Raw genomic sequence first — 57452 nt, forward strand, 5'->3', positions numbered from 1 at the left:
CCGCACTGGCGTCGTGCTGGGTACGCCGACGTTCATGTCCCCCGAGCAGTTGTCTGGCCAGACCATCGACGGGCGCAGCGATCTGTATTCCCTGGGTGTCAGCCTGTTCCAGGTGTTGACCGGGCAGTTGCCATATCGCAACGATTCCATGGCGGCCCTGATGCGCGCCATTGGTCGTGAAACCGCCCCCAATGTGTGCACCATCCGGCCGGATCTGCCCCCTGCCTTGGGCGACATCGTGGCCCTGGCCCTGGAAAAACACCCCGGCACGCGTTATGCCTCTGGCCAGCAGATGGCCGAAGATTTGCGTGCGGTAGCGCATTCACTCCAGAAAGTGGACGTGGATCTCGCCTGAAATCCCTGATCTGACTCCCATGAAAACGCAGCGACAATCCCGCCATGGACTTTGAGTTCTTTAGTCATACCGACACTGGGCGGGTGCGAACCAATAATGAAGACTCCATCGCCCTGGATGAGAGTTGCGGCGTGGCTGTGCTCGCCGATGGCATGGGCGGCTACGCTGCGGGCGAAGTCGCGTCTGGCATGGCCTGCGATTTCATCCGTAGCGAATTGGGGCGCTGGTTGCACGAGGCGTCTTCGAACGCCAGCGACGGCGACGTCAAGCGCGCCATGGATATCTGCGTGGACAACGCCAACCGTGCGATTTTCGGGGCGGCCAATTCCAATCCGACCTATGCCGGCATGGGTACCACCCTGGTTCTGGCGGTTTTTCGGTCAGGTCGCCTGTTAATGGGACATATTGGGGATTCGCGCGGATACCGTTTGCGCGACGGCATGCTGCAGCAGATCACGAAAGACCATTCGTTACTGCAAGAACAGATCGATGCTGGCATCCTCACGCCTGAGCAGGCTCAGTACGCCGCCAACAAGAACCTGGTGACCCGGGCCTTGGGGGTGGAGGATCTGGTCCTGATGGAAACGCATCTGCACGACATCCAATCTGGTGATATCTACCTGATGTGCTCCGATGGCCTCTCAGATATGCTGCGAGATCAGCAGATCGCCGATGTCATGTCGGCCCACACCAGCTTGCCCGACATGGGCGAGGCCCTGGTGGCGGCGGCCAACGAGGCTGGCGGTCGGGATAATATTGCCGTGGTGCTGGTGCGTGCACAGGGAGTGGCCGATCCGGCGCCGAGGTCCTGGTGGCCCTTCAAGCGCTGAGCGGTTTCAATTAAACGCCAATTAGAGATCAATACCCGAGAGGTTCCGAATGGGAAAACTGGTCGTCTCGCTAGACGGGGTCGTCATCAAGGAAGTCCAAATCACCAAGGACAAAACCTCGCTTGGGCGCCGTCCATATAACGATATCGTGATCGACAACCTGGCGGTCAGCGGCGAACACGCCGTGATGCAATTGGTTGGCAACGATGTTTTCATTGAAGACCTCAACAGCACCAACGGCACCTATATCAACGGCAAGGCCGTCAAGAAGCAGCTGCTGCAGCACAACGACACGGTCGAGATCGGCAAGTACAAGATCAAGTTCCTGGTCGAAGAAGGCTCCGACTACGAAAAGACCATGATCATGCGCCCGGGCACGCCCTTGGCCACCGCCATGTCGTCGGCACAAGGTGCCGGTGGCAGTGGCTTGTCCACGCCGGCCCAGGCCTTTGGCAGCACCATGGGTGCGGCCACGCTGGGCTCCGGCTTTGGCGGGCTGAGCCCACAGTCGCCTGCCTCCATCAAGGTGCTCAACGGTGCGGCAGCGGGCCGTGAAGTGGCGCTGACCAAGGTGGTCACCACCGTAGGCAAGCCCGGCGTGCAGGTGGCCTCCATCACCAAGCGTCCTGGCGGCTATGTGTTTGCCCACGTGGAAGGCGGCGCTCGCCCGACCGTCAACGGTGACGTGGTCGCCGGCGACCCTGTGCATCTCAAGAACGGCGACGTCATCGAGTTGGCCGGTACACAGATGCAATTTGTGCAGGCCTGATCCAGTGGGCGGCCAGCAAGGAGCCCATTCATGATCCGCGTATTGGGTTGTTCCGGATCGATTGCCGCGCGTTGCCACACCACGGCCTTTTTGCTCGATGACGACATCCTGCTGGATGCGGGCAGTGGTGTGGGCGAGTTGCGCCTGGATGAACTGGCGCGCATCGACCACATCCTGCTGAGCCACAGCCACCTCGACCACATCCTCAGCATTCCCCTGCTGGCGGACAGCGTGATGAAGCTGCGCGCGGGCCCCAACGGCAGCATGGCTGACTTGAAGCCCATCCATGTGCACGCCTTGCCGGCCACGATCGACGCCATGCGCAAGCACATCTTCAACGGTGTGATCTGGCCAGACTTCACCCGCCTGCCCAGTGCGCACAATCCGATCCTCGTGCTGCATGAAATCGACATCGGGCAGGTGCTGACCTTCCCGGCGCGTGGTGGCCTGGCCGATCGGCGCGTTCACGTGCTGCCCGCCGCGCACACCGTGCCAGGCGTGGGCTTTGGCGTGGAAACACCGCAGGGCTGGTGGGTTTTCTCGGGCGACACGGGCCCCAATCCGGACTTGTGGAAAGCCTTGAATGGTCAGCGCATTGCGCAACTGATCATCGAGACCGCTTTCGGCAACGAAGAGGCGCACCTGGCACACATCAGTGGGCATTTGTCGCCGCAAAGTCTGGCCAAGGAATTGGCTCAGCTCGATGGTGAGGTCAGTGTGTTCATCACCCATCCCAAGCCGGGTGAGGTGCCCTCGGTGCTGGCGCAGATCCGCGCGTTGGATACGCAGCACCGCATTGAGCCGCTGCGTGAAGGGCAGCGGTTCAATGTGCCGGTTGAGGACTGATCTTCGGTTCGCCTTCTAGCGTTTGCCGTAGCCCATCCCATCGGCCCAGACTGGGCTTAGTTTGGCGAGCAAGGATGCCGGGATGCGTGCATCGTGAGTAGCCTTGGCAAGCGTTTCGCTCATGGCTTGAGCGATGTGTCCAAGAATGACTTCCGGGCGGCCGACGCCGCATACCTGACGCCCAAAGTGGATCAGTTCCTCTTTTGTTGGGTAGGTTTTCGTGTGATGCTTGCCGCTGAATAGTTTGAGCGCCATGGTGCGGTCTTCCAACTCTGGCCCACCGTTGTAGCGCGTGTATTTGTAGATTGCGGTGGTGACCACATCAAACATGGGGGCCAGGCGCATGTCGTCTGCGCTGGTGTAGAGCACGCCGAAGTTCTTGAGGTGCCCGTCACCATTGCGAACCATCACGCTGAAAGCCACCTGCGCGAAGAAGCGGTGCAGGCTCTCCGCTGGCAGCCTCAGGTATTGCAGTAGTTGAGCGACACGTTCGTAGCTGCCTTGGTATTTGCGATCTGACAGCACGTCACGCACACGCAAACCCAGCAGGGAAGCAACGTCCTCAAAGCCGAGGCGATCGACGCCGTCGCCATCCGGGTGGGCGATCAGATCGAAGCGATCCACGATCAGCATCTGGCCATCGTGAGACAGGTCGAATGTGGGGGTGTCGATGCCGGCTCGCTGGGCGGCGCTCAGGCAAAGAAACTCGTTGGCTGCCAAGTCCGGATAGGCGTCGCTGGCGGCCTTGACGATCAGCGAGGGGATGGGCACGGTGGGCCGATCCGGCACCATGATTTTGGGCTGCATCCCGGCAATGCCGGCGCCCGTGCTCAGGTAGGCGCGTACCAGTTCATCGAACACGGCGGGCGAATAGCGTGTGGACAGCAGTGTTTGTCGATCAATGGTCGCGGCTCTTGGGGCTGGATCCGTATCGGGCATGGCGAAGCCCAGGCGGCCAATGGCATTGGCGCCGACCAGGGCGAGCAAGTGCATGGGCGTCAAGGGCTGCTTGGGAAACATGGCCCGCAGGCGCATGAAGAGATCGCCTTCCGGTAGGTTCTGGTCCATGACGGCAAACAGATCGCCATCCTGCCAGGTGGGGCTGCTGGATGCGGGCATCAGCAAGGCGACCGAGGCCTGATCCGGTGCGGGCGAGTTGTAGCGATACTCATAAACAGAGTGCTTCAGCAACTGGCCCGCTGCCACGCCATTGATGGCCACATTCAGTTGCCGGATCTTGTCAGGCAGCATCGTCGTCCTCATCGGCGGCGAAGCGGGCTTGAACCTCTTGCAGCGTAGGCAGGCCGGCCGATTCCAGCCTCAGAACGAGCCCCATAGCGTTCAACACGGCCATCAGCGAGGACACCGAGGCTTCGTCGCCGCGCTCCAGCCGGTAAACCACATCGCGCGCTTTGCCGGCGCGCTGCGCCACGGCCGTGACGGACAGCTTTGCGGCCTTCCGGCGTTGCTGCAGGGCGGTGCCGAGGTCTTTCGGTAGGCGAATTTTGTCGTCCATGGTTGGCAATTTATGCATAAGTCATTAATTTGTCAATCATGCGCGACAATTGATCGTCGTGAAGTGATCTCAACCGCTCTGTCCGCTGCGCTCTGAACGGGCCCCTTCAGCATCTTGATGGGCACGGCGGCCAAGTATTGCGTGGTCATCAGAATGGCCGGTGTGAAGCCAGGGGCAGGCCGTTGTGCTCCACATAGGCATTCGAGCTTTCCAGCGCCTCGCGATTGGCTTCGAGCCACAGTTCGGCGCGCTTTTCGGCCACCGCGCGCGCCAGGCCCGCTTCTGCGGCTTGGGGGACGTTGATGTTCAGTGCTTTGGCCTCTGAGAGCAGTGCTGCCCCCAACGAGACGTTGGGGGCTTTGCGTGGCTGACTGGCGGGTGCGGTTTGCGTGGGCATGGTGGGGGCGGGGCTTGGAAGCCGGTGCTGACAAAATTTGTCATCACCCTTAAGGGGGTGACAAATTTGGGCGCTACAGCGGACACAAGGTCGACCAAAGTGGTCCTGCCTACCCCCTCCCCTAGGGGAAATCGCCAACTAAATCACGTTTTTTCGGGCAATGAAAGCTGGCATGTTGCCTGCCTAATAGAAGACGTGGCTCCCGAAAGCGTGGGGCCGGTCAAAGGCAAGTTTTCTTAGCGGGTCGCGGCCCAAGGAGTTGATCATGCGAGTGATGAAGCAAGTGCAAAAGGGTTTCACCCTGATCGAACTGATGATCGTTGTGGCGATCATTGGTATTTTGGCTGCGGTGGCGCTGCCTGCGTATCAAGATTACACGCTGCGTGCCAAAATGAGCGAGGTGATTGGCTTCGCTGCAGCGGCCAAGACATCTGTTGGAGAATGCCTGCTCTCCGCTGAGAATGAGACGAATTGTAACTCAAATGCGGAAACGGGATTGGATACAGCGACGGCCATCACCAGTACTTACGTTGAAAGCGTGACTGTAGGTGGCGGTGGTGCCGCAGGCACGCCAGTGACAATTGGTGTGGCAGTGCGTGGAACAGGCAATTCAACCTTGGATGCTGGTACCATTACTTTTACCGGTAGCAAGGGAACTAACGGGATCACGTGGGCTTGCACAGTTAGCAACGCGAATATCTCTAAGTATGTGCCCGCAAACTGCCGTGGTACTGGTGCAACCTGATAAGCTTGAGCGAGTTTGGGGTGTCTTGTTGAGATGCCCCGCAAAATGCCCATCATGCACTTGCTGATGGGCATTTTGCTTTGTGTGCTAGCTTGGGCGAGCTGTACTGGGTGCAAGGCCTGCCGTGAGTTGACATAGCGATCGAAGTGATGCTCAACTGCATGAGGGTTGCAGTGGGAGGGTGGGTCCGTCCTTCCACGGTAACCCTCAATATTCACGGGAATTCTGCCGCCGGAGTTTGATCTCAAGCGAGCGGGCGCAGTGCGCAATGAGCTCGAGTGTGATTTCTTCAGCGACTGTGTCTGAGGTCGCTCTTGAGCGTTCGGGCGTTGGGTTTGAAGAATAGATGGCAGCGATGCGTTCGATCTGGTTGTGCCTTATGTCGACACGGCCTTGTGAGGGCGTTTTGAACTCTGGCACGCCAAGTAGAAGGATGTCGTGAATATGGCAAGGAGCGCATAAGTGTACAGGGGGCCATGCCATAGCCAGGCTGTGGCGTTGTTCATGTCTGAGGCTCTCTCTAGCTCTCTGGGGATTGCGGTTATGGCAATTGCACTTATTGCCGTGATGGTTGCAATGTCTTTTTTATTGCTGTTATGAGCATGGTGCCATGCCGGAAATAAGCTCAGGGTGAGTAGTGGGAAGTAATATATCCATCCAAGAGGTGATATTAAGATGAGTGCAGGAATGGTGAGTGCGTATACATGGGCTGCGCGCTCTGCGTGCCCTAGTGGTTTGGTTTGCTTGATGGCCCCAAAAAGCATAAAAATGATGAGCAGGGAGAAAAATGTGGTTGCCGCATCTCCTAACAAGGGGGGGTGCAACCAGGGGGGGTTTTCAGCGCCACCAAATATTCTTGCAAAAAATCCAGTGAGCGACGCGTTCCAATTTGACGTCGTCCATGTTATATCGCGCAGAGCAAGTGCGTAGTCGGCATGTACGGGGCCGCCAAGCCACAGAAGGCCTGCGAATGAGATGACGCATGTGGTCGAGATAAGGGATGCGGCGGCTCGTGGCTTTCTTGATGCCAGTAGGCTAACTATAAAAAGAGCAAAGATCGGCTTGAAGGCAGTTGCAATGCCTAACCAGGCGCCAGCTCTGAGCGGCTGATTTCTTTCCAGTGCAAGCCAGCTTAGGGTTAGGGGTAGTAGTAAAAAGAGCGTTACCTGGCCGTAGGCAAAGTTGCAGTAAGTTGGGTAATACAGAAATAAAGCAATGCAGAGCCAGGCGGTTTTCTTTAGATGCGACGCCTTAGAGGTGGTGTGTCTCTTCCCGAGCAGCCACATAGCGAAGATGCCACTTATCGTCGAGAGGGATGCCCATATCCACCACGCCAACTTGAACGGCACGCTGGAGAGCGGCAGTATCACCAGTCCAAAAATGGGTGGATTAAGATTGGGGTGCAAGCACGAGGATGATGGGTTAAATGATTTGATGTCATTTTCGTTCACTGGTTTTTGGTTTTGTAGCTGAGTCCAGCGGTTTTTTTCTTCGCAGGGATCCCCCTTGTTTAATCTGGGCGGTAATTTCCAGTAGGGGCTTTCTCCCGTTTTTAGTCGTTCGGCTGATAAATAGAATTTATAAAAATCCGTTGCGGTAGGATCTTCCGTGTAGATTTTTCCGGTGGCAATGTAAGCGGCCATTATCGTGATTGATGTGATTGCGATCGCCATCCACGAGAGCAGTTCTTGCCATTTGTTTGCGAGCGATTTTGGTGCCTTTGTACTCATGTGCGGCTTGTCTTGTGTTTATTTTAATTCGGCCCGATGTGTCGTTGTTTTTTTATGATTGCCAGTGCGATTCCGAAGCAACAGCTCGCATTTGCCCATGTGCAGTTCCAGTGTGTGAACGAATCGGTCATGAATGCCGTCATGTAAATTGTGGCGAGTACGAGCATCCAAGTGACTGTGTCATGGTGGGCTGAGTTTTTTTCTTCGATTTTTACTTGGCTTGCAATAATAGCCAGTGCTATCCATGACGCGATGAAGGCCATGGATGCTGGAATGCCTCTTGAAATCGCTATTTGTAAGTAGTCATTATGAAGATGGCGCATAGATGTGATCGAGGATTTTGGGCGGCCCCAATCTCTCCATCTGTCATTAAATTGCAAATCAAGTTGATGGGAGCCTTTCCCAAGAAGTGGATTATCCAGGATGTGTTCGGTCGACCACCTGATGGCATCTGTGCGTTCGCCAAGTGATGTTCTGTATTGGCTGTTACTATATTTTATGACGTCAGTTTGAACTGTTTGCAACTTGGTTGATAGTGTGATTGTCCAAATAATAATTAAAGGTAGGCTAAGGGCGATGGTTCTTGATGCATCTCTTGGTTTCCTTATGACGTAGGTTGTGAGGCCTGTTAGGAATGTTAGTAGGGCTGTTTTTGCCAGGGTGCATATTGCCGCAGCGATTCCTATGGCTATTAGGGCCGGGTGGCTCCTGGTTAGTGCGCTGGGGCTGGATTTTTTCTTGGTTGCGCATAAAATGCAAAGCATCGCTAGCAGCATTGGACCATTCATAACGTTGAATGAAAATCCGCCTGGCCGCTCATGCTTTTCTATTGCTAGTTGCCATATGATGAGAATTGATGCGCTAATGGTTGCGGTTGCAATTGTGATATAGATAGCGATTGTGTTTTTCTTTGTTGTGGATTCAAATAGTGAGGCGATCGGTAGCCAGAGGATTGGTATGAATATGGATTCATACTCTGATTTGGTGCATGCGTGCGATAGGCAGCCGGAAAAAAGTAGCGTAGATAGGCCTATTGAGGTGGCTGTTATAAAGCGGTTCAATAGTGCGATACGCACTGTGGTGGCTCTTCCTTCCTGGGAGGTCAGGATGAGTATCCAAGGGAGCAACACGGTCGCGTTAGTCCATAAGGCATTGCGGTCTGCGAGCAGCAATAAAAACAGGTTGAGGTGGAACGCAAATCGAACGATCAATCCTTTTGTGTTGAGTGCTGTTTGCATTGAGATGTCCCGTTCCGTTGTGGCGATGAGTGCACATGGTCATTGCTTAGCACGAGATAGCTCAGTGGCAAATCATGTTCGACTGTGCTCGGTACTGTTGCTCAGTGCACCACAAGTGCTTTGCATTGTGCCGATCATTCAGGCGGTGCGGTGTTTGGATCTTGCCTCTGCGCGTTTTAGAATCCCAGTTTCCCGCGACCCACCAACCCACAACATGTCCAACTCCACCAAGAACATCACAGCCATGGCCAATGCCATCCGTGCCCTTGCCATGGATGCTGTCCAGCAAGCCAATTCCGGTCACCCTGGCGCCCCGATGGGCATGGCCGATATGGCAGTGGCGTTGTGGAGTCGCCATCTGCGTCACCATCCTGCGCAGCCTCAGTGGGCTGACCGCGACCGCTTCGTGCTGTCCAACGGTCACGCGTCGATGCTGATCTATTCGCTGCTGCATCTCTCGGGCTACGACCTGTCGATCGATGATCTGAAGGCCTTCCGCCAGATGCACAGCAAGACGCCCGGTCACCCCGAAGTGGGCATCACCGCTGGCGTTGAAACCACCACCGGCCCGCTGGGGCAGGGCATCACCAATGCCGTGGGCTTTGCCCTGGCCGAGAAGATGCTGGCTGCCGAGTTCAACCGCGAAGGCCACAACATCGTCAACCACCACACCTATGTGTTCATGGGTGACGGTTGCCTGATGGAGGGCATCAGCCACGAAGCCGCCGCGCTGGCTGGCGCCTGGAAGCTGGGCAAGCTGGTTGCCTTGTACGACGACAACGGCATCTCGATCGACGGTCAGGTGGCCCCCTGGTTCGTGGATGACACGCCCAAGCGTTTCGAGGCCTATGGCTGGAACGTGATCGGCCCCGTGGACGGCCACGATGTGGACGCCGTGGATGGCGCCATCGAGAAGGCCAAGATGAGCACCGACAAGCCCACGCTGATCGTGTGCAAGACGGCCATCGGCCATGGCTCGCCCAACCGCGCCAACACGGCCAAGGCCCACGGCGAGCCTCTGGGTGGCGATGAAATCAAGCTGACCCGTGAAAACCTGGGGTGGGCGCACGACGCTTTCGTGATCCCCGAAGAGGTCTATGGCGACTGGAATGCCAAGGCTGACGGCGAGCTGCTGGTCAATGACTGGAACACGCGCTTCGACGCCTACAAGGCCGCCTTCCCCGAGCTGGCATCCGAGTTCACACGCCGCATGGCTGGCGACCTGCCTGCCAACTTCGCCGAGATCTGCGTGCAGGCCGTGGCTTCTGCGCACGACAAGGCCGAGACCGTGGCCAGCCGCAAGGCCAGCCAGATCGCTCTGGAGTTCTTCACGGCTGCCGTGCCTGAAATGCTGGGTGGCTCTGCCGACCTGACCGGCTCCAACCTGACCAATACCAAGAGCACGCCCGCTTTCCGCGTGGATGACGAAGGCGCTGTGGTCAAGACCGAAGGCAAGCCTGGCCGCCACATCAACTACGGTGTGCGCGAGTTCGGCATGGCCGCGATCATGAACGGTGTGGCCCTGCATGGCGGCTACATCCCCTACGCCGGCACCTTCCTGACCTTCTCGGACTACAGCCGCAACGCCATCCGCATGGCCGCGTTGATGAAGCAGCGCGTGATCCATGTGTTCACGCACGATTCCATCGGTCTGGGCGAAGACGGCCCGACTCACCAGTCGGTCGAGCACGCTGCCAGCTTGCGCCTGATCCCTGGTCTGGACGTGTGGCGTCCTGCCGATACGACGGAAACAGCCGTGGCCTGGTCCATCGCGCTGGCCAACAAGAACCGCCCCTCGGCGCTGTTGCTGTCGCGTCAGAACCTGCCATACGCACCCAAGCAGGATGCGGATGTCATCACGCAAGGCGCGTATGTTCTGGCTGAACCCTCAGAGGTGGGGTTGAAGAAAAAGGCGGTTGCCGTGATCATCGCGACCGGTTCTGAAGTGCAACTGGCGCTGCATGCCCAGGCCGAGTTGGCCAAGCTGGCCATCCCGGTGCGCGTGGTGTCCATGCCCTCGAACACCGTGTTCGATCGTCAATCGGTCGAGTACAAGAAGTCGGTGCTGCCTGCCAACCTGCCGCGCATCGCGGTCGAGGCCGGCGTGACGGACGGCTGGTGGAAGTACGGCTGCGCCGCCGTGGTGGGCATCGACACCTATGGCGAATCTGCGCCTGCTGGCGTGCTGTTCAAGCACTTCGGCTTCACCACCGAGAACGTGGTGGCGACGGTTCGCAAGGTGCTGCAGCTCAAGAAGTAAGTCAAGGCTTTGCCGGGCGCCTTCCGGCAAAGTTTCAGTTTCAGTTTTAGTTCAACATCCTTCAAGGTAAAGCAATCATGGCTATCAAGATTGGTATCAACGGCTTCGGTCGTATCGGCCGCATGGTCTTCCGCGCTGCCATCCAGAACTTCAACGACATCGAAGTCGTCGGCATCAACGACCTGCTGGAGCCTGACTACCTGGCCTACATGCTGAAGTACGACTCGGTGCACGGCCGCTTCAAGGGCGAAGTTTCTGTGGACGGCAACACCCTGATCGTCAATGGCAAGCGCATCCGCCTGACCGCCGTGAAGAACCCCGCTGAACTGAAGTGGGACGAAGTTGGCGCTGACGTGGTGGTCGAATCCACGGGTCTGTTCCTGACCAAGGAAACCGGCCAGGCTCACATCACCGCAGGTGCCAAGAAGGTCATCATGTCGGCCCCCTCGAAGGACGACACCCCGATGTTCGTCTACGGCGTGAACGACAAGACCTACGCTGGCCAGACCATCATCTCCAACGCTTCGTGCACCACCAACTGCCTGGCACCTGTGGCCAAGGTGCTGAACGACACCTTCGGCATCAAGCGCGGCCTGATGACCACCGTGCACGCAGCGACCGCCACCCAGAAGACCGTGGACGGTCCTTCGAACAAGGACTGGCGCGGCGGCCGCGGCATCCTGGAAAACATCATTCCTTCGAGCACGGGCGCTGCCAAGGCCGTGGGCGTGGTGATCCCCGAGCTGAACAAGAAGCTGACCGGCATGGCTTTCCGCGTGCCTACCTCTGACGTGTCGGTCGTTGACCTGACCGTCGAGCTGAACAAGGAAGCGTCGTACGACGACATCTGCAAGGCCATGAAGGCTGCTTCGGAAGGTGCCATGAAGGGCGTGCTGGGTTACACCGAAGACAAGGTGGTGGCCACCGATTTCCGTGGCGAAAGCTGCACCTCGGTGTTCGATGCCGAAGCCGGCCTGGCACTGGACAGCACTTTCGTGAAGGTCGTGTCCTGGTACGACAACGAGTGGGGCTACTCGAACAAGGTCCTCGAAATGGTGCGTGTGATCGCCAAGTAAGCGCTGGCGGCACTTTCATCAAGTGACAAAAGACCTCTTCGGAGGTCTTTTTGTTTGATCTGCGTACAAGTTTTTTGTGCGCAATTGTCACCAGCTTCGAATTGGTGCATCTGTCGTGACGCCTGCAAGACATAATCGCCGCTCCTTTTGGATCATGGCTCTTGCAGGACAACACCCTTGATGAGGATGCTTCGCGCGTTGTTGTGGCCCATCTTGTTGATGGGGGCCGGATGGGCTGTGGCTGACACAGCCCCGCCGCGGATGGCCATGGGCTTGATCGTCAAGCTCAAAGGGGCAGACCCAGCCGTGGCGAGCCAGTCCGTGGTGCGTTTGCAGGCCATGAGCAGGCCCGCTGCCACCCCGCAAGAGGCCCGTACGCGTCTGTACGGGGCTTCGCAGCGCCAGCGCGTGGGGTATCTGTTGCAAAAGCCGACCGCTTTCGCGGCCCATGTGATCCATGGGGGGCGCCCGGTGCCGCTGGCGCAAGCCGAGGCCGACGCGGCGCGCCTGAGGCAGGACCCGGACGTGGAGTGGGTGATCGTCAATGAGATGGTGCCACCCGCCTCGGTCGATCTGAACGATCCAGGATACGGTGGCCAGACCTGGTTGCAAGCCCGAGATAGCGGACATGCCGGCGTGGCGAACTATCCCGCAGCCTGGGCCGCGTTGTCCGGGCGGACTTTGTCCCCGGTGGTGGTGGCGGTGCTCGATACCGGCATCCTGCCTGCGCCAGATCTGGATGGGCGGGTGTTGGGTGGCTACGATTTCGTGTCCGATCCGGCGTATTCAGGTGATGGGGATGGCGTGGATCCCGATCCGCGGGATGAGGGCGATCACTTGCCAACATGGCCTGCCGGGTGTGTGGCGTCGCCATCGCGCTGGCATGGCTTGAGCGTGGCGGCCGTGCTGGCGGCCAATACGGGCAATGCCTCGGGGGGGGCGGGCGCACTGGCGCCCTTGCCTGGCCCGGTGGTGCTCCCTGTACGTGTGGCTGGTGCATGCGGCGCTCAGCTCAGTGACATCCTGGAGGGCATGTTATGGGCCGCGGGTATCTCGTACCACGGTTCGCCCGCGCGCAATGTGCATCCGGCCAGAGTCGTCAACCTCAGCTTTGGTGGTGTGGGTTCGTGTGCAGACATCGGCAGTGGTGCGCGCGATGTGGCCTGGCTTTACCGGCAGACCATTGCCACGCTCAAGAGCCAGGGTGTGCTGGTGGTGTCTTCTGCTGGCAATGGCGACAAGGCCACCGGCCTGGGACTCTGGGGGGCCACGCGCCCGGCCAATTGCGCGGGCGTGCTGGCGGTCACAGGTTTGAATGAGCGAGGGTACAAGGCGCGCTACGCCAATCTGTTGAATACGGATGGCGTTCAGTTCTTTGGCGTGGCTGTGGCGTCAGGTGATACCGATGGCAGCCCGTCCAATTTCCTGATGGACTCGGGCATCGTCACGCAGGTGTATGACGACGTGTGGGGCGCGTTCACTTTGGCCCCGACAGCGGGCACCAGCCTGGCTGCCCCCGCTGCTGCAGGCGTGGCCGCATTGATGCTGGCCGTCAACCCCGGCTTGACCGTGGATGAGCTGTTGTGGGGGCTGACGCAAAAAAACTCACCCTTCCCTGACAACAGCGCCTTGCCAGCATGTGTGCCGGGCCAGGTGACCGGGCAGGGTAACTGCAACTGTACGATTGCGACGTGTGGCGCTGGCGTGCTGGACGCCGAAAGTGCTGTCAACTGGGCCATTGACCGTGCGACGTCGGGTGGCGGGGTAACTGCCACGCCAAGTTCGACATCTGGCTCGCAGAGCGTCTGCTACTTCACCCCATCGAGAGAAGGGGGGGGTGATGCTTGCAGCAGCCCATCTTCGGCTGGTGGCGACCAGGGGGGCGGGGGCGGTGCCGCATCGCTGCTGGATCTGCTGGTATTGGCGTTCATCGCTGCGGGCGTGGGGCGGGCGGGTCGCAAGTCCCTCAATGGATTCAAGGGCGGCAGGCGCTGAAGCCTTTGCCTTGAGGTAGCTTCATGCTGGCCAGGGTGACTTGCATGCCGACACTGGCGCGGGGGATGCGCAGCACTTGAACCTCCATCGCTGGGCGCACGGTGACGATGCGCGCCGTGCGGATGCCGCGGTTGCGCATGGCGATGAGCCCGGCGTCCGCATCTTCCTGCCTGTTGAAGCGCCCCAGCGAGATGCCCAGGGCCAGATTGGCCGGCGTGCGCACCTCTTCAAAGTTCAGGCCCCTGATGCGGCGCAACTCGGCTTGCTTGCGCTCCAGCATGTCGGCATCGGCGTAAGGGCCCATGTAGACCAGCCACAAGCCTTGTATGGCCACCGTGCGGCTACCCCAGCTGCCAGCGGGGAGGATGGGCTTGAGGTTGGCTTCCAGGCTGGCGTATTCACTGGCGCTGAAGGGGCCGGCCTCCACGCACTTGGTGTCCTTGTGGTCCGCTGCGATGGATGGGCTGGACGGTGCCGTCTGAACGGTGGATGCGATGGATGCGGGCGCCGAGGCGGCGCTGGCGCCCGCAGTCGGGCTGGAAGCGGCGCTCATCGCATCGCCTGCAGCGACACCGCCTTTGCGGACGCCCTTGTCGGCTTTGGATGAGCCTGGGGCCAGCACCACCATCTTGTCAGCGTGGATCTGCAGGCCCATGCGCTGAGGTTCGTGCTGCGCATCGGGTTGCACGCCGATGACTTGATTGAGCCAGCCTTTGCTCCACGCGAAGAAGGCGGCGTTGACGATCAGCAGAATCAGCACCAGGGAACGCAGCATGGGTCGGTTTGGCTGTTGGGGTGAGCGAACAGTGGGGTGAGGGCAACGGCCTTAGCTTTGCAATCTCACGCTGACTTCGCCTGTGGACCAGGCTTGCAGGCCCTTGTCAGTATGCACGAGCAGCGCACCGGTTTCGCTCACGCCTTGTGCCATGCCGGTGTCACTGGGGGCGTGTCCGTCGGCAGGGCCCTGGCCTGGCGTGGCCCACAGACCAACCGTTTGCCCTGCCAGCACGTCACGTTGACTGTAGGCCGCCTGCAACGGTGCAAAGCCGGCTGTTTCAAATGCACGGACCTTGGCCAGCAACGAGGGGGCCACCCAGGACCAGACTTCGCCCACGGTCAAGGTGTGGCCGCCCTTGAGTGCCGATGACAGGGATGTGGCCTCGGCAGGTGCCTGGCCGGGCCTCACATTCAGGCCGATGCCGATGACCACCCATCGTTGGCCTTCGCTCAGGCCTGGCGCCGGCGTGGCTTCGATCAGGATGCCGCCCAGTTTGCGGCCGTTGAGCCACAGGTCATTGGGCCATTTCAGGCCGATGGCCGGTGTGTTGACCTGATCCGGCAGCGCCCGCAGGCCGGTTTCAAGCCCTTGCGCCACGGCCAGGCCGACCGCCAGGGACAAGGCGCTGCCACCCCCCGGGATCTCGTCCAAGCGCATGGGCAGACCCAGGGAGAAGGTCAGGGTGTCGCCAGGGGCGGCCAGCCAGGTGCGGCCCTGACGGCCTCGGCCTGCGGTCTGGCGGCACGCCACGATAAAGGTCGGGCTGGTTTCGCCCCGGCGGCCACGGGCCATCAGCTCGGTGTTGGTGGAGCCGATCTCGGGCAGCACTTCCACGCTCAGGTCCAGGCAGGCGGGCGAAGCGGCCTCCCAGATGCGTTCGGCGGCGGCGTGGAGGTCCGCCTGCACGGCGCTGAGCGCGGTGTCAGCCATCAGCGGCGGCGCGAGGCCAGCATGGTGCCGCGGCACTTGGGCGAGCCGCACCAGCAAGCGTATTCCTTCTTGAGCTTGGCCGTCATGCGGGCATCGATGATCAAACCGTAGTCAAAGAACAACTCTTCGCCCACGGCGATGTCGCGCAATGCCTTCAGAAAAACGCGATTGCCATCCTGCTCGGCTTCCAGATTGGGGTCGCAGGAGTGGTTGATCCACTTGGCAGAATTGCCCTGGTACTTCCCGTCGATGACGTGGCCGTCGTCCAGGTGGAAGTAAAAGGTGTGATTCGGTTGTGACGGATCGTGCGGGTGGCGATCCAGCGCCTCCTGCCAGGTGATGATCTCGCCCCGGTACTCCAGCACCGTGTCACCGGCCTTCAGAGGGCGGATGGCGTAGACGCCCTTGCCGTGGATGGCCGACTCGCGCACCTGGGTGCGACGGCCGGAAGAGGGCTCTTGAGCCGGGACGTGAGCCGTCCGGGCGGCAGGCTTGGTTTTTTTTGCGGCTTGCGTCATCGGCCAGATTGGGTACATTGAATTGGTGGGCGCGCGTGCCCGCGTATGTGCACACGTATGTGTGCGTGCGTGCGCGCGAGAAGCCCGATTGTAAGAAGAGATATAAAGACGCCCATGAGCAAAGCCCTGGTCATTGCAGAAAAACCGTCAGTTGCCCAAGACATCGTGCGCGCATTGACGCCGGTGGACGGCAAATTTGACAAACACGATGAATACTTCGAGAGCGAACACTATGTGGTCAGCTCCGCCGTCGGCCACCTGGTCGAAATCAAGGCGCCCGACGAATTCGATGTCAAGCGGGGCAAGTGGAGCTTCGCCAACCTGCCGGTCATCCCGCCGCATTTCGATCTCAACCCGATCGACAAGAGCAAGGGGCGCCTCAATGCCCTGGTCAAGCTCATCAAGCGCAAGGACGTCACCACGCTGATCAACGCATGTGACGCGGGGCGTGAAGGTGAACTGATCTTCCGCCTGATCGCGCAGTACGCTGCCGACAGCACGGCCACCACGCGCGCCAAGGGCCTGGGCAAGGAAGTCAAGCGCCTGTGGCTGCAGAGCATGACACCGGCGGCCATCCGCGACGGCTTTGAGCAACTGCGCACCGACGAGCAGATGACGCCGCTGGCCAGCGCCGCACGTTGCCGCTCCGAAGCCGACTGGCTGGTGGGCATCAACGGCACGCGCGCCATGACGGCTTTCAACTCGCGCGATGGTGGTTTCTTTTTGACCACAGTGGGCCGGGTGCAGACGCCAACGCTGTCCATCGTGGTTGAGCGCGAAGAAAAGATCCGCAAGCACGTCTTCCGCGATTACTGGGAAATCAAGGCGAGCTTTGGGGTGGATGCCGGTGCCTACGAGGGCAAGTGGTTTGATCCCACCTTCAAGAAGGACAAGAACGCCGCAGAAGGTTCAGCCGAGGCCGAGTACAAGGCTGATCGCGTCTGGTCTGCCGCCGAGGCGCAGGCCATTGCCGATGCCGTGGAGGGCAAGCAGGGCACTGTCACGGAAGAGGCCAAGCCCAGCAACCAGTCCAGCCCGCTGCTGTATGACCTGACAACGCTGCAGCGCGAGGCCAACTCGCGTTTCGGCTTCAGTGCCAAGACCACGCTGGGCCTGGCGCAAGCCCTGTATGAAAAGCACAAGGCCCTGACCTACCCGCGTACCGATTCGCGCGCGCTGCCTGAGGACTACATCAGTGTGGTCAAGGACACCATGGGCATGATCGCCAGCGAGGACATGCCCGGGCCACTGCGCGAACTGGCGCAGCACGCCGGCAAGGCCATCAAGGAAGGCTACGTCAAGCCCAACAAGCGCGTGTTCGATAACGCCAAGGTGTCGGATCACTTTGCCATCATCCCCACGATGCAGGCCCCCAAGAGCCTGACCGAGGCCGAAGCCAAGCTGTACGACATGGTCGTCAAGCGCTTCATCGCCGTGTTCTACCCGGCTGCCGAGTTCATGGTCACCACCCGCATCACCAAGGTGCCGGCCGCTGGCAAGGAGCATTGCTTCCAGACCAACGGCAAGGTGCTGGTCAAGCCGGGCTGGATGGCGGTGTATGGCAAGGAAGCCTCGGAAGAGGGCGACGAGCGCACGCTGGTGGCCGTCAAGCCCGGCGAGGCCGTGACCACGGAAGACGTGGTCGTCAATGCGCTCAAGACCAAGCCACCGGCACGCTACTCTGAAGCGACGCTGCTGAGCGCGATGGAAGGCGCGGGCAAGCTGATCGACGACGAAGAGCTGAAGGCCGCGATGACCGAGAAGGGCCTGGGCACACCAGCCACCCGTGCGGCCATCATCGAAGGCTTGCTCACCGAAAAGTACATGTACCGCGAAGGCCGTGAGCTGATTCCCACGGCCAAGGCTTTCCAGCTGACCACGCTGTTGCGCGGCCTGGGCGTGGAAGACCTCACCAAGCCCGAGCTGACCGGCAACTGGGAGTTCCAGCTCGCCGAGATGGAAAAGGGCCGCTTGAGCCGCGAGGCCTTCATGGCCGAAATCGCCGCCATGACGCAGCGCATCGTGCAAAAGGCCAAGGAATACGACCGCGACACCATTCCCGGTGATTACGCCACCTTGCAAACGCCTTGCCCCAACTGCGGCGGTGTGGTCAAGGAAAACTACCGCCGCTTCACCTGCGTGGGCAAGAGCGGTGGCGATGATGGCGCGGGTTGTGGCTTCAGCATGACCAAGATCCCCGCTGGCCGCAGCTTCGAGTTGCATGAGGTCGAGCAATTGATGCGCGACCACAAGATCGGCCCGATGGACGGCTTCCGCTCCAAGGCAGGCTGGCCTTTCACGGCCGAGCTCAAGCTGGTTCGTGACGAAGAGGCGAAGAACTGGAAGATGGAGTTCGACTTCGGCGAAGACGCCAAGAAGGACGACGAATCCGGCGAAGCGGTGGACTTCAGCGCACAGACCAGCCTGGGCGCCTGCCCCAAGTGCGGCGGCCAGGTGTACGAGCATGGCAGCAACTACGTGTGTGAGAACACGACGGGCAGCTCCAAGGCCAAGTGCGACTTCAAGAGCGGCAAGATCATCCTGCAGCAACCCATCATGCCTGACCAGCTCGTCAAGCTGCTGGAAACAGGCAAGACTGATCTGCTGGAGAACTTCGTGTCCAACAAGACGCGCCGCAAGTTCAAGGCTTTCCTGAGCTGGGACGCCAAGGCGGGCAAGGTGGGCTTCGAGTTCGAGCCGCGGGCACCACGTGCACCGGCTGCCAAGAAGGCCGCATCCAAAACGGCAGGCAAGACCGCCGCGAAAAAGGCGGCTTGATCCGCTGGCGGCTTGCCGGGTGTTGCCCGGGCGTCCGTCAACGTTGTAAGCAAGCTGTAAGGGGCCGGGTAACCGGCCCTTTTTCCGTTTCGCCCTGAGCTGAACGGATCAGGGTTGACCCTGGGTGGTGTATCTTCGCTTCCTGTTTAATTGGACTTGAAGTTGTTGGCGATGCTGTCTGGTCGTATGGGTTTGAAGCGTTGGGTGTTTGTGATGTTGGCCGTGTCCGTGGGGATGGCGGCTGGGCAGGCGCAGGCGGAAGTCCAGATCAAGGGGGCCGGGGCGAGCTTCCCCTCGCGTGTGTATGAACGCTGGACGCAACGTTTTGCCGAACAGAATCAGGGTGTGACTGTGCGTTATGTACCCACAGGTTCTGGCGATGGCGTCAAGCAGATCAAGGCCCGCTCGGTGCACATTGGTGGCACAGACAATCCCCTGACGCCGCAGCAACTGGCCGAGAACAAGCTGGTTCAGATACCCATGCTGGTGGGCGGGCTGGTGCCGGTCGTGAACGTGCCGGGCATTGGCCCCAATCAGCTGGTGCTCACCGGCGAGGTGCTGGCCGACATCATGCAAGGCCAGATTCGTCAGTGGGATGATTCTCGGATCGTGGCGCTCAATGCGGGGCTGAGGCTACCAGCCCAGGCCATCACGCGCATCGTGCGTGAGGATGCATCGGGGTCGACCGAGGTGTGGACGCGCTATCTGGGCTTGTCTTCTGCCAGGTTCGCCTCGGCTGTGCCGGCATCGCAAAAACCGGCCTGGCCTGGCTCGACCCTGGCGGCCAAAGGCAATGATGGGGTTGCCGCCTTGTTGAGGGACACGGTCGGTGGGCTGAGCTATGTGTCATTTGACCGAGTACAGAAAGACCGTTTGAGCGCTGTCAAGCTGCGCACACCGGGTGGCTTCGTCGTGGCGGCATCGGAAGACGCCTTCCGCGCGGCCATTCTGGCGTCTGACGTATACAAGAAAGGTGACGATGCGGCCGGCTTGCTGAGCCAGCCACGTGCCGATGCCTGGCCTCTGACAGCAACCAGCTACGTGTTGTTGGATGCTGCGCCCAAGGACATGAATGCCGCTGACTGGGTGGCCCGATTTGTGTACTGGTGTTTCATGCATGGCGATGAATTGACCCGTGGAACCGGCTTCGCACCGCTGCCCGAACGTGTTCAGGCCCGGCTGTCAGGGCGTTTGTTGCAGATTCATGGTCCGGGTGGGCAAGTGCCTCGCTTCATTGCGCCTTGATGGGCGAACGACGCGGACCCGCCATCGCGAAAAGGGGCTTGCCGGCCTGATTCAACATGGGATGGCGTGACGGTGTAAGGTTCACGGCGGTGTTTGCGACCAAGTTCGCAGGCACCGTTTTTATTGGCCGTGGAGCTTGACCAGCATGACCGTTCTTCGCACATCGCGCAGCATCCTGCATCCTGACAGTGGGATGGTTCACGCCCTTCCCAGCGAGATCACCCCTGAGGCGGTCTACTTGGCGAGGCGGCAGTTGCTTCAGGCTGGGGCAGCCGGGGGCGCCTCGCTGTTGCTGGCAGGGCAGGGCCTCGCTCAGGGGGCTGTATCGGTGAAGCGCCCTGGCAAGCTGGCGGCTTTGCCTGGCGCACCCAGCAAGGTGGCAGGCGCCTTCACCATGGACAAGCTCACGCCCTACGAGGACGTGACCAGCTACAACAACTTCTACGAGTTCGGCACCGACAAATCCGACCCGGCCGAGAACGCCCACACGCTCAAGCCGCGCCCCTGGGCACTGAGCATTGAAGGCGAAGTGGGCAAGCCACTGAAGCTGAGCCTGGATGAGCTGCTCAAGCTGGGCGCTATGGAAGAGCGCATCTACCGGCTGCGTTGCGTGGAGGGTTGGTCCATGGTGATCCCGTGGGTGGGTTATTCGCTGTCCACGCTGATTCAGCGTGCCGAGCCTACGAGCCGGGCCAAGTACGTGGAGTTCGTCAGCCTGGCCGATCCCAAACAGATGCCGGGCGTGCGCACAGGCGTGCTGGACTGGCCCTATGTGGAAGGCTTGCGCATCGATGAGGCGATGCACCCGCTGACCCTGATGGCGTTCGGCCTGTATGGCGAGATCCTGCCCAATCAGAATGGCGCCCCGCTGCGCCTGGTGGTGCCCTGGAAATATGGCTTCAAGAGCGCCAAGTCGATCGTGAAGATCCGCCTGGTCGAGAAAGAGCCGGTATCCTCCTGGACCAAGGCCAACCCGCGTGAATACGGCTTCTTCTCGAACGTGAACCCGAAAGTGGATCACCCGCGATGGAGCCAGGCCTCGGAGCGTCGCATTGGGGATGGTGGCTTCTTTGCGCCGCGCAAGTCCACCTTGATGTTCAATGGCTACGAGGCCCAGGTGGGGCAACTCTACGCCGGCATGGATCTGAAGAAGTACTACTGATGCAAGCGATGACCGTGAACCAGGGGCTCAACCAGCTGCTGTTGAAACCCTGGGTGAAGCCGCTGTTGTGGCTGTTGTGTGCCGTGCCTCTTGTGGTGCTGGTGATCAAGGGGTTCACGGGGCACCTGGGGGCCAACCCGGCAGAAAAGCTCATCAAGGAAACGGGTGAATGGGCCTTGCGCTGGCTGTGGCTGACGCTGGCGATCTCGCCATTGCGCGAAGCGGCTTCGCTGCCCACCTTGATGCGCTATCGGCGTGCTTTGGGCGTGACCACCTTTGTGTACGCACTGATTCATTTCCTGGCCTACGCCTGGCTGGACAAGGGCCTGCTGATCGATGACATCGTCAAGGACGTGATCAAGCGCAACTTCATCCTCGTGGGGGTGGTGGCACTGGCCTTGATGACGCCCCTGGCCCTGACTTCGTTCAACTCGGCCATCCGCAAGCTGGGTGGGCGACAGTGGCAGGCCCTGCACAAGCTGGTGTATGCCGTGGCCTTGCTGGGCCTGCTGCATTTCTACTGGAAGAAGTCGGCCAAGAACGATGTGAGCGAGGTCATGGTGTATGCCGTGATCCTGGCCGTGCTGCTGGGCTGGCGCGCCATGCGCAAGGGCGGCGTGATGGGGATGCTGAAGGTCCGCTGAGCTCGGCGCGTTGCGCTCAGGTGACAATGATCGCCATGATCGATCTGCTGCTTCTGTTCGTGCCTTTTTTTGCCCTGGTTCTGCTGGGCTGGGGCGCGGCGCGGCGCGGCGTGCTGCCGCTCGATGGCATCGGGGCGCTCAACAGCTTCGTGCTGTATTTCGGCCTGTCTGCCATGGTATTTCGGCTCAGCGCCAGTGGTGCCTTGATGCAGGAGGGCTTGCTGGGCTTGCTGCTCGCGTACGGCGTGGCGGGCTCCCTGATCACCTTGCTGGCCTTGATCTGGAGCGTGCGCGTTGGCTTGATCCGTCGTGATGGCGGGCTGGTGGCGCTGGTCACCGCCTTTCCGAACACGGGTTTTCTGGGCCTGCCTTTGCTGACGGGGCTGCTCGGGCCGAAGGCAGCTGGGCCAGTGGCGGCGACCCTCATCGTGGATGTGCTGCTCTTGAGCTCCGTGTGCCTGGCCTGGGCGCATTCCCACGCGGCGCAAGACGCACCTGGTGATGATCCGCACGAGGCCTGGCATGCTGCGCAGGCCTCGCTCAAGGGCGCACTGCGCAATCCGCTGTTGTGGTCGATGGCCGTGGGCATGTTGTTCGCGGGCATGGGCTGGCACCTGCCTCAGCCTGTGGATGAAACCGTGCGTTTGCTGGGCCTGTCGGCCACGCCCACGGCCTTGTTCACGCTGGGTGCGATCCTGGCGCGTGCGCAGATGCAGCCTGCGCGCGCGGGCGCGGTCATGCCGGGGATCTGGGTGCCGGCCTTGCTGAAGCTGGTGGTGCACCCACTCATCGTGTGCGGTGTGGGCTGGGCCTTGCAGCGTGCCGGCGTGCCCTTGACCAGTTTTGGCTTGTTGACCGTGACCATGGCGGCGGCACTGCCTTCAGCCAGCAATGTCTCCATGCTGGCCGAGCGAGAAGGCGCCAACACCACCTTGGTGGCCCGTGTGATCTTGTGGACCACGGCCCTGGCGCTGGTCACCGTGGCCTTGTGGGCGCATGGCCTGGGTGTTCAGGCCACTTCGGCCACCACCTGATTGCGGCCTGAGAGCTTGCCCTTGTAGAGGGCCGTGTCGGCGCGGTTGACAGGAGCCTCGATGGACTCGTCATCGTGGTGGCAGCTCACGCCAAAGGTCATGCTGACCTTGATCTGCTGCCCTTCGAACGGGACCTCAATGGCCGCAATCTGCTGGCGCAGGCGTTCGGCCACGGTGCTGGCCATTTCCAGCGTGGCATTGGGCATCAGGATCAGGAACTCTTCGCCGCCCCATCGGGCGACGCTGTCCTGCTCGCGCAGTGCCTGGCGCAGGAGCTGGCTGACAGCGGTGAGCACCGTGTCGCCAGCGGCGTGACCGTACTCGTCGTTGATGCCTTTGAAGTGATCGATGTCGGCCAGCACGAAAGCCAGTGGGGCATGGTTGCGGCGGCGTTGAACGAGCTCGTATTCGGCCACTTCCATCAGGCTGCGGCGATTGAGCAGGTGGGTGAGCGGGTCGGTCGTGGCCAGCACGCGCAGATCCTTCTCGGCCTTGGTCACCAGCTTCAGGTAGATGTTGGAGAGATAGGTCAGCAGCAGGAAGGTGACCGCGATGTTGAAGTAACGCAAAGCGGCGAGGGTCTGTGTGCTGACGTGGTCATATGGGACAAGATCGCGCAGTGTGTAGTCCATGCCGACATAGAGCGCCAGCACCGTGCTGATCAACACCTGTTTGAAGGCGCGGATTTTCATCTGGCTGATGACCACGATGGGTACCATCACCAGCAGGTAATAGTGAAAGCCGCTATCCCAGCCGATGGCGCGCACGGCCAGCACCGCGTGAGCCAGGATTTCCGCCACGATGAGGCTGACGGCCAGCAGATTGAGGCGATGTTTCAGGCACAGGTAGCTGGTGCCAAACAGGAAGACGCTGCCCAGGTTGACCCAGGCCAGCGAATGCGCACCCAGGCCGTAGAACAGGCCCAGGAACATCACGTGCGTGGCGCCCGCCACCACGGCCACTTTGTGCATCAGCTTCCAGAATGCGGAAGCCGCATTGCGGTTGCTGAACTGTCGGCTGATGAAGGATTGAGGTTGGCTGTCCATCGTCTGCCTGTATCGGCAGTTTTTGGGCGTTCTTGAGCACTATGTCGCAATCGACCGGCGTGATATCGCCCGTGTAGCCCGTGGCCACGCTGCCGCTTAGCGTGCTCAGCCAGCGTATGAACTGACGGCACTCATGCTGCCAGCCGCATCGCTGTAGTCGTGCAAAATGTGCGCCCACCCTGCTTCGCGAGTTTTCGAATGGAAATCAAAGTCAATTTTCTCGACAAGCTTCGTCTCGAAGCCAAGTTCGATGACTTCACCGTGGTGGCCGATCAGCCCATCCGCTACAAAGGCGATGGCTCGGCTCCTGGGCCATTTGACTATTTTCTGGCTTCATCCGCCTTGTGTGCGGCTTACTTTGTGAAGCTGTACTGCGTCACGCGCGATATCCCTACCGACAATATCCGCCTGTCTCAGAACAACATTGTTGACCCGGAGAATCGCTACCAGCAGATCTTCAAGATCCAGGTCGAGCTGCCAGCGGATATATCCGACAAAGACCGCCAGGGTATCTTGCGGTCCATCGACCGTTGTACGGTGAAAAAGGTGGTGCAAGCCGGGCCTGAGTTCGTGATCGAGCAGGTGGAAAACCTGGATGCGGACGCGCAGTCCTTGCTGACCTTGAAGCCGGATGCATCAACGAGCACCTATATTGCAGGCAAGGATCTGCCGCTTGAGCAAACCATCGCGAACATGTCGGGGACCTTGGCTGCTCTGGGCATCAAGATCGAAATTGCGTCATGGCGCAACATCGTTCCCAATGTGTGGTCGCTGCATATCCGCGATGCGCACTCCCCCATGTGTTTCACCAATGGCAAGGGGGCGACCAAGGAGAGTGCCCTCGCGTCGGCCTTGGGCGAGTACATCGAACGCCTGAGCTGCAACCACTTCTACGGCGGTCAGTTCTGGGGTGAAGACATCGCCAATGCGGCGTTTGTGCATTACCCGAACGAACGCTGGTTCAAGCCTGGTCCTGACGATGCGTTGCCGGATGACATGCTCGATGAGCACTGCCTGGCCATCTACAACCCCGATGGTGAGCTGCGCGGCTCACATCTGATCGACACCAATTCAGGCCTTGTGCAACGCGGTATTTGCGCCTTGCCCTATGTCCGCCAGTCTGACGGTCAGGTCGTCTATTTCCCATCCAATCTGATCGAAAACCTGTATGTCAGCAATGGCATGAGTGCAGGCAATACCTTGGCTGAAGCGCAAGTGCAATGCCTGTCAGAAATATTCGAACGTGCAGTCAAGCGCGAGATCCTGGAGGGCGAAATCGCACTGCCCGATGTGCCGCAAGAGGTGCTGGCCCAATACCCAGGCATTCTGGCGGGCATTCAAGGGTTGGAAGAGCAAGGCTTTCCGGTGTTGGTGAAGGATGCATCACTGGGTGGCAAGTACCCGCTGATGTGCGTGACGCTGATGAACCCGAAGACCGGCGGCGTGTTTGCCTCGTTCGGCGCGCACCCCAGCTTTGAAGTGGCGCTGGAGCGCAGTCTGACGGAGCTGCTGCAGGGGCGCAGTTTTGAAGGGCTGAATGACTTGCCCCGCCCGACCTTTGTGAGCAACGCCGTGACGGAGCCCAATAACTTCGTCGAGCACTTCATCGACTCCAGTGGTGTGGTGTCGTGGCGCTTCTTCAGCGCCAAAGCAGATCATGAGTTCGTCGAGTGGGACTTTTCTCGCCAAGGTGCCAACGCCAATGCCGAGGAGGCCGCCGCCTTGTTCGGCATCCTCGAAGACATGGGCAAGGAAGTGTATGTGGCGGTGTATGACCAGTTGGGCGCCACGGCCTGCCGGATCCTGGTGCCGGGCTACTCGGAGGTCTATCCGGTTGAGGATTTGATTTGGGATAACACCAACAAGGCCTTGTTGTTCCGCGCCGATATCCTGAACTTGCACCGCCTGGACGACGATCAGCTTGAAGCATTGCTCGATCGTTTGATGGACAGCGAGCTGGATGACTACAACGACATCAGCACCTTGATTGGCATCGAGTTCGACGAGAACACGACCTGGGGTCAGTTGACCATTCTGGAGCTCAAGCTGCTGGTCCACCTCGCTTTGGGGCAATTGGAGGACGCGCAGGAACTGGTGGGCGCCTTCTTGCAATACAACGACAACACGGTCGAGCGCGGCTTGTTTTACCAGGCCTTGAACGTGGTGCTGGAAGTGGTGCTGGACGACGAGATGGCTTTGGAAGATTACGAAGCCAACTTCCGCCGTATGTTTGGCAACCCGCGCATGGACGCTGTCATTGGATCGGTGAATGGCAGCGTGCGCTTTTATGGCTTGACGCCAACCAGCATGAAGTTGGAGGGCCTCGACAGGCACCAGCGTCTGATCGACAGCTACAACAAGCTGCACAGGGCACGGGCTTCTGTTGGCGTGAGCTGATGGGCTGAATGGATGGGCGCGGAAAGGCGCCGCATGGTTCAGTTCTGCCTGGTGGCGCGGTGCAGCACGCCTTTGAGCGCCACCCCGGTGTGCGTCTTCTTGCCGACGATGTCATCGGGCGTGCCTTCGGCTGCGACCTTGCCGCCGCCCGTGCCCCCTTCAGGGCCCATGTCGATGATCCAGTCGGCTTCGGCGATCACATCCAGATCGTGTTCGATCACGACCACGCTGTGGCCACCGTCAACCAGCCTGTGCAGCACGCGGATGAGTTTTTCCACGTCGGCCAGGTGCAGGCCCACCGTGGGTTCATCCAGCACGTACAGCGTGTGCGGCGCCTTCTGACCACGGCGGGTGATGTCGTCGCGCACCTTGCTGAGTTCGGTCACCAGCTTGATGCGTTGCGCTTCGCCGCCTGACAGCGTGGGTGAGGGCTGGCCCAGCGTCAGGTAACCCAGGCCCACGTCCTGCAGCAGCTTGAGCGGGTGCGCGATGGAGGGCATGGTGCCGAAGAACTCGACGGCCTCGTCCACTTCCATCTTGAGCACGTCGCCGATGTGTTTGCCGCGCCAGGTGGCGGCCAGCGTTTCGGGGTTGAAGCGCATGCCGTTGCAGGTGTCGCAGTGCACCTTCACATCGGGCAGGAAGGCCATCTCGATGGTGCGGATGCCCTGGCCTTCGCAAGCCGGGCAGCGGCCTTCACCCGTGTTGAAGCTGAAGCGGCCGGCGCCCCAGCCGCGTGCGCGGGCTTCGAGCGTATCGGCAAACAGCTTGCGGATGGTGTCCCAGAAGCCGATGTAGGTGGCCGGGCAGGAGCGTGGGGTCTTACCGATCGGTGTCTGGTCGACTTCGAGCACGCGGTCGACCGCCCCCCAGCCTTCGACGCCGTCGCAGCCAACCCATAGCGGTGCGGCTTTGGCGCGTTCCTTCGGGGGGATGCTGACGGCGGTCTGCACGTTGGCCAGCAGCACATCACGGGCGATGGTGGACTTGCCGGAGCCGGACACGCCGGTCACTGCCACCAGGCGCTGCAAAGGCACGTTGACGCTGACCTTGTCCAGGTTGTGCAGCCGGGCCTTCTTGATGCTGAGTTGCGGGGTATCGGGTGTGATGGCGCGGCGCTCGCCGATCGGGTGTGCCATGGGTGAGCGCAGGCAGCGGCCGGTAACGGAGTTCTCTGCCGCCATGATGTCGGCCACGGTGCCTTCGGCCACCACGGTGCCGCCACGCACACCGGCGCCAGGGCCGATGTCGATGATGTGCTCGGCGCGGCGGATGGTGTCTTCATCGTGCTCGACCACGACCAGCGTGTTGCCCTCTTTACCCAGCGTGTGCAGGGCTTCAAGCAGCAACTGGTTGTCGCGCGGGTGCAGGCCGATGGTGGGCTCGTCCAGCACATAGCAGACGCCTTGCAGGTTCGATCCCAATTGGGCCGCCAGGCGGATGCGCTGTGCTTCACCACCCGACAAGGTGGGCGCCGCACGGTCCAGGCTCAGGTAGCCCAGGCCGACCTGCTCCATGAAGCTCAGGCGGCTCTTGATCTCGCTGACGATGTCGCGGGCGATGGTGGCTTCACGGCCATCGAGCTTGAGCTTCTCGCCCCACTTGCGCGCGTCCTTGACCGACAGGGCTGAGAGTTGCGCGATGGACTGGCCGCGCAATTGAACCGCACGCGCCACCGGATTCAGCCGTGCGCCATGGCAGCTTTCGCATTCGGCATCGGTCACGTCATCGACGTCGGGTTCTGCAAAAGTCTGCTCGCGTCCCTTGTTCTCGTCGGTCTGCGAGTCGTCCATCACCTTGCGCTGTTCTCGCGTCAGGGCCAGGCCGGTGCCCACGCATTCAGGGCACCAGCCGTGCTTGCTGTTGTACGAGAACAGGCGAGGGTCCAGCTCGGGGTAGCTGGTGCCGCAGCTGGGGCAGGCGCGCTCGGTCGAGAACACCTTGACGCGGCCCATGTGCAGGGTGGACTTGCCGGTGGCCAGCGCTTCAGACAGGCCTTCCAGCCCGGTGATCAGGTGGACTACGCCCTTGCCGTGTTCCAGCGCGGAGGCCAGCAACTCGCGCAACTTGCCTTCGTTCTCGGGTTTGACCACCACGTCACCCACCGGCAGTTCGATGGTGTGCTCGCGGTAGCGGTCGATCTTGGGGCCACCTGCCGTGCCCCAGCCTGCGCTGGGCAGGAACTCGCCGTCCACGCGCAGGTGGGTGAAGCCCTTGCTGGAGGCCCACTTGGCCAGCTCGGTGTAGATGCCCTTGCGGTTCACCACCAGCGGCGCCATCAGGCCGATGTGCTGGCCGCGGTAATCGCGCACCCATTGGGCCGCGATGGCCTCGGGGGTTTGCGGCAGCACGGCCATGGGGTGGCCGTCGGCATCGCAGCAGGCGGGGTTGGTGCAGTGTTGCACGCCCAGCTTGACGAACAGCAGGCGCAGGAAGTGGTGCACTTCGGTGGTGGTGCCCACGGTGCTCTTGCGGCCACCGCGTGACAGGCGCTGTTCGATGGCCACGGTGGGCGGGATGCCATACACCGCATCCACCTCAGGCCGGCCCGCAGGCTGGACAAGCGAACGGGCATAGGCGTTGAGCGATTCCAGATAACGGCGCTGGCCTTCGTTGAAGAGGATGTCGAACGCAAGCGTGGATTTGCCCGAGCCTGAGACCCCCGTGATCACGTTGAACTTGCCGCGCGGGATGTGCACGCTCATGCCCTTGAGGTTGTTCTCATGGGCGTTGACCACCTCGATGCTGTCGTGGCCTGGGGCCTTGGCTGCGGCCTCACGACGGCGTTCGCGGCGGGCCTTGATGATGGCTTGCAAGGAGGTGCCCGCATCGTCGCGCAGCTTGTCGGCCAGGCCCAGTTCGTAGGCGGCTTCTCGCTCCATGGCGACCACGGCGGTGTTGGCCTCGGCCTCATCCGCAGCGGCTTTGCTGGCCTTGCTCGTGGCCTTGCCTTTGGTGGCCTTGGTGGCCTGAGCTGCTTGTTCTTCGCCGCCGGGCGCACTCAGGCCCAGCGCCGATTCGTATTCACGCAGGGCCACGCCGGTGGCCGTGTGCTTCAGCCGCACTTCCTCTGGCGGGCCAAAGGCCACCAACTGGCCGCCGGCATCACCGCCTTCGGGGCCCAGTTCGATCAGCCAGTCACAGGCGCGGATCACATCCAGGTTGTGCTCGATCAGGATGATGGAGTGGCCCGCATCCAGCAGCTTGGCAAAGGCCCGCATCAGCTTGGCGATGTCGTCGAAGTGCAGGCCGGTGGTGGGCTCGTCGAACATGAAGAGCGTGCCTTTGCGCGCCATGCGCTGGCCGGACTTGCTGGCTTGCTGCGCGGTCTCGACCAGGTGGCCGGCGAGCTTGAGGCGCTGCGCTTCACCACCCGACAAGGTCGGCACGGGCTGGCCCAGCTTGACGTAGTCCAGGCCCACGTCGTGCAGGGGCTGCAAGGCGCGCACCACATCGACATCCTGGCCGAACAGGCGCACGGCTTCGGCCACGGTCAGCTCCAGCACATCCGAGATGGACAGCTGTTTGCCCAGGCGTTCGATCTTGACCTCGCGCACCTCGGCACGGAAGCGTGTGCCATCGCAATCCGGGCAGCGCAGGTAGACGTCGCTGAGGAACTGCATCTCCACGTGCTCGAAGCCCGAGCCGCCGCAGGTGGCGCAACGGCCCGTGCCCGCGTTGAAGCTGAAGGTGCCGGCGGTGTACTGGCGTTCGCGCGCCAGTGGGGTCACGGCAAAGATCGTGCGCACCGCATCGAACGCCCCCACGTAGCTGGCGGGGTTCGAGCGGGCCGTCTTGCCGATCGGCGATTGGTCGACGAAGTTGACCGCGCTCAGCCAGTCGGCGCCGAGCAGTTCATCGTGCTCGCCCGGAGAGTCGGTGGCTTGGCCGAAGTGGCGCAGCAGAGCGGGATGCAGGATGTCCTGGATCAGCGTGGACTTGCCCGAGCCACTCACACCTGTCACGCCCACCAGGCGCTGCAGCGGGAATTCAATGTTCAGGTTTTGCAGGTTGTGCTGTCGGGCCCCTTGCAAAATCAGCTTGGGCGTGTTGTCTTGCACCGTGCGGCGCAGGCCCATGCCGATGGTGCGGCGCGCACCCAGGTAGGTGCCCGTCAGTGTCTCTGCCTTCTTGAGATCTTCGGGCGTGCCATCGAACACGATGCGGCCACCTTGATGGCCCGGGCCTGGCCCGAGGTCGATCACGCGGTCGGCGGCCAGCATCACGGCGGGGTCATGCTCGACCACCACCAGCGTGTTGCCGGCATCGACCAGGCGTTGCATGGCCACGTTGATGCGGTCCATGTCGCGCGGGTGCAGGCCGATGCTGGGCTCGTCCAGCACGAACAGGGTGTTGACGAGCGAGGTGCCCAGGGCCGTGGTTAGGTTGATGCGCTGCACTTCGCCACCAGAGAGCGTGCGGCTCTGGCGGTCCAGCGTCAGGTAGCCCAGGCCCACATCCACGAGGTACTTCAGGCGCGTTCGGATCTCGTCGAGCAGCAAGGCCAGCGCGTCGTTGTCGCCACGGTTGGCCAGCGTCACGAAGGAGAAGAAGCGCTGCAGCTGCGAGATGGGCATGAGCATGACGTCATGCAGGCTCAGGCCGGGCAGGGCCTCGAACACCGCGCGGGACATGCCTGTGCCATGCGGCTTGAAGCGCTTGCTCGGCGCCAGCACGGCATCGGCATCTTCGCGTGAGCCCAGGCGCCACAACAGCGATTCAGGCTGCAGACGCGCGCCATCGCAAGTGGGGCAGGTGGTGTAGCTGCGGTACTTGGACAAGAGCACGCGGATGTGCATCTTGTAGGCCTTGCTCTCCAGGTACTCGAAGAAGCGCTTGATGCCGTACCACTGCTTGTTCCAGTTGCCCTTCCAGGTGGGGTCGCCATCCAGCACCCAGGCCTTGTGCTCGGGCGTCATCTGGGCCCAGGTGGTGTCGCGTGGGATACCGGCATCACCGGCGTACTTGATCAGGTCGGCCTGGCAGTCGGCCCAGGCGGGCGTTTGCAGCGGCTTGATGGCGCCGCCGCGCAGCGTCTTCTTGCCATCGGGGATGACCAGGCCCCAGTCCACGCCAATCACGCGGCCAAAGCCCCGGCAGGCCGGGCAGGCCCCCGCTGCCGAGTTGAACGAGAACATGCCCGGTGTGGGCGCGCTGTAGCGGCGGTGGCTGTCCGGGCAATGCAGGCCAGCCGAGAAGCGCCACAACTCTGGTTCCGATCCCGTCTGCCCCGAGGTCTGGGCCATGCCCAGCCCGCCCCCCGTGGGGGACAAGGAAGCTTGGGACGGCCCGGCGCTTCCTTCACCCTCTGGCAGGGCGTAGACCGTGATGTGGCCGCTGCCACGCTTGAACGCCACCTCCAGGGCTTCCATCACGCGGGGACGGTCCAGATCGGCGCCAGTGGGATCGGCACCGATGCGGAAACGGTCGGCCACCACGTCGAGCACCAGGCGCTCATCGGCCGCGATGTCGGCGCTGGTTTCGTCCGTGTTCTTCTTGCCGGCAGCCTTGCTGGCCTTCTTGGCTGCGGCTTTTTTCTTGGCGGGCGTGGTGCCATTTGCCTCTTTAGCCTCTGCCGATGCCTGGGCGGATGTCAGCGCGGCCGTGGGCAACAAGCTCGTCTTGACCACCCGCTGCGCCTGGATGCGCGAGAAGCCGCTGACCGACAGCCATTCCTGCATCTGCTCAGGGCTCGTGTTGGCGGGCAACTCGGCGCCAAACGTGATCACGACGCGACGCCCACCTGGTGTGGCGGCGCATTGCGTGAGCAATGCCTCCAACACGGATTGCGGTGTGTCCTCGCGCACCAGCAAACCCGTATCCTGATCGAACAGTTGCGCAGCACGCGCAAAAAGCAGCTTCAGATGGTCGTTCAGCTCGGTCATCGTGCCGACCGTCGAGCGCGAGGTGCGCACAGGGTTGGTCTGGTCGATGGCGATGGCCGGAGGCACACCCTCCACGCGGTCAACCGCCGGGCGGTCCATGCGATCCAGGAACTGCCGTGCATAGGCACTGAAGGTCTCGACATAGCGGCGCTGGCCTTCGGCGTACAGGGTGTCAAACACCAGCGACGACTTGCCCGAACCACTGGGGCCGGTCACGACCGTCAGCTCACCCGTATGGATGTCCAGATCGAGGTTCTTGAGATTGTGCTGGCGGGCACCGCGTATGCGGATATCGGACATGAGACACCTTGCGCTGACAAGCTGCTGCAGGAAGATGCCCACAGCAGGAGCGCAAACATTCTAGAGAGGGATTCATGACTGTGCTGGCGCAGCCAGGAAATCTGTCGTCCGAAAGAACAGCTTGAACCACATTTGTTTCGCTACCGAACTCAAGTCGCAGCTTGCGCGGACGTAAATATGTTCCAGCAGGGTATGACCAATACTCTGGCACCAATATGGTGCTGCGCCTCGCGTCCAGGCATGCCGACATCGACGCAACCTGCCATGGGGCCAAAGCGTTGAACGGCCGGCCCATCGCATTTCTAGAGAACGTGAGGAACCCCAAGTGATATCAACATGGATAGCCAACCTGCCACTGCGGCACAAGTTCATTTTGTTGAGCGTGGTGGCCTTGCTGATGGCCGGTGCGCCGTCGGTGCTGGTACTGAGTGAATCGGTTGGTAATCTGCAAGTCTTGCGCGACGAGGTCAAAGGCCTTGCCCCCTCGGAGTCCATGCTCAAACTGATTCGACTCACGCAGGAGCACCGGGGTTTGTCTGCCGCTGTGCTCAGTGGTGATGCCAGCAAGCAATCGGTTCGACAGGAGCGGCAGGCGCAAGTCGATCAGGCTATTGAAGGCGTTCAACATGCCCTGATTGATTTGAGTGAGCCTCAGTTGGAGGCTGGCGTGGCAGCCTTGAAGCGTGATTGGCAAGCCCTGGCGCAAGAGGTGGCTTCAGGCGGACTGGACACGCCGGTCAGTGTCAAGCGCCATACCGAACTGGTGAATCGTCAGCTGCTGCTGCTGGAAGACGTTGTTGGTGAGTCTGGACTGGCGCTGGATGCCGATGCGCAGTGCTACTACCTCATCACGGCGGCTTTCAGGGACCTGCCGAGGTTGACTGAGAAGCTGGGCCTGTCTCGCGCCAAGGGCACGGCCATGCTGGTCAGGAAAGACCCTGCGTCGACAGAGGCCTACGCCCTTGCGAGCTTGCGGGATGGCATGAAGGTACACGCGCTGGACGCCGCTCGGGATATCGATAAATCGGGTATCGCCCAAGACGGCGAAGCAAGCGGGCTGTTGACCACGTTCAATGAGGCCACCGCTGCGCAGGTGCGTGGTCAGGAACTGATAGGGCAAATCGTTCAGGCGCAAGACCTTGCCGGCCTCGATTCTGCGACCTATTTCAAGGGCATGACCGACGTGATTGAGGCTCAATTTTCGGTCAGCGAGGCGATCGTCAAACGGCTCCATGTGAGGCTGGAGGCGCGCGTTGCCGGTGAAACCCGCCAAGTCTGGCTGACGGTTGCCGTGATGGTAGCCATGCTGGTCTTGGGGGCTGGGCTGGCTTTTGTCATCACGCGCCTGACCACCCGTACCGTGCACGGGGCCGTGCGGGTGGCGGAGGCCATGGCCAAAGGAGATCTGAGCCAGGCCATGCACGCGGAGCAACGTGACGAGATTGGCCAGTTGGTACGTGCCATGGGCACGGCGGTGAACCAGTTCAAACAGGTTATCGGTGGCATCAAAGATGCCAGCGAGTCGGTGGCAACAGCTTCCACGCAGATTGCGCAAGGCAATATGGATCTGAGTGCGCGCACCGAGAATCAGGCCTCCTCGCTGGAGCAGACAGCCTCGTCGATGGAGGAGATGTCCGCCACGGTGAGCAACAACGCCAGCACGGCCCAAAGCGCCAATCAACTGGCCTTGCAGGCGGCCGCCGAGGCCGAACGCAGTGGGCAGACCTTCTCGCAAGTGGTGACCAAGATGTCTGCCATCCAGCAGTCCAGCCGCCGCATTGCCGAGATCAATGCCGTGATCGATGGCATTGCCTTCCAGACCAATATCCTGGCGCTCAATGCGGCCGTTGAGGCCGCGCGGGCGGGTGAGCAGGGGCGCGGTTTTGCCGTCGTTGCCTCCGAAGTGCGCAGTCTGGCTCAGCGTTCAGCCCAGGCTGCGCGCGAGATCAAGACGCTGATCAGCGCCAGTTCCGAAAGCGTGGACGAAGGCTACGCCCTGGCATCGCAGACAGGCGAGTCCATCGAGCGACTGGTCAGCCAGGTACAGCAGGTCAGTCAGTTGATGTCGGAGATTGCATCGGGCAGCGAGCAGCAGCATCTGGGCATCCTGCAGGTGAACCAGGCCGTGACCCAACTGGATCAGACCACGCAGCAGAACGCGGCCCTGGTGGAGGAATCCAGCGCGGCGGCTTCCAGCCTGCGTGATCAGGCGCAGCAACTGCTGCATGCGGTGGGTCAATTCAGGCTGGCCTGAGCGAGGGCTGTTTCATGTCAACATAGCGCCTTGAATTCTTCATTCAGGCGCTTTTTTCGACATGACCATCAAACGCATCTTCATCGCCTTGCTGATACTGGTTCTGCCCGTCGCGTACTTCGTGGGCGCGATCAAGTGGAGTTACTCCGACGGCGAGCGTGCCGGCTGGGTGCAGAAGCTCTCCCGAAAGGGCTGGGTCTGCAAGACCTGGGAAGGCGAGCTGGCCCTGGTGTCGCAACCCGGTGCACCGCTGGAAAAGTTTCCCTTCACCATTTGGGATGACAAGGTGGCCGACGATCTGAACAAGTTCATCGGCAAGCGAGTGTCCCTGCACTATGAAGAGAAGGTGGGCCTGCCTACCAGCTGTTTTGGCGATACACGCTACTACATCACCAGGGTGACGGCGGTGGATGACATTTCCATCTCGCCTGGTGTGGTGGTGCACACGGCACCGGTCGCGTCAGCGCCAGCATCGGCTGCCAGCGCGCCTTGATGATCTGGCGGCGCAGGACGTCGCCCAGGCCAACAACCTGGATGGACCTATGCAAAAGGCCCGCTTGAAGCGGGCCTTGTCATGTCTGCAGTGCAGCTCGCTGGATCAGCGCACCAGCAGAACGGGCGTCTTGCAGCGTGCCAGCACCTGTGTGGCCACCGAGCCGGTGACCAGGTTCATCAGGTTGCTGTGGCCATGCGAGCCCATGATGATCAGGTCGAACTTGCCCTTGTCGGCCAGCTTGGAGATCACTTCCGGCGCGTGGCCGGTTTTGGCTACATAGCTGGTGGCCAGATCGTGTTTGGCTGTGAACTTGCGGATGGGCTTGAAGGTGCCCTCAGCCGTGTCGTCGTAATAGGTCTTGAGCTGGTCAGCCGGGAACATGGAGGCTGCATGAGGCGGGATCATGGGCACCACGGTGAGCACCGTGAATTCATGTGCACCGCTGAGCCATTCTTCATGGGTGGTCAGCCAGGCCAGCATGCGCTTGGTATAGGCGCTGCCATCAACGGGGAGCAAGATCTTCATGAGGGTCCTCTTCTCTTCTGCGAGACATCGTTCAGGGTGGAAGTCTAGTGCCAATTTGGCTCAGGGCAGGTCGATCACGAAGTGTGCCTGATAGGCCTGTTGCTCACCCTTGCTGAAGTAACCACGAGGGTTGGCCATTACGCGGCAAGCGTATGGTCGGCCCTCGGCCGTGCCGGAGACCACATAGTCCTTGGCGCAATGCAGGTGGCCATGCATCCAGACTTGCGCCTGGGGCAACAGGTGGTCGAGCGAGTTGCAAAAACCAGCTGTACCCGGCGTGGCGCCGTAGCGTGGATCGCCGCTGCGCAGGGTGGGGGCGAAGTGGGTCACGGCTATGGTCGTGCCATCGAAGGGGCGTGACAGGGCTTCGCTCAACCAGGTCTGGCAATCCTGGGACAGTGTTCGCATGTCTTCGGCCAGCATCGGGATGCCGCCTCTGAGCGTGGTGTTCTTGCGCAGGTAGAAATTGGCAGCGCGATAGGCCTTTTCCAGGGCCTGCAGCCGTTTGGTTTCGGTGCGCTCCGCCTTGGCGAAGGCTTCGAAATCACTCCACAGCGTGGTGCCGACAAAGCGCACCTGCCCGATGGTGATGACTTCGCGGTCCAGCCACTCGATGCCCAATCGCTCGCACGTGGCTTTCAGCCTGGCGCAGGTGGGCTCGAACTCCAGCGAGTCAAACTCGTGGTTGCCGGGGATGTACAGCACGCGCGGCCAGGGGGCATCCGGCCTGCGCGGTGAAAACCGGCCCAGTCCGAAGTCGTCGTCTTTCAGCAGGGACCCGGGCTGGTAGGAGCCGATGTCGCCCGCCAGCACGAGCACGTCCACATCCGGGGCCGCACTGGGCGTGAAATCCGGGTAGCGTTCGAGGTGCAGGTCCGAGACCAGTTGAATGCGCATGTCAGGCGTGCCGAGCCAGTTCAGGGCGGCAGGCAGCCGCCCGATGCCCGATCAATTGGCGCCGTGACAGTTCTTGTACTTCTTGCCGCTGCCGCAATGGCAGGGGTCGTTGCGGCCGATCTTGGGGCCGTCACGCACCACGGTTTCGACCTTGATGCGCTCGGCGATGCCGATCTGGGCCAGGTCCACCACGTCGAACACCAGGGCCTCGATGGCCTCGTCCATGCCCTTGAGCGGGTGCTCGTCGTCCAGGGCCTTGGTCATGGCCTGTTGGGTTTCGTCCTGCTCGGGCAGGTGGCGCCAGATGGAGTCCAGCAGATCCGGCACGCCGGGCAGGGCCGCGTCTTCCAGTTGCGGGAAGTTGGCCAGCGCCCATTCGAAGCCGGCGGCCCAGTAGCCGATGCCTTCCATGGCGTCCTTGCCTTCCAGCACCTTGCCGTCGTCATCTTCGATCAGCGGGATGATGGGGTCGAACCAGCCATCTTCCAGGATGCCGCGCAGGATTTCGTCCTTGCGGCGCGTGATCAGGCCGACCAGCTTGTCGTGTTGCGCCTGCGTCCAGCCTTCGATGCCGCCTTCGGGCATGCCCTCGGTGCCGAAAATGGGCGGCAGCCACTGCTCGGGCTCCAGCACCACGGGTTGCACCAGCACGCCGGCCAGGTAGCCGTCGAGGATCACGGCGTCAACGGTTTCAAACGGTGCGGGCACGGCGGCCAGCAGCAGGTCGATCTCGTTGATGTCGGCGTCGGTCAGCGCGGGCGTGTTTTTCATGGCAAGGACTATTTCGGTGCGTCAAAGCCTGCATTGTGCCGGGAATACCTTCTGTGCGGCCACCCTGGCGCGCATTTGAGTGCACCGCGTCGAGGCATGCGATGAGCCAGAAACGGGCGTGCCTTGCGCCGGATCGTGTCGAAGGAGCCTGGTGTGCTCAGAACTCCACGTCGAGCTCGTCGATATCGAGGGGCTCTGACTTGGCGCCCTTGAGCCATTCCTTCATCTCGGGCTGGTTCAGCATCAGTTCGCAATAGGCCTGGCTGACAGGGTCCACCTTGACGTCGTACGTCAGGAAGCGGGTGCACACGGGGGCATACATCGCATCGGCAACCGTGCGTTGCTGGCCAAAAAGGAAGGGGCCGCCGTAGGTGTCGATGCAGTCACGCCAGATGGCGGTGATGCGGTCGATGTCCGCCTGGGCGCGCGACCAGATCTTGAACTTCGGGAAGTGGTTGCGCAGGTTCATCGGCAGGGACGAGCGCAGCGCGGAGAACCCTGAATGCATCTCGCCGCTGATGGCGCGGCAGTGCGCGCGGGCCTTGGTGTCAGCTGGCAGCAGATGGGCGTCCGGGCAGACCTCGTTGAGGTATTCGGCAATCGCCAGCGTGTCCCACACGTGGATGCCCTTGTGCTCCAGGCAGGGCACCAGGATGGAGGATGACAGCAGCAGGATCTCGGCGCGCGTGGAGGGGTCGTCCGGCGGCAGCACATGCTCTTCGAAAGGCAGGCCGGCAAAACGCGTCAGCAGCCAGCCGCGCAAGGACCACGACGAGTAGTTCTTGCTGGTGATGGTCAGCGTGGTGGTCGTGTCAGGCAAGGCTTTGGGTGCCGTTGGCTTGGCGACCGAGGGTTTGCTGGTCTTGGCCACTGCTGTGCTGGCGGACTTTTTCGCCGCTGCCTTTTTGGCAGGTGCTTTGGCAAGGGTGGCCATGGAGTCTCCTTCTACTGGTGTGAAGCCGTGCCGCTTCAGCCTGCAAGCGTTGTGCCATGTGTTGGGGCAATGGGTGACAGGGCGGGTGACACGTTCGGCGTTCAACAAGGTGGCTCGCAACTTGCAGAACATTCAGCGTTGCCTCCGATGGGCGTCACTGCGAAGAGAACCGCATGCTTTACTCGACCTATCAGGCCCAGCACACGATGCTGGAGCCGTGGCGCGTCATGTCACAAGGGATCGCCGATGCCTTGCACCACATGCTGCCTGCCGGGCCGGCTCAGTCCTCCCTGGAGGAGTTGCTGGCGGGCGGCGTGTTCGCACGCAGCGTGGCGGCGGCCAATGAAGTCTTCACCCGCCTCAAGCTCACCCATGCCCGGCCTGCGTTTGACATCCCCAGTGTGATCAGCCAGGGCCGCGAGTACGCCATCACCGAAGAAAAGGTGATGAGCACGCCGTTTGGCACCCTGCTGCGCTTTCGCAAGGAGGGCGGGCCGGAACAGCCTCGCGTGCTGCTGGTGGCGCCCATGTCGGGCCACTTTGCCACCTTGCTGCGCGATACCGTGCGCACGTTGCTGCAGGATCACGACGTCTACATCACCGATTGGCACAACGCCCGCGACGTGCCCTTGCGCCACGGCCCTTTCAGCCTGGACGACTACACCGATCACCTGATCCGTTTCCTGGACCGCATGGGCCCGGGCTCGCACCTGATGGCCATTTGCCAACCTTGTGTGGCCGCATTGGCCGCCACGTCCTTGATGGCGCAGGATGCCCATCCAGCCCAGCCTCGCAGCCTCACGCTGATGGCCGGCCCCATCGACTGCCGCGTCAACCCCACGGGCGTGAACGAACTGGCCACCAGCAAGCCCATGAGCTGGTTTGAAGAGAACATGATCCACAAGGTGCCCTGGACGCAGCGCGGTGCGGGCCGCAAGGTCTACCCGGGCTTTGTGCAGCTGTCGGCTTTCATGGCCATGAATCAGGAGCGCCACAAGAAGGCCTTCGAGGACATGTATGCCCACATCGCCGCAGGTGAGCACGAGAAGGCGGCGCACACCAAAGCCTTCTATGAAGAGTATTTCGCCGTGGCCGATCTGCCCGCCGAGTTCTATCTGGAGACGGTGGGCAAGGTCTTCCAGACCTACGACCTGCCACGTGGTGAGTTGAGTTTCCGCGACACGATGGTGGATCCGAAAGCCATCCGTCGTACCGCGCTGTTCACGGTGGAAGGCGAGCGCGATGACATCTGCTCAGTCGGCCAGACCGTGGCGGCGCAGGATCTGTGCACGTCCGTTCGGCCCTACTGGCGCACCCACCACGTGCAGACGGGGGTGGGCCATTACGGTGTGTTCAGCGGCCGCCGCTGGCAGAACGAGATCTACCCGCGCGTGCGGGATGTGATCCACCAGACGGCGGCTTGAACGGTCAGGAGCCTGATGCTGGTGCTGGCGGTGTGATTGGCGCAGGGGCAGGGGCGACGGCCACGCCAGGCGATGGGTTCGTCGGGGTAGCTGCGGCCGAGAATCGAGGTTCAGGCATGTTGGCTTTGAGGCTGACAAGCAGTTGGCGACCGGAGTTGTTCAATCCCATCAGGGGCGCCTTGTTCAAGGTCAACAAACGGGTCGCACTGTCGTAGCTCACCGTGCTCGGGCAGATGTCCAGTGGCGAGTTGAGGCTCGACTCTACTCTTTGTTTGTCCACTGTGTTCCAGCCCGCGCTGATGCAAGCATAGGTTTCCCTGACTGAATCCAGGTTGGTGGTCGCCGACACACTCAATGCGAATCGCCCGTCTTGAGCGCGCGGCACGTACAGCCTCACCTCTGGTTGATGGGTTCTTAGCGCCGAATAGCCCAGTTCGAGGCCATCGGAGAGGGTGGAGCCGACGGACCGGCCAATCACACCGTATGACCCCGATGAGACGGCAGTGCTACCTGGCTCCACAGTGACGGGCGACATGAACGCCTCATCCGGTGGCAGCCAGGAAAAATCGGCGCTGATCGTCACAGTCTTGCCGGATTGATCTGCCGACGTCAGCATCAGCCCGGTGAAGGCGACGTGTCTTGTCGCGGTGTTGATCAAGATATTCTTCGGACACAGCGGTACCGGTGCCTTGATGGTCGCCTCGAACTCTTGTACTTCGACAGTTGTCCAGGCACTGCTTCGGCACACGAATGCTGCGGTGATGACTGACTCGTCGGCACCAAAGATGATGGCGAATTTTTCTGGATGGCTGGGCGAATAGACCAGCGACATGTCGAGTGCGGAAGACTCCGCAGCAACCGCTTCAATGGTGTCGACATCAAAAACGAACAGTCGGGATACGCCTTTGTAGCTCGTGTCCAGTGCATAACGGCCGGCTGGTACTGAACTGTTCCCACCATCTACGGAAACGTAGTTGTCAACCTGTGAAGGCGTGGCGGACGGATCGGATCCCGCCCCCCCGCCTCCACAAGCAGTCAGGACGGCAACGGGCAGCACGCACAACGCGGTGTGCAGGTAGTGGGCAGCAGACATGGAAACACTCTCCCTGAGTGTGGATTGGAAAACCCAGGGACTTTAAGTGAACCGGCCTGTCTGCGCGCGGGCAAGCTGGCCCCATGAATGAGGGGCTCAGCGTTTGACGGCTTCCTGCAGTTGCTGCAAGGCCGTCGGGTCCTCGATGGTGGTGAGGTCGCCCGTTTCGCGGCCCTCGCACACGGCCTGGATGGCGCGGCGCAGCAGCTTGCCTGAGCGGGTCTTGGGCAGCACGTTGACGAAGTGCACGCGGGCCGGGCGCGCCACGGCACCCAGCTGCTGGTCCACGGTGTGCATGATCTCGGCTTCGAGCGTCTTGCGCCCGGCATCATCGGCCACGCGGCTGGCGTCCCGGGCGACCACGAAGGCGCGCGCCACCTGACCTTTGAGTTCATCTGCCACGCCCACCACAGCCACTTCGGCCACGCCTGAATGGCTGCTCACGGCTTCTTCGATCTCCCGTGTGCCCAGGCGGTGCCCGGCCACATTGATCACGTCATCGGTACGCCCCAGGATGAAGTAATAGCCGTCCTCATCGCGGATGCCCCAGTCGAAGGTGTTGTAGACCTGCTGGTGGCGGAAGGTACTCCAGTAAGTCTTCACGAAGCGTTCGTCGTCACCCCACACCGTCTGCATGCAACCGGGTGGCAAGGGGCCTTCGATGGTCAGCACACCCTTCTGATTGGGTTGGGTCAGCTCTTCACCCGTGACGTCATCGAGCAGCTTGACCTTGTAGCCGGGCATGGGGATGCCGGGCGAGCCGAGCCTTGTCTTCGCGTCAGGATCGATGCCACGCGCCAGGCTCAGAATGGGCCAGCCGGTCTCGGTCTGCCAGTAGTTGTCGATGATGGGCTTGCCAATGGCCTCGCCGATCCACTTGGCGGTGGGTTCGTCCAGCGGTTCGCCGGCCAGGAACAGGTGCTTGAGGCTCGACAGGTCATGGCGCTTGAGGCAGTCCGGATCCTGCTTCTTGAGCACGCGGATGGCCGTGGGCGCCGAGAACATCACGCTGACCTGGTACTTCTCGACGATCGACCACCAGATGGCCGCGTCAGGGCGGATCGGCAGGCCTTCGTAGATGATGGTGGTCATGCCCGCCAGCAGGGGGCCATAGACGATGTAGCTGTGGCCCACCACCCAGCCGATGTCGCTGGTACAGAAGAAGGTCTCACCTGGCTTGCCGCAGTAGATCTGCGCCATGGAGGTGGCCAGGGCCACGGCATAACCGCCGGTGTCTCGCTGCACGCCCTTGGGCTTGCCGGTGGTGCCACTGGTGTAGAGCGTGTAGCTGGGATGGGCTGAATCCACCCATTCGCAGGGGACCTTGGCGTCCAGCACCTCCTTGCGGGCTGCGTGGTAGTCCACATCTCGTGGGGCGACCATGTTGGCATCAGCCAGACCACGGTTGACCAGCAGCACATGCTTGACGGGTTGCTGGCACAGGCTGAGGGCTTCATCCAGCAGGGGCTTGTAGGCGATGACCTTGCCGCCGCGCGAGCCTGCATCGGCCGTGACGATCACGGTGGGTTTGGCGTCGTCAATGCGCGTGGCCAGCGAGTGCGCAGCAAAGCCGCCGAACACCACGGAGTGGATGGCGCCCAGGCGCACCGTGGCCAGCATGGCGATCACGGCTTGGGGGATCATGGGCATGTAGATCAGGACGCGATCGCCCTTGCCCACACCCATGCCGCTGAGGATGGCGGCCATGCGTTGCACTTCAACGAACAACTGGCCGTAGCTGATGGTCTGCTCTTTGCCCGTCTCGGTGGAGACGTAGATCAGCGCAGGCTGATCGGGGCGGTGGGGGACGTGACGGTCTACGGCGTTGTGGCAGAGGTTGGTTTGACCGCCACCGAACCATGTCACAAAAGGAGGTTTGCTGTCATCGCAAACCTGCTCGAAAGGCTTGTGCCACTCAATGCGCTCGGCCTGTTCAGCCCAGAACGCATCGCGGTCGGTGACCGACCGCTTGTATACCGCTGCGTAGCTCATGTCGATTCCCTGAGCGTGCCGCATCGCACGCCGTCTGTTGTGTCGACATACTAGATTGTCCAAATTACCCCTTAAACGAGGGGTATCCCCATGAAAATGGGGCGCCGACTTCAAATCGTCCTGAAATGCGGGGGCTTGCGCTGAAAAAACCTTAAATGAACACAGCAGCCCGACGCAGGATGAAGAACCCGACGAAGCACAGGCCCAGCACCACGCCCCATTTCAGCGCCTGCATGGCACGTTGGCGCCAGATGGCCTGGCCGGTCAGCACATGCAGCACCATGCAGATGCCAAAGCCGCCAATCAACAGCAGGGCGAGCAAACGGAAGATGGTACCCATGTGTGCTTACCAGGCCGGCGCCAGTTCAGACATGCCGCGCGGCGCCTTGGCTTCGTCCTCGAAGGTGACGATTTCCCAGGCGTCCTGCTGTGCCAGCAGGGCGTGCAGCAGCTTGTTGTTCAGCGCATGGCCAGACTTGTAGGCTGTGTAGGCCGCCAGCAGCGGGTGGCCCACCACATACAAATCGCCAATGGCGTCCAGGATCTTGTGTTTGACGAACTCGTCGTCATAGCGCAGGCCATCGCTGTTGAGCACGCGGTAGTCGTCGACCACGATGGCGTTGTCCATGCTGGCGCCCAGGCCCAGGCCGCGGGCACGCATCATCTCCACATCCTTGGTGAAGCCGAAGGTGCGGGCACGGGCGATGTCGCGCTTGTACTGGCCTGTGGCGAAGTCAAACTCCACGCGCTGGCCGGTCTGGTCCACGGCGGGGTGGTCGAAGTCGATCTCGAAGGCGAGCTTGTAGCTGTTGTAGGGCTCCAGGCGCGCCCACTTGAGCGTGCGGCCTTCACCTTCACGCACTTCCACAGGCTTGATGACCCGCAGGAACTTCTTGGGGGCCTTTTGCAGTTCGATGCCTGCGCTTTGCAGCAGGTAGACGAAGGCGGCAGAGGATCCGTCCAGAATGGGGACTTCCTCGGCCGTGATGTCCACGTAGAGATTGTCCAGGCCCAGGCCGGCGCAAGCGGACATCAGGTGCTCGATGGTGTTGACCTTGGCTGCGCCCGGATCACCGCCAGGCGAGATGGTCGTGGCCATGCGGCAGTCGCACACTGACTTGGTGTTCACGGGAATGTCCACCGGCTGCGCCAGGTCCACGCGACGGAACACGATGCCGGTATTGGGCGGCGCAGGGCGCAGCGTCAGTTCGACGCGCTGGCCGCTGTGCAGGCCCACGCCTACGGCTCGGGTCAGTGATTTGAGGGTGCGTTGTTGCAGCATGGGCGACATTATCGGGGCAGTGCAGCATCTCTGTTGCCCAAGGGGCTTGACCCTGGCCGGAGATGGCGTGTCTCGAAAGAAAAAGCCCGCACAGGGCGGGCTCGTCGGCAAGTGGCGGCTCTTGTCGCCGATGGCGCTGGTGCCGTCAGCGAGTCAGGCGCGGCGACGGCGCAGCACCATGCCAATCGTGCCCAGGCCGGCCAGCAGCAGCGCGTAGCTTTCGGGTTCTGGTACCGAGGGTGCGACCACGTCGTGGGTGTAGGCGCTGATATTGGACTGGAAGCTGCCGTAAGCCCAGGTGTTGCTCGTGTTCTTGAACGAGATCGAGTGGTGCTCAAGGGTGGCGTTACCCATCTCGAAGCCATCGGCCGATTGGGCGGGCGCAGAGGCGTAGTACTGGAAGGTACGTTGCTGGTTGCCGACCTTGACCGTGCTGTTGACGGCCATCTCATTTTCATGAGCGTAGGCGAAAGGGCCCTTGCTGTTGCCGGCGTTGACACCATAGGCATAGGCATCCCACTCGAACTTGACCGTGGTGTTGGCTGCCACGATGAAATTGCCAGTCCAATTGCGATCGGCTTGGGCGAAACCGCCAGCAGCTGATGTAGAGACTTGCAAGCTGCTCAGGCTGGGCGAGAACGTGCCGGTTGCGCTTGCACCACCGGCGGTTGTCACGGAAGCCGTGGTGTCTGCCGGGATCGTGCCAGTGTCAGTGGACCAGGCGCCGAAAGAAGGCGTGCCAACGCCAGACCAACCGGTCTGATCCTGGGCGATGGCGCCGATCATGCCAGTCGAGCTCGTCCAGTAGAAAGGGCCGCCGGTGGTGGTGACCTTGAAGTTGATGGTCTTGACCTCCAGCGTGGAGGTGGCATGGGCGCCGATGGACAGGCAGATGCCAGCGATGGCCGTGGCAAGGGGCTTGAATTTCATGGGGTCCCGCAGGGTTAAGGGAAATGGCGCTGCCCGCCGAACGGCGCGCCTCTCCGTGGATTTCGTCACATTTGAACCGAGACGCTGGCGGCTTCAAATCCCGAATTTGGGGGGGACCGTTGCGAAAAGCAGCTCAGAGGGTATGGGTCCTGTCGCCATGCGAAAACCCAAGGGCATCAAACCAGGGGCCCTTCACGAAGCCGATCACCTTGAACAGTTCGCCCATCTCGTGTTCGGCCACCAGCATCTGCATGGCCGCGCGTGATTTCAGCTCGCTGGCCGTGCTGGCCTGCCCGGTGCCGGCCAGGGCCTCGGCCAGGCCACAGTTGGTCAGAAAGCGCCCTTGCGAGGTGTAGCCCAGTACCTCCCAGCCTGCTTCCTGGCCCGCGAGCGCAATGCCGGTGAAGTTCACGTGGGTGGTGATGTCCTTGTCGCCCACCATCTGCAGCGGGTCCGGGTCCGCGGTGTGGGCGTGGTGGCACATCAGCGTGCCGCCCGTGCGCTGGGGCAGGTAGTACTCGGACTCGGGGAAGCCGTAATCCAGGAAGAAGGCAGCGCCCTTGCTCATGCGCTGGGCCAGCGTGGCCACAAAGGCCTCGGCTTGGCCATGCGTTTCGGTGACCGTGCCGGGCAGATACAGATCATCTTCATGTTCGGTCGGGGGGCGCACGCCTTCCGGTGCGGGGCGGTCAACCCAGATGAAGCGGCTGGCGGTTTCCGGGTCGGGTGACAAGGCCACGCCGCGTTCCATCCAGGCTTTGCCGCTCCAGGCCAGCAGGTGCACGGGGATGGCGTCCAGCACCTCGTTGCCTACGATGACACCGTTGATCTCGTCAGGCAGACTGTCGGCCCAGATCACCTTGTGCGCCATCTGCGGGTGGGCCTTGACGATGTTGTGATGCTGGCGGTCGCGCAGGCTGCCAGACAGGTCAACGATGGTGTAGCGCTTGATGCGGTCACCCAGTTCGCCCAGCAGTTGCACGGCCAGCGCACCGGTGCCCGCGCCGAACTCCCAGATCTCGTCCGTGCCGGTGGCTTCCAGGGCCTGAATGAGCTGGCGGGCCAGGATTTCGCCAAACAAGGGCGTCAGCTCGGGCGCCGTGACAAAGTCGGAGCCATCTTGCGGGCGGTGGCCCAACACGCGGCGGCCACCGCTGTAATAGCCCAGGCCGGGTGCGTACAAGGCCAGTTCCATGAAGCGCTCGAAGCGCATCCAGCCCCCGCGTTCGCGGATTTCATGGGCGATCAGATCGGCCAGCGGGTGACTGGAGACGGGGGCGGCCACTACACTGTGGTCCGGATTCGTTGGGCTGCGCATGCCCCGATTGTAGAAAGCCCATGCCTGACTCTTCTGCCTCTTTGCCTGAAAGCCCCGTTCGCCGGGTGGCGCTGGTGACCGGCGCAGCCAAACGCCTGGGCCGCGAGATCGCCTTGACCCTGGCTCGCCAGGGCTGGGATGTGGCCGTGCATTGCCGCCAGTCGCGTGACGAGGCCGATGCCACCGCCGATGACATCCGCGCCCTGGGCCGCCAGGCCTGTGTGCTGAGCGCCGACTTGTCTGACGAAGCGGCGGTGCGCGAACTGGTGCCGCAGGCAGCGGCCATCCTGGGGCAGCTGGATGCCGTGGTCAACAGCGCCTCCACATTCGAATACGACAACACAGCATCCTTCAGCTACGCCATGCTGGAGCGGCACATGCGCGCCAACACGGCACCGGCCATCGTGTTGGCGCAGATGCTGGACGCTCATGTGGAAGCGCGCGGCGCTCACGGTGCGGTGGTCAACATGCTGGATCAGAAGCTGTGGAATCCCAACCCGGATTTCCTGAGCTACACCTTGTCCAAGGCTGCGCTGGAGTCAGCCACCACCTTGCTGGCGCTGGCCCTGGCGCCGCGCGTGCGTGTGGTGGGGGTGGCGCCCGGCCTCACGCTCACCAGCGAATGGCTCAAGGGTGAGCAGTTCGAGCAGGTTCACAAGCTGTCCCCCCTGGGGCGGTCATCCACGCCGCAAGACGTGGCCGCCACCGTGGCCTTTGCCCTGGCCAATCAGTCCATGACGGGCACCACGCTGCTGGTCGATGGTGGCCAGCACCTTCAGCGCTTCGAGCGCGACTTTTCAATGATGCGAGACGCCCCATGTCCCTGACCAAAGGCAACCAGATCCTCAAGCTCACCGGCCTGCGTTTTGACGCCAACCTGGGTGTGCTGGAACAGGAAATCGGCACCCCGCAGCCCATCCAGGTCGATGCCGAGCTGAACATGGGCAGCCAGCCCTTGCTGCCGCATGATGACGAGATCCTCAATGTGCTGGACTACCGCAAGGTGCGCGCCATCATCATCGAAGACTGCACCGCCGTGCACGTCAACCTGCTGGAGACGCTGATCGGCAAGCTGTGCAAGCGCCTGATGGAGCTGCCGGGCGTGCTGGGTGTGCGCGTGAAGATCGCCAAGCTGGAGATCTTCGAGGACTGCGAAGTCGCCATCCGCATGGAAACCGGGCAGTGGTGAGCTGAGCCATCGCATGGGTGCCGTGGTTTCCACACGCGAGGGCAGTGCCAGCCTCAGCTACGCACTGGCGGTGCTGGAGTACCTCGAGGCACGCGGGTGCGACCCGGTGCCCGTGTTCGGCACCGAGTGGGTGGAGGGGCTGAGGCGGGCCGAGGGGCCTGTGCGCCTGTCCATGAGCGAATGGTTCCACCTGCTGCGCAAGGCCAGCGTGGCGCTGGGCGATCCGGCCTTTGCCGTGCGCCTGGCCTCGACGATCAAGGCCAGGCACCTCGGGCTGCTGGGCTTCCTGTTGATGTCGTGCGATTCGGTGGGCGCTGCGGCGCTGATTCTCCAGCGCTACGAGCAGTTGCTCGACAGCGTCAATGCCGCAGATTTCCACATCGACGGCGACTTCTGCAGCCTGACCTGGCGCCCGCTGATCGACTCACCGCCGGTCGACGCCATCATGCTGTCGATGTCCCTTTGGGCGAACCATGCGCGCTGGTTGACCGAGCGGGATGACCTCGTGGCCGATGTGCGGTTCAACTTCGCACGTCCGTCCGACGAGGTGGTCAATTGCCTTCAGCAGACCTTTGGCGGGCAGGTGCTGTTCGGGCAGGCCCTCAACCAGATGGTGATCCCGGTGGCTTACCTGAGCCTGCCTGTGGTTCAGCGCAACCGTGAGGTGCATGCCTCGTTGCGTCAGCAGGCTGATTCCGAGCTCACGCGCCTGTTGGGTGAGGAGTTGGGTTTTCTGGCGCATCTGGAATGGGTGCTGGCGCAAGGCCTGGAGCAAGGGCGCTCCACGCTGCAGCAAACGGCCGAGACGGTCAACATGGCGCCGCGCACCCTGCAGGACCGTCTGGCCCAACATGGCTTGAGCTTTCGCGAGTTGCTTGATCGTGTGCGGCATCGCCTGGCCGAGCATCACTTGAGCAACCCCAGCCTGTCATTGACGGTTGTGGCCGCCAGGCTGGGGTTCTCTGATCAAAGCGCCTTCCAGCATGCGTACAAGCGCTGGACGGGACAGTCGCCGGGTGAGTTCCGGCGCCGCATGAGCGCTCGGGGTTGAGCGCTTACTTGCAGGTGCTGGTTGCCGGAACGTCGTTCAGGCGGTCCATCAGGAAGTTCAGGGCTTTGCCCCAACCCGTGACAGCCAGCAGGAGATGGTCGTTGATGCTGCGGCGGTAGGTCACCTTCACGCCCTTGCTGCAATACGACTTCACCAGTGCATCTACATCGGCGATGGGCATCAGTTCGTCCAGTGTGCCCTGGTAGATATACAGCGGCGCGCCTGGCACGCGTTGGCCCAGTCTGTTTTTGGCGATCACTTCCTTGACGCGTGGCACAGCCAGCAAATCAGGCACCACCGTCAGGTTTTTCATTTTCTGGAAGGCAAAAGCGGTCAGCGGGTCCGGCGCGCCTGTCAGGAACTGCCCCAGGCACATGTCCTGCGCCTTGACCAGCATCTCGGCGCCTTTGGCGTTCACCAGGGCCGCGGGGTTCACTTCAGGATACGAGTTGGCCAGTGCCGCTACGGCGCCGAAGTACACGCCGGCGAACAAGGTGCCATCCACTTTGCGGGCCACATTGCCCAGGTCCACCGGCACGCCACCAGCGGCCACACCCTTGATGTTGAGCTCAGGCGCATAGCTCCGGTAGAGCTCGTTGGCCCAAGTTGACGCCAGCGAACCACCTGAATAGCCGGTGATGACGACCGGGGTGTTGACGCCGTCCAGGCCGGCTTGCTGGAAGTTCTCGGCGGCGCGGATGCCGTCCAGCACGCCCTGGCCGGAGATCAGGCCATCGGTCCAGTAAGACTTCAGCCCTTCGTAGTCAGGTGCCATCACCACCAGGCCGTTTTTCAGCGCGCCTTGAATGAGCGCCTGTTCCAGTGCCGTGCCCTTGACGAAGGAATAGGACGGTGCGCAGCGCAGCGTCAGTGCGTCATAGGCCACGTTGTAGGCCATCAGCTTGCGGCCAGTGATGGGCGCGTTCTCGGGCACCAGCACCGTGCCCATCATGGCAATCGCCTCGCCGCTGCGGTTGGTGGAGCGGTACATCACCTGCCAGGCCTGGCCTTTGACCGGGAAGAGGTAGTAGGCTTTGGCCGTGATCTCGCGGATGCGCAGCAAGGTGCCGGGCGCCACCGTGGACAGTTCGCTGGCTGGTGGCGGGCTGTAGAAGGCATCTGCCTGGGGCAGGGGCGCCGGGGTGGCAGGCGGCGGGTAGATCGCGGGGGACGATTGCGCCGATGCCCATGGGGACGTCAGCATCACCAGCGGCGTGAGCAAGGCGCTCAGGATCTGTCGAGTTTGTCTCTGCATTTTTCTTTCCGGAGGTAAGGAGGGGCTGCCATGGCGGCAGGTCGTGAGGACCTCAGCGGGTCACGGGCTCATCCTCCGGGGCGCGGTGCCGGGCGTATTGGGCGAACGTGCGGATCTGATGTGCGAGCGCGCAGGCTGAGGGTTAGCCCCGGCCTGGCATCGGCACCTGATATCCGGAAAGACCCGCAGCCCGTTGCCTGAAAGCCGTTTAGCTGGGCGCAGGTGCTGCGAGGTGGCGGATTACCTCGACTGAGGGGGTATTCACCTGGAAAAGCTGTCGCAAATCGGGCAGATCGGCGAAAATGGAAGGTTATGACGCAAGCTGCCCACGCCGCCATGGTCGCTGACCAGGCCATCCACGAATCCCATCTGAGTGCTGTGACCCCCGAAAAGGAAGTACGCATGGTTGACGACGCCTTGTTGTTCGCCCAGGCTGCCCTGGTGGTCGAATCCGGCTCGCCTTCGGCCATTGCCGACGCGGCCGAAGATGCACGCGCCAAGAAGCATGCCTTCGAGATGAACAAGCTCAGCAAGCGCCTGCACCGCGAAGTGGGCGAGGCCATCACCGACTTCAACATGATCGAAGACGGTGACAAGGTCATGGTGTGCATGTCCGGCGGCAAGGACAGCTACGGCATGCTCGACATCCTGATGAACCTGCAAAAGCGGGCGCCCATCAAGTTCGAGATCATTGCCGTCAACTTGGACCAGAAGCAGCCCGGCTTCCCCGAGCATGTGCTGCCCGAATACCTGACCAAGGTTGGTGTGCCCTTCCGCATTGAAGAGCAGGACACCTACAGCGTGGTCAAGAAGGTCATCCCTGAAGGCAAGACCACCTGCAGCCTGTGCTCGCGCCTGCGCCGCGGTATCCTCTACCGCGTGGCCACCGAAGTGGGCGCCACCAAGATCGCCCTGGGCCACCACCGCGACGACATCCTGCAGACCATGTTCATGAACATGTTCTTCGGCTCCACACTCAAGGGCATGCCGCCCAAGCTGGTGACCGACAACGGCGAGCACGTGGTCATCCGCCCCATGGCGTATTGCCGCGAGAAGGACCTGGCCAAGTACGCCGAGCACCGCCAGTTCCCCATCATCCCGTGCAACCTGTGCGGCAGCCAGGAAGGCCTGCAACGCCAGCAGATGCGCGAGATGATCAACGAGTGGGACAACAAGTTCCCCGGCCGCGTGGACAACATGTTCACGGCCCTGTCCAACATCGTGCCCTCGCACATGATGGACCGCAAGCTCTACCCCTTCGAGACCATCAAGGCCACGGGCACGCCCATGAAGGGGGGCGACATCGCCTTTGACGAAGACGAGGGCTGTGGCGACCCGAGCGATGGCCTGCCGGCCGAGACCAAGGTCTCGTTGTCTACCATCAGCATCCGCAAGGCCAGTTGAGCAGGATGAGGCACATGCCGGGGCTCACCACACACTTCTGGAAGCCCTTGCTTGGTGTGGCGGTGGTCTTGCTCACGGCGTGTGCCGGGCCTCAGGTCATCACCAGCCAGGTGTCGAGCAGTGGCGCGTGGCCTGAAGGGCGCAAGCCCGGGGGCCATTACGTGTTCGAGCGTCTGCCTTCTCAGCAGACCAAGCCCGAGTTGCAGGACAAGCTCGAAGCGGCCGCGCAGCCTGCGCTCGCTGCCGCCGGGTTCGAGCCCGTGGCTGACCCCGAGAAGGCCGATGTGAGCGTGCAGGTCGGTGCGCGCATCCAGGTTGAGCAACAGCGCGCCTTTTACCGCGACCCCTTCTGGGGCCCCTATGGGCCTTGGCGCCCGGGCGTGGGCGGCTGGTGGGGTGGTGGCCGAGGCGGGCTTTCCGTGAGCCTGGCCATGGAGCCGCCCTGGGTGACGATGACGGTGGACCTGCTGATCAGTGATCGCCGCAGCAAGCAGACACTGTACGAAACCCATGCCCGCTATGACCGCCAGGGTGTGGCCGACGACAGGCTCTACCCATGGCTTTTTGAAGCTGCGCTCAAGGACTTTCCGCACCAGGCGGTCAGCCCCCGCGCTGTGACGGTCACGATTCCCGACGACAATCACTGATCCAACAAACAGGTTTTACATGTCGCTTTCCATTGTCATCATGGCTGCGGGCAAGGGTACCCGCATGAAATCGGCGCGGCCCAAGGTGCTGCACAAGCTGGCCGGGCGCCCGATGCTGTCTCACGTCATCGCCACCACCTCCACCCTGGCTGCATCGCAGCAGGTCGTGATCACAGGCCACGGCGCCGAGATGGTCGAGTCCTCCATGAAGGCGGCCTTTGCACAGGCGCCTCTGCAGTTCGTGCGCCAGGAGCCCCAGTTGGGCACAGGTCACGCCGTGCAGCAAGCCGTGCCGGTGCTGCCTGAAGATGGCATCACCCTGATCCTCAATGGCGACACGCCCCTGATCCAGGCCAGTACGGCGCAAGCCCTGATCGATGCCTGTGCTGGCAAGCAACTCGCGCTGCTGACCATCAAGCTGGACGACCCCACCGGCTACGGCCGCATCGTGCGTGATGGCTGGGGCGAGCAGGTGCTGGCCATCGTCGAACACAAGGATGCCAGCCCCGAGCAACGCGCCATCAACGAGGTCTACACCGGCATGATGGCCGCGCCCACGAAGTTGCTCAAAGGCTGGTTGAGCCGCCTGAACAACAACAACGCCCAGGGCGAGTACTACCTCACCGATGTGGTGGCCATGGCGCGTGCCGATGGCGTGGGTGTGGTGGCAGCACACCCAAGTGACGAGGTCGAAGTACTGGGCGTCAACAGCCCCGCGCAACTGGCTGACCTGGAGCGCCGCCATCAACGTGCACAGGCCAACAAGCTGATGGAGCAGGGCGTGCGCCTGGCCGACCCGGCACGCTTTGATCTGCGCGGCACCCTGCAATGTGGCAGCGATGTCGACATCGATGTGAACTGCCTGTTCGAAGGCCAGGTCACCCTGGGCAACGAGGTGCAGATCGGCGCCAATTGCGTGATCCGCAATGCGGCCATCGGCAACGGCGTCGTCATCCACCCCTTCACCCACATCGATGGCGACAAGGACGGTGCCACCGTGGGTGACGGTTCGCTGATCGGGCCTTTTGCTCGCCTGCGCCCTGGCGCCAGATTGGGCCAGGAGGTGCACATCGGCAACTTCGTCGAAGTCAAGAACAGCACCATGGCCAATGGCGCGAAGGCCAACCACCTGGCTTACCTGGGCGATGCCGATGTGGGTGAGCGAGTCAATTACGGTGCCGGCAGCATCACCGCCAACTACGATGGGGCCAACAAGCACCGCACCGTGATCGGCAATGATGTGCACGTGGGCTCCAACTGCGTGCTGATTGCACCCATCAAGCTCGGCGATGGCGCCACGATTGGCGGTGGCAGCACCATCAGCAAGGATGCCCCCGAGGGGCAACTGACAGTGGCGCGCGCCAAACAAGTGTCGTTATCTGGATGGCAAAGGCCCCAAAAAATCAAGCGCTGAGGTGCTACCGGTGTAACGTGGCGTGCTGAGCCGCTAATATCTGGCCCAAACGACCAAGATTGCAGGATCCCGCCGCCGTGAACCACTACGAACGCCTGAAAGTCTCCCAGGACGCGCCGCCGGAAGTGATACGCGCTGCGTACCGGGCGCTGGCTACCAAGCTTCATCCTGACCGTCAGGGCGCCGCTACCGGCCCCGAGGATGTCATGCATGAGCAGATGGCCGCGTTGAACATGGCCTATGAGGTCCTGATCGACCCCAAGTTGCGTCAGGACTACGATGCGACCCTGGCGCCTGCACACGCACGCGTGCAGGCCCAGGAAAGCGCCGCCTACGCCGATCAGGCTGACCAAGGGCCCTCCACGCGCGTTGACATGGACTGGCTGCCTCCGAAGCCCGCCAGTGCGCCGACGTTCTGGCCACCCAGCAGGCAGATGATGATCGTGGGCGGCGGTGCGGTGGCGCTGCTGGTGCTGGCTGCCGCTGCCGCTTTCTGGCAGATGTCCGGCCAGCAGCAAATGGAAAAGGCCTTGTCTGATCAGTACGCACGCCATGCCGATCAGCAAGCAGGCCGGGCAGATCAGGTGCCGGTTGTGGCTGCAGGCGACATCGCAGGCAAGTCGTCCATCAACGATGGGGAGCCGAGCCCTTCGGCCGCGCCGCCCGTGACGGGCCGACGCAAGCCGACCGTGGCAGAGTTGTCGCGCATGTCTGACGAAGAGTTGATGAAGGTGCTACCCACCCTGGACAGCGACGACGGCCTGGCGGCCCCTGCGGCGCGAATGGCCGGTGGCTCGTCGCGAGGTCGTGTTCAGCATCCATTGGATGGCAAGCCCCTCAATTTGCGCGTGGACACGCAGCTCATCGACCCGCTCGCGCCTGAGCTCCCGCCGGCCAAGGGACGGGCCAAGCCTTGATCAACAACGTGCAGGTTTCACTGGTGGCAAAGGCCACTGTGAGCCAAACTTGGCGCGCTTGACGGCAAAGAACGCGCGCACATTGCGCACCTGGCTGTCTTGCGTGAACAGGCGCCGGGCCAGCTCCTGATAGGCCGGCATGTCGACCACCTGCACCACCAGGATGAAGTCTGGGCCGGGTGACACGCGCCAGCATTGCTGCACTTCAGCCTCGGCAACGGCCTTGCGCTCGAAGCTGTCCAGCGCCTCCTGCGTCTGCATATCGAGGCTGATCTCGACCAGGGCACTCAAGCCCCATCCCAGCGCCTCGGCCATTTTTTCGGGCGAGAGAATGGCCACCTGCTGCGCAATGAAACCCTCGTCCTTCAGGCGCCGCACGCGCCGGTGGCAGGTGGCCGGCGACAAGGCCACCAGCTCCGCCAGGGCCTGGTTGGACAAGCTGGCATCTTGCTGAAGCAGGCTCAGCAACTGCTGATCGATGGTATCCAGTTGAGGGGTGTAGAGCGCCATGCTGGAATGCTATTTCAAATATGTGTATTTTTTGAAATGAAATTTGTACACTATTTCATGTGTGGGTGATTTTCTCGAATATTGATGAATATTGAAAGAACATTTCTATTGAACGTGGATAGGATCACAGCCTGTATTGCACTGCACAAGCGGGAGTCTTGATCTATGTGTGGCATCGTCGGCGCGGTTGGTTCGCGCAACATCGTTCCGGTTCTGGTTGAAGGCCTCAAGCGCCTCGAATACCGTGGGTATGACTCCTGTGGCGTTGCCGTGCTGCAAGACGGCCAGCTGCGCCGCTCGCGCAGCACCGAGCGCGTGGCCGAGCTGGACGTGCAGGCCTCGTCCGACGGCATCAGCAGCACACTGGGCATTGCCCACACCCGCTGGGCCACCCATGGCGTGCCGGCCGTGCACAACGCCCACCCGCACTTCTCGCACGGCCCCGGTGCCGATGCCGCCACCGCCAAGCCTGGCCGCGTGGCCCTGGTGCACAACGGCATCATCGAGAACCACGAAGAGCTGCGCCGCGAACTGCAAGCCAAGGGCTATGTGTTCCTGAGCCAGACCGACACCGAAGTCATCGCCCACCTGGTCGATCACTTGTATGACGGTGACCTGTTCGCTGCCGTGAAGGCCGCCACGCTGCGCCTGACCGGTGCCTACGCCATTGCCGTGTTCCACCGTGATGAACCCCAGCGCGTGATCGGTGCGCGCTATGGCTCGCCCCTGATCATGGGCGTGGGCGGTGCGGATGCCACCGAACGCTTCCTGGCTTCTGACGCCATGGCCCTGGCTGGCGTGACCGACCAGATCGTCTACCTGGAAGAGGGCGACGTGGTGGACCTGCAGCCCGGCCGCCACTGGATCGAACACCGCAAGGCCGGTGAAACCCAGCACACCCGCGTGGAGCCCGATCAACGCCCCGTGCGCACCGTGACCGCACACAGCGGTGCCGTGGAGCTGGGTCCTTATCGCCACTACATGCAAAAGGAAATCTTCGAGCAGCCGCGCGCCATTGCCGACACGCTCGAAGGCGTCGAGGCCATCACGCCCACGCTGTTTGGCGAAGGCGCCGAAGCCGTGTTCAAGCAGATTGACCGCGTGTTGATCCTGGCTTGCGGCACCAGCTACTACTCGGGCTCTGCGGCCAAGTACTGGCTCGAATCCATCGCGAAGATCCCCACGCAGGTGGAGATCGCCAGCGAGTACCGCTACCGCGACAGCGTGCCTGACCCGCGCACCCTGATCGTCACCATCAGCCAGTCTGGCGAAACGGCCGACACCATTGCCGCGCTCAAGCACGCACGCAGCCTGGGCATGGAACAGACGCTGACCATCTGCAACGTGAGCACCAGTGCCATGGTGCGCGAATGCAAGCTGCACTACGTCACGCGTGCCGGCGCTGAAATCGGCGTGGCCTCGACCAAGGCGTTTACCACCCAGCTGGCGGCCTTGTTCCTGCTCACGCTGACCCTGGCCAAGCTGCGCGGCAACCTGAGTGCCGACGAAGAAGCCAAGCACCTCACGGCCATGCGCCACCTGCCCGCTGCGCTGCAAGCCGTGCTGGCGCTGGAGCCCCAAGTGGTGGCCTGGGCCGAAGCCTTTGCCCGCAAAGAGAACGCCTTGTTCCTGGGCCGTGGCCTGCATTACCCCATCGCGCTGGAAGGCGCCTTGAAGCTCAAGGAAATCAGCTACATCCACGCCGAGGCTTACCCGGCTGGTGAACTCAAGCACGGCCCGCTGGCCCTGGTGACGGCCGAGATGCCCGTGGTGGTGGTGGCGCCCAACGACGCGCTGCTGGAGAAGCTCAAGAGCAACATGCAAGAGGTGAAGGCACGCGGCGGTGAACTGTATGTGTGCGCTGACAGCGATACGCACATCCAGGCCGAGCCTGGCATCCACGTGATCCGCCTGCCTGAGCACTATGGAGCCCTGTCAGCCATCCTGCACGTGGTGCCGCTGCAGTTGCTGGCGTATCACACGGCTTGTGCGAAGGGGACGGACGTCGACAAGCCTCGTAACCTCGCGAAATCCGTGACGGTGGAGTGATGGATAAAGGGCCTTCGGGCCAATGTTCACGGGCAATAGAGTCTGAGACAGCGCAACATAGTCTGAGACGAGGCAATAGAGTCTGAGACAAGGTGCGCTGAAAAACTCCCGGACTGTCACAAAGTCCTGTCAGCGAGAGCGGGAGTTCTGTGCGCTTCCCAGAATGGAAATGTGTGCCCGTGATTGCTGCAGCTAGGGTTGTTGTTCGTCAGAACCTGGCGCTTCGCTAACCGGCTGCAGCGACCTTGGCCTTCTTCAGGCCTTTGAAAGGGTCGCTTCGTACATCTTTTTCAACAGCGGTTCCATCAGTTGCTGGGTTGGTGCCCACTCATCTTCAGTGAGCATCCTGTACTTCTCAGTCAGGATCACTTGATGATCGAATGGGAAGTCGGTTGGAGTCTCAAGACCTACGATAAGCTGCATGCCTTCTGGCAAGTCTTTTGCGATGAACTTGAGAACAGCTGGCAGGTTGAAATCGTCTTGGGCCTGCTGGTTGGGCGAGTCGATGACTACTGGCACATCGTAGGTGCCCTCCTTGCCTTGAACGGTCCGCCAGATGGCGGCATAGTAGGCAAGAATTGACCGTGGACCGCCACTTCCTGACAGCGAAGGGCGTGATGCCAGTT

At 61.9% G+C, this 57452-nt stretch carries 48 protein-coding genes (2 of these 48 running past the window's edge); 25 read left to right on the forward strand and 23 right to left on the reverse strand.

Going from position 1 to position 57452, the window contains the following annotated elements:
• The 4 genes in view from HY836_RS10890 to HY836_RS10905 are tightly spaced (at most 49 nt apart) and all read left to right on the forward strand, a layout consistent with a single transcriptional unit that may run on beyond the window.
• Window positions 1-355 carry the final stretch of a serine/threonine-protein kinase gene (locus HY836_RS10890; protein ID WP_290676171.1) on the forward strand. Its footprint begins 1190 nt before the window's first position, so the window shows 355 of its 1545 coding nt (coding positions 1191-1545); its start codon lies beyond the left edge, outside the window; the stop codon is at window positions 353-355.
• Window positions 356-399: 44 nt separating this feature from the next.
• On the forward strand, window positions 400-1185 hold the full coding sequence (locus HY836_RS10895; RefSeq protein WP_290676172.1) for a Stp1/IreP family PP2C-type Ser/Thr phosphatase: 786 nt from the start codon (window positions 400-402) through the stop codon (window positions 1183-1185).
• 49 nt (window positions 1186-1234) lie between these two features.
• Window positions 1235-1954, forward strand: a complete 720-nt coding sequence (locus HY836_RS10900) for an FHA domain-containing protein (protein ID WP_290676173.1) — start codon at window positions 1235-1237, stop codon at window positions 1952-1954.
• A gap of 30 nt (window positions 1955-1984) precedes the next feature.
• Complete coding sequence (locus HY836_RS10905; RefSeq protein ID WP_290676174.1) at window positions 1985-2800, forward strand: 3',5'-cyclic-nucleotide phosphodiesterase; 816 nt, start codon at window positions 1985-1987, stop codon at window positions 2798-2800.
• A 15-nt stretch (window positions 2801-2815) separates the two neighbouring features.
• Here HY836_RS10905 and HY836_RS10910 read toward each other — a convergent pair whose 3' ends face one another.
• The 3 genes from HY836_RS10910 to HY836_RS10920 form a co-directional block, all read right to left on the reverse strand.
• On the reverse strand, window positions 2816-4051 hold the full coding sequence (locus HY836_RS10910) for a type II toxin-antitoxin system HipA family toxin (RefSeq protein WP_290676175.1): 1236 nt from the start codon (window positions 4049-4051) through the stop codon (window positions 2816-2818).
• The gene (locus HY836_RS10915) at window positions 4041-4316 is read right to left on the reverse strand and encodes a helix-turn-helix transcriptional regulator (protein WP_290676176.1); all 276 of its coding nucleotides are present in this window, start codon (window positions 4314-4316) and stop codon (window positions 4041-4043) included. The genes HY836_RS10910 and HY836_RS10915 overlap by 11 nt, the downstream gene beginning before the upstream one ends.
• 148 nt (window positions 4317-4464) lie before the next feature.
• Window positions 4465-4713, reverse strand: a complete 249-nt coding sequence (locus HY836_RS10920) for a type II toxin-antitoxin system CcdA family antitoxin (RefSeq protein WP_290676177.1) — start codon at window positions 4711-4713, stop codon at window positions 4465-4467.
• A 265-nt stretch (window positions 4714-4978) separates the two neighbouring features.
• Here HY836_RS10920 and HY836_RS10925 point away from each other — a divergent pair, with 265 nt between their 5' ends.
• Window positions 4979-5458 carry a pilin gene (locus HY836_RS10925; RefSeq protein ID WP_290676178.1) on the forward strand — a complete coding sequence of 160 codons (480 nt, stop codon included), beginning with the start codon at window positions 4979-4981 and terminating at the stop codon, window positions 5456-5458.
• 377 nt (window positions 5459-5835) lie between these two features.
• Here the strand turns inward: HY836_RS10925 and HY836_RS10930 are convergent, their stop codons facing one another.
• On the reverse strand, window positions 5836-7188 hold the full coding sequence (locus tag HY836_RS10930) for a glycosyltransferase family 87 protein (RefSeq protein WP_290676179.1): 1353 nt from the start codon (window positions 7186-7188) through the stop codon (window positions 5836-5838).
• A 23-nt stretch (window positions 7189-7211) separates the two neighbouring features.
• Window positions 7212-8426, reverse strand: a complete 1215-nt coding sequence (locus tag HY836_RS10935; protein WP_290676180.1) for an O-antigen ligase — start codon at window positions 8424-8426, stop codon at window positions 7212-7214.
• A 214-nt stretch (window positions 8427-8640) separates the two neighbouring features.
• Here HY836_RS10935 and tkt point away from each other — a divergent pair, with 214 nt between their 5' ends.
• The 3 genes from tkt (at window position 8641) to HY836_RS10950 (ending at window position 13757) form a co-directional block, all read left to right on the forward strand.
• Window positions 8641-10686, forward strand: a complete 2046-nt coding sequence (gene tkt, locus HY836_RS10940; protein ID WP_290676181.1) for a transketolase — start codon at window positions 8641-8643, stop codon at window positions 10684-10686.
• 77 nt (window positions 10687-10763) lie between these two features.
• Window positions 10764-11762 (forward strand): type I glyceraldehyde-3-phosphate dehydrogenase, encoded by a 999-nt coding sequence (gap, locus tag HY836_RS10945; RefSeq protein ID WP_290676182.1) that lies wholly within the window; start codon window positions 10764-10766, stop codon window positions 11760-11762.
• Window positions 11763-11999: 237 nt separating this feature from the next.
• Window positions 12000-13757: a S8 family serine peptidase gene (locus HY836_RS10950; RefSeq protein WP_290676183.1), complete on the forward strand. Its 1758-nt coding sequence runs from the start codon at window positions 12000-12002 to the stop codon at window positions 13755-13757.
• Here HY836_RS10950 and HY836_RS10955 read toward each other — a convergent pair.
• Genes HY836_RS10955 through HY836_RS10965 form a run of 3 tightly spaced genes read right to left on the reverse strand, consistent with a single transcriptional unit; the run spans window position 13738 to window position 15983 of the window.
• Complete coding sequence (locus tag HY836_RS10955; protein WP_290676184.1) at window positions 13738-14532, reverse strand: hypothetical protein; 795 nt, start codon at window positions 14530-14532, stop codon at window positions 13738-13740. The genes HY836_RS10950 and HY836_RS10955 overlap by 20 nt on opposite strands.
• A gap of 51 nt (window positions 14533-14583) precedes the next feature.
• A complete protein-coding gene (locus tag HY836_RS10960; RefSeq protein WP_290676185.1) occupies window positions 14584-15465 on the reverse strand; it encodes a biotin--[acetyl-CoA-carboxylase] ligase in 882 nt (293 codons plus the stop codon).
• Window positions 15465-15983, reverse strand: a complete 519-nt coding sequence (locus HY836_RS10965; RefSeq protein ID WP_290676186.1) for an SET domain-containing protein-lysine N-methyltransferase — start codon at window positions 15981-15983, stop codon at window positions 15465-15467. The genes HY836_RS10960 and HY836_RS10965 overlap by 1 nt, the downstream gene beginning before the upstream one ends.
• A 114-nt stretch (window positions 15984-16097) precedes the next feature.
• Here HY836_RS10965 and HY836_RS10970 point away from each other — a divergent pair, with 114 nt between their 5' ends.
• The 5 genes from HY836_RS10970 (at window position 16098) to HY836_RS10990 (ending at window position 22846) form a co-directional block, all read left to right on the forward strand.
• Window positions 16098-18761, forward strand: a complete 2664-nt coding sequence (locus HY836_RS10970) for a DNA topoisomerase III (RefSeq protein ID WP_290676187.1) — start codon at window positions 16098-16100, stop codon at window positions 18759-18761.
• A 186-nt stretch (window positions 18762-18947) separates the two neighbouring features.
• A complete protein-coding gene (gene pstS, locus HY836_RS10975; protein WP_290676188.1) occupies window positions 18948-20006 on the forward strand; it encodes a phosphate ABC transporter substrate-binding protein PstS in 1059 nt (352 codons plus the stop codon).
• A gap of 193 nt (window positions 20007-20199) precedes the next feature.
• Entirely contained in the window at window positions 20200-21168 is a 969-nt protein-coding gene (msrP, locus tag HY836_RS10980; protein WP_290676236.1) for a protein-methionine-sulfoxide reductase catalytic subunit MsrP, read from the forward strand.
• Window positions 21168-21812, forward strand: coding sequence for a sulfite oxidase heme-binding subunit YedZ (locus HY836_RS10985; RefSeq protein WP_290676189.1), 645 nt, complete (start codon window positions 21168-21170; stop codon window positions 21810-21812). The genes msrP and HY836_RS10985 overlap by 1 nt, the downstream gene beginning before the upstream one ends.
• Window positions 21813-21847: 35 nt before the next feature.
• Window positions 21848-22846 carry an AEC family transporter gene (locus HY836_RS10990; protein ID WP_290676190.1) on the forward strand — a complete coding sequence of 333 codons (999 nt, stop codon included), beginning with the start codon at window positions 21848-21850 and terminating at the stop codon, window positions 22844-22846.
• Here HY836_RS10990 and HY836_RS10995 read toward each other — a convergent pair.
• Window positions 22822-23892 carry a GGDEF domain-containing protein gene (locus HY836_RS10995; protein ID WP_290676191.1) on the reverse strand — a complete coding sequence of 357 codons (1071 nt, stop codon included), beginning with the start codon at window positions 23890-23892 and terminating at the stop codon, window positions 22822-22824. The genes HY836_RS10990 and HY836_RS10995 overlap by 25 nt on opposite strands.
• A gap of 198 nt (window positions 23893-24090) precedes the next feature.
• Between HY836_RS10995 and HY836_RS11000 the strand changes: the two genes are divergently transcribed.
• Complete coding sequence (locus HY836_RS11000) at window positions 24091-26289, forward strand: OsmC domain/YcaO domain-containing protein (RefSeq protein WP_290676192.1); 2199 nt, start codon at window positions 24091-24093, stop codon at window positions 26287-26289.
• Window positions 26290-26327: 38 nt separating this feature from the next.
• Here the strand turns inward: HY836_RS11000 and HY836_RS11005 are convergent, their stop codons facing one another.
• Window positions 26328-32474, reverse strand: coding sequence for an excinuclease ABC subunit UvrA (locus HY836_RS11005; RefSeq protein WP_290676193.1), 6147 nt, complete (start codon window positions 32472-32474; stop codon window positions 26328-26330).
• Between the two features lie 325 nt (window positions 32475-32799).
• Between HY836_RS11005 and HY836_RS11010 the strand changes: the two genes are divergently transcribed.
• Window positions 32800-34728, forward strand: coding sequence for a methyl-accepting chemotaxis protein (locus tag HY836_RS11010; protein ID WP_290676194.1), 1929 nt, complete (start codon window positions 32800-32802; stop codon window positions 34726-34728).
• Between the two features lie 61 nt (window positions 34729-34789).
• The gene (locus tag HY836_RS11015; RefSeq protein WP_290676195.1) at window positions 34790-35221 is read left to right on the forward strand and encodes a hypothetical protein; all 432 of its coding nucleotides are present in this window, start codon (window positions 34790-34792) and stop codon (window positions 35219-35221) included.
• A 105-nt stretch (window positions 35222-35326) separates the two neighbouring features.
• Here the strand turns inward: HY836_RS11015 and HY836_RS11020 are convergent, their stop codons facing one another.
• The 4 genes from HY836_RS11020 to HY836_RS11035 form a co-directional block, all read right to left on the reverse strand.
• The gene (locus tag HY836_RS11020) at window positions 35327-35749 is read right to left on the reverse strand and encodes a universal stress protein (RefSeq protein WP_290676196.1); all 423 of its coding nucleotides are present in this window, start codon (window positions 35747-35749) and stop codon (window positions 35327-35329) included.
• Between the two features lie 60 nt (window positions 35750-35809).
• Complete coding sequence (locus HY836_RS11025; RefSeq protein WP_290676197.1) at window positions 35810-36646, reverse strand: metallophosphoesterase; 837 nt, start codon at window positions 36644-36646, stop codon at window positions 35810-35812.
• Between the two features lie 51 nt (window positions 36647-36697).
• Window positions 36698-37417: a UPF0149 family protein gene (locus HY836_RS11030; protein WP_290676198.1), complete on the reverse strand. Its 720-nt coding sequence runs from the start codon at window positions 37415-37417 to the stop codon at window positions 36698-36700.
• A 157-nt stretch (window positions 37418-37574) separates the two neighbouring features.
• Window positions 37575-38351: a glutathione S-transferase family protein gene (locus tag HY836_RS11035; protein WP_290676199.1), complete on the reverse strand. Its 777-nt coding sequence runs from the start codon at window positions 38349-38351 to the stop codon at window positions 37575-37577.
• Window positions 38352-38524: 173 nt separating this feature from the next.
• Between HY836_RS11035 and HY836_RS11040 the strand changes: the two genes are divergently transcribed.
• Window positions 38525-39775, forward strand: coding sequence for a polyhydroxyalkanoate depolymerase (locus HY836_RS11040; protein WP_290676200.1), 1251 nt, complete (start codon window positions 38525-38527; stop codon window positions 39773-39775).
• A 4-nt stretch (window positions 39776-39779) separates the two neighbouring features.
• On the opposite strand, the gene HY836_RS11045 is transcribed toward HY836_RS11040, so the two are convergent.
• From HY836_RS11045 to HY836_RS11070, 6 genes are all read right to left on the reverse strand, one after another.
• Window positions 39780-40832, reverse strand: coding sequence for a hypothetical protein (locus tag HY836_RS11045; RefSeq protein ID WP_290676201.1), 1053 nt, complete (start codon window positions 40830-40832; stop codon window positions 39780-39782).
• A gap of 132 nt (window positions 40833-40964) precedes the next feature.
• Entirely contained in the window at window positions 40965-42884 is a 1920-nt protein-coding gene (locus tag HY836_RS11050; RefSeq protein WP_290676202.1) for a propionate--CoA ligase, read from the reverse strand.
• Between the two features lie 127 nt (window positions 42885-43011).
• Window positions 43012-43200, reverse strand: a complete 189-nt coding sequence (locus tag HY836_RS11055) for a hypothetical protein (RefSeq protein ID WP_290676203.1) — start codon at window positions 43198-43200, stop codon at window positions 43012-43014.
• A 6-nt stretch (window positions 43201-43206) separates the two neighbouring features.
• The gene (gene lpxC, locus HY836_RS11060; RefSeq protein WP_290676204.1) at window positions 43207-44142 is read right to left on the reverse strand and encodes a UDP-3-O-acyl-N-acetylglucosamine deacetylase; all 936 of its coding nucleotides are present in this window, start codon (window positions 44140-44142) and stop codon (window positions 43207-43209) included.
• 153 nt (window positions 44143-44295) lie between these two features.
• The gene (locus HY836_RS11065) at window positions 44296-45072 is read right to left on the reverse strand and encodes a PEP-CTERM sorting domain-containing protein (RefSeq protein WP_290676205.1); all 777 of its coding nucleotides are present in this window, start codon (window positions 45070-45072) and stop codon (window positions 44296-44298) included.
• Window positions 45073-45205: 133 nt separating this feature from the next.
• A complete protein-coding gene (locus HY836_RS11070) occupies window positions 45206-46285 on the reverse strand; it encodes an SAM-dependent methyltransferase (RefSeq protein ID WP_290676237.1) in 1080 nt (359 codons plus the stop codon).
• 125 nt (window positions 46286-46410) lie between these two features.
• Between HY836_RS11070 and HY836_RS11075 the strand changes: the two genes are divergently transcribed.
• The 3 genes from HY836_RS11075 to HY836_RS11085 are packed head-to-tail and all read left to right on the forward strand — an operon-like array spanning window position 46411 to window position 48630.
• Window positions 46411-47217, forward strand: a complete 807-nt coding sequence (locus HY836_RS11075) for an SDR family oxidoreductase (protein ID WP_290676206.1) — start codon at window positions 46411-46413, stop codon at window positions 47215-47217.
• Window positions 47208-47579 (forward strand): dihydroneopterin aldolase, encoded by a 372-nt coding sequence (locus tag HY836_RS11080; protein WP_290642725.1) that lies wholly within the window; start codon window positions 47208-47210, stop codon window positions 47577-47579. Before HY836_RS11075 ends, HY836_RS11080 begins: the two co-directional genes overlap by 10 nt.
• A 13-nt stretch (window positions 47580-47592) precedes the next feature.
• Window positions 47593-48630, forward strand: a complete 1038-nt coding sequence (locus HY836_RS11085; RefSeq protein ID WP_290676207.1) for an AraC family transcriptional regulator — start codon at window positions 47593-47595, stop codon at window positions 48628-48630.
• Window positions 48631-48634: 4 nt separating this feature from the next.
• On the opposite strand, the gene HY836_RS11090 is transcribed toward HY836_RS11085, so the two are convergent.
• The gene (locus HY836_RS11090) at window positions 48635-49885 is read right to left on the reverse strand and encodes a lipase family protein (RefSeq protein ID WP_290676208.1); all 1251 of its coding nucleotides are present in this window, start codon (window positions 49883-49885) and stop codon (window positions 48635-48637) included.
• 402 nt (window positions 49886-50287) lie between these two features.
• Between HY836_RS11090 and ttcA the strand changes: the two genes are divergently transcribed.
• The 4 genes from ttcA (at window position 50288) to HY836_RS11110 (ending at window position 54267) form a co-directional block, all read left to right on the forward strand.
• The gene (gene ttcA / locus HY836_RS11095) at window positions 50288-51289 is read left to right on the forward strand and encodes a tRNA 2-thiocytidine(32) synthetase TtcA (protein WP_290676238.1); all 1002 of its coding nucleotides are present in this window, start codon (window positions 50288-50290) and stop codon (window positions 51287-51289) included.
• Between the two features lie 14 nt (window positions 51290-51303).
• A complete protein-coding gene (locus tag HY836_RS11100) occupies window positions 51304-51936 on the forward strand; it encodes a DUF4136 domain-containing protein (RefSeq protein WP_290676209.1) in 633 nt (210 codons plus the stop codon).
• Window positions 51937-51955: 19 nt separating this feature from the next.
• On the forward strand, window positions 51956-53350 hold the full coding sequence (glmU, locus tag HY836_RS11105; RefSeq protein WP_290676210.1) for a bifunctional UDP-N-acetylglucosamine diphosphorylase/glucosamine-1-phosphate N-acetyltransferase GlmU: 1395 nt from the start codon (window positions 51956-51958) through the stop codon (window positions 53348-53350).
• Window positions 53351-53427: 77 nt separating this feature from the next.
• Window positions 53428-54267: a J domain-containing protein gene (locus tag HY836_RS11110; protein WP_290676211.1), complete on the forward strand. Its 840-nt coding sequence runs from the start codon at window positions 53428-53430 to the stop codon at window positions 54265-54267.
• On the opposite strand, the gene HY836_RS11115 is transcribed toward HY836_RS11110, so the two are convergent.
• Window positions 54268-54777, reverse strand: a complete 510-nt coding sequence (locus tag HY836_RS11115; RefSeq protein WP_290676212.1) for an Lrp/AsnC family transcriptional regulator — start codon at window positions 54775-54777, stop codon at window positions 54268-54270. It lies immediately after the preceding gene.
• 165 nt (window positions 54778-54942) lie between these two features.
• Between HY836_RS11115 and glmS the strand changes: the two genes are divergently transcribed.
• Window positions 54943-56826, forward strand: a complete 1884-nt coding sequence (gene glmS / locus HY836_RS11120; RefSeq protein WP_290676213.1) for a glutamine--fructose-6-phosphate transaminase (isomerizing) — start codon at window positions 54943-54945, stop codon at window positions 56824-56826.
• Between the two features lie 255 nt (window positions 56827-57081).
• Here the strand turns inward: glmS and HY836_RS11125 are convergent, their stop codons facing one another.
• Window positions 57082-57452, reverse strand: the final stretch of a protein-coding gene (locus tag HY836_RS11125) for a hypothetical protein (protein ID WP_290676214.1). It continues 1267 nt past the right edge of the window; the window shows 371 of its 1638 coding nt (coding positions 1268-1638); its start codon lies beyond the right edge, outside the window; the stop codon is at window positions 57082-57084.

The sequence above is a fragment of the Aquabacterium sp. genome (assembly GCF_016234775.1).
Taxonomy (GTDB): Bacteria; Pseudomonadota; Gammaproteobacteria; order Burkholderiales; family Burkholderiaceae_C; genus Aquabacterium.

Coding starts and splice junctions, on each gene's coding strand:
- HY836_RS10895 (WP_290676172.1), top strand. CDS start 400: ATGGACTTTGAGTTCTTTAGTCATACCGACACTGGGCGGGTGCGAACC.
- HY836_RS10900 (WP_290676173.1), top strand. CDS start 1,235: ATGGGAAAACTGGTCGTCTCGCTAGACGGGGTCGTCATCAAGGAAGTC.
- HY836_RS10905 (WP_290676174.1), top strand. CDS start 1,985: ATGATCCGCGTATTGGGTTGTTCCGGATCGATTGCCGCGCGTTGCCAC.
- HY836_RS10910 (WP_290676175.1), bottom strand. CDS start 4,051: ATGCTGCCTGACAAGATCCGGCAACTGAATGTGGCCATCAATGGCGTG.
- HY836_RS10915 (WP_290676176.1), bottom strand. CDS start 4,316: ATGGACGACAAAATTCGCCTACCGAAAGACCTCGGCACCGCCCTGCAG.
- HY836_RS10920 (WP_290676177.1), bottom strand. CDS start 4,713: ATGCCCACGCAAACCGCACCCGCCAGTCAGCCACGCAAAGCCCCCAAC.
- HY836_RS10925 (WP_290676178.1), top strand. CDS start 4,979: ATGCGAGTGATGAAGCAAGTGCAAAAGGGTTTCACCCTGATCGAACTG.
- HY836_RS10930 (WP_290676179.1), bottom strand. CDS start 7,188: ATGAGTACAAAGGCACCAAAATCGCTCGCAAACAAATGGCAAGAACTG.
- HY836_RS10935 (WP_290676180.1), bottom strand. CDS start 8,426: ATGCAAACAGCACTCAACACAAAAGGATTGATCGTTCGATTTGCGTTC.
- tkt (WP_290676181.1), top strand. CDS start 8,641: ATGTCCAACTCCACCAAGAACATCACAGCCATGGCCAATGCCATCCGT.
- gap (WP_290676182.1), top strand. CDS start 10,764: ATGGCTATCAAGATTGGTATCAACGGCTTCGGTCGTATCGGCCGCATG.
- HY836_RS10955 (WP_290676184.1), bottom strand. CDS start 14,532: ATGCTGCGTTCCCTGGTGCTGATTCTGCTGATCGTCAACGCCGCCTTC.
- HY836_RS10960 (WP_290676185.1), bottom strand. CDS start 15,465: ATGGCTGACACCGCGCTCAGCGCCGTGCAGGCGGACCTCCACGCCGCC.
- HY836_RS10965 (WP_290676186.1), bottom strand. CDS start 15,983: ATGACGCAAGCCGCAAAAAAAACCAAGCCTGCCGCCCGGACGGCTCAC.
- HY836_RS10970 (WP_290676187.1), top strand. CDS start 16,098: ATGAGCAAAGCCCTGGTCATTGCAGAAAAACCGTCAGTTGCCCAAGAC.
- pstS (WP_290676188.1), top strand. CDS start 18,948: ATGGGTTTGAAGCGTTGGGTGTTTGTGATGTTGGCCGTGTCCGTGGGG.
- msrP (WP_290676236.1), top strand. CDS start 20,200: ATGGTTCACGCCCTTCCCAGCGAGATCACCCCTGAGGCGGTCTACTTG.
- HY836_RS10985 (WP_290676189.1), top strand. CDS start 21,168: ATGCAAGCGATGACCGTGAACCAGGGGCTCAACCAGCTGCTGTTGAAA.
- HY836_RS10990 (WP_290676190.1), top strand. CDS start 21,848: ATGATCGATCTGCTGCTTCTGTTCGTGCCTTTTTTTGCCCTGGTTCTG.
- HY836_RS10995 (WP_290676191.1), bottom strand. CDS start 23,892: ATGGACAGCCAACCTCAATCCTTCATCAGCCGACAGTTCAGCAACCGC.
- HY836_RS11000 (WP_290676192.1), top strand. CDS start 24,091: ATGGAAATCAAAGTCAATTTTCTCGACAAGCTTCGTCTCGAAGCCAAG.
- HY836_RS11005 (WP_290676193.1), bottom strand. CDS start 32,474: ATGTCCGATATCCGCATACGCGGTGCCCGCCAGCACAATCTCAAGAAC.
- HY836_RS11015 (WP_290676195.1), top strand. CDS start 34,790: ATGACCATCAAACGCATCTTCATCGCCTTGCTGATACTGGTTCTGCCC.
- HY836_RS11020 (WP_290676196.1), bottom strand. CDS start 35,749: ATGAAGATCTTGCTCCCCGTTGATGGCAGCGCCTATACCAAGCGCATG.
- HY836_RS11025 (WP_290676197.1), bottom strand. CDS start 36,646: ATGCGCATTCAACTGGTCTCGGACCTGCACCTCGAACGCTACCCGGAT.
- HY836_RS11030 (WP_290676198.1), bottom strand. CDS start 37,417: ATGAAAAACACGCCCGCGCTGACCGACGCCGACATCAACGAGATCGAC.
- HY836_RS11035 (WP_290676199.1), bottom strand. CDS start 38,351: ATGGCCACCCTTGCCAAAGCACCTGCCAAAAAGGCAGCGGCGAAAAAG.
- HY836_RS11040 (WP_290676200.1), top strand. CDS start 38,525: ATGCTTTACTCGACCTATCAGGCCCAGCACACGATGCTGGAGCCGTGG.
- HY836_RS11050 (WP_290676202.1), bottom strand. CDS start 42,884: ATGCGGCACGCTCAGGGAATCGACATGAGCTACGCAGCGGTATACAAG.
- HY836_RS11055 (WP_290676203.1), bottom strand. CDS start 43,200: ATGGGTACCATCTTCCGTTTGCTCGCCCTGCTGTTGATTGGCGGCTTT.
- lpxC (WP_290676204.1), bottom strand. CDS start 44,142: ATGCTGCAACAACGCACCCTCAAATCACTGACCCGAGCCGTAGGCGTG.
- HY836_RS11065 (WP_290676205.1), bottom strand. CDS start 45,072: ATGAAATTCAAGCCCCTTGCCACGGCCATCGCTGGCATCTGCCTGTCC.
- HY836_RS11070 (WP_290676237.1), bottom strand. CDS start 46,285: ATGCGCTTCGAGCGCTTCATGGAACTGGCCTTGTACGCACCCGGCCTG.
- HY836_RS11075 (WP_290676206.1), top strand. CDS start 46,411: ATGCCTGACTCTTCTGCCTCTTTGCCTGAAAGCCCCGTTCGCCGGGTG.
- HY836_RS11080 (WP_290642725.1), top strand. CDS start 47,208: ATGTCCCTGACCAAAGGCAACCAGATCCTCAAGCTCACCGGCCTGCGT.
- HY836_RS11085 (WP_290676207.1), top strand. CDS start 47,593: ATGGGTGCCGTGGTTTCCACACGCGAGGGCAGTGCCAGCCTCAGCTAC.
- HY836_RS11090 (WP_290676208.1), bottom strand. CDS start 49,885: ATGCAGAGACAAACTCGACAGATCCTGAGCGCCTTGCTCACGCCGCTG.
- ttcA (WP_290676238.1), top strand. CDS start 50,288: ATGGTTGACGACGCCTTGTTGTTCGCCCAGGCTGCCCTGGTGGTCGAA.
- HY836_RS11100 (WP_290676209.1), top strand. CDS start 51,304: ATGCCGGGGCTCACCACACACTTCTGGAAGCCCTTGCTTGGTGTGGCG.
- glmU (WP_290676210.1), top strand. CDS start 51,956: ATGTCGCTTTCCATTGTCATCATGGCTGCGGGCAAGGGTACCCGCATG.
- HY836_RS11115 (WP_290676212.1), bottom strand. CDS start 54,777: ATGGCGCTCTACACCCCTCAACTGGATACCATCGATCAGCAGTTGCTG.
- glmS (WP_290676213.1), top strand. CDS start 54,943: ATGTGTGGCATCGTCGGCGCGGTTGGTTCGCGCAACATCGTTCCGGTT.